The following is a 54876-nucleotide window of genomic DNA, read 5'->3' on the forward strand; positions in this document are numbered from 1 at the left end:
TGCTCGGCCGCGCCGCCGCCGGCTTCAATGTGGCAAAGCTTGTCGAGTACGGGTCAAGCGATCCGCGAATGATCAACCTGCAAGAGATCGGCTTCTCGCGTTCCGTAGCGCTAGAGCTGCTGGCAAAGCATCTGGACCACCTGAGCTTCAACGACGAACACGAGCTCGACGCCGTCGACGTCAGTGCCCTGCTCCGAATACCGCAGCTCGATAATGACGTTCGCGAGGAGGTCGAGAGCATCCTTCGTAAGACTCCAGCGCGAGAGATTACGCTCAACCTCCTCGTCGACTGACGCTCGCGCTACCTCGACTGGGCACAACGCGTCGCGGGTTCAACGCTTCGAGTACATCGGGGCTCCTCTTCGTGTCGGACCATCAGGCACCGAGCAGAGCGAAGACGAGGGGATTTGAACCCGGATCGTCGCGCCTCAGCGGTGGCCGAGGGCCTCGAGAACCCTGATTTCCCGGGCCTCTTCGATCACGTGGAGCACGCTTGATCTCCCTCGGTTGTGGGCACGATGTGGGCACGGCATAGAGCTAGCCCTCCAAACACGTAGGTCTGGACGGCGTGAGGCGCCATCGCTGCCAGATTCAGAGTGTGCTTACCTCAGATCTGACGACGGGGCATTCCGAAGCCCGCAAGACCGGAGCTAGGTCCAAGGGGACTGCTGAAGGTTTCGGTGACTCTTCTTGTTAGGCCGCGGATGCGGCTGGTGTGGTCATGATGGCTTCGTATTCGATCGGGGTCAATCGGCCGAGTGCTCGTTGCCGTCGGCGGCGGTGGTAGACGGCTTCGATCCAGGTCACGATCGCGAGGCGGAGCTCGAGCCGGGTGGTCCAGGTGCGGGTGTTGAGGATGTTCTTCTGCAGCAGGGCGACCACAAGACCTCCTATTCGGCGACGGCCTGACACACGTCAAGCTGCCCCACTCGCAACGCGGATGGTTCGCTTCGGCAGTTCGTCAGTTGCAGATTGAGGACCCGGACTTCCCACGCCTCACGGTGCATGACCTGCGGCACACGGCTGCGAGCCTGGCGGTGTCGAGCGGAGCGAATGTGAAGGCCGTGCAGCGAATGCTGGGGCACGCCTCCGCTGCAATGACCCTCGACGTATACGCCGACCTCTTCGACGACGATTTGGATGCAGTCGGATCGGCGCTGGACGTCGCGCGGAACGTCGCGCGGAACGTCGCGCTGCGCGCCTCCCGCAAACCCGATCTGGATCACTAGGAACCGCTCCGATCACGTCGGACGTTGCCAAGGTGTTGCCGATCGGGCCACAGCACGATGGCGAAAGCCCCGGAATCGCGATGATTCCGGGGCTTCAGCTTGGCGGTACCGGTGGGATTTGAACCCACGGATGGCTTGCACCATCACATGTTTTCGAGACATGCTCCTTCGGCCGCTCGGACACGGTACCGCCGAAGAGTCTAGCCCAGGCCGCGCGGGGGTCCGTCCACCCCGTTCGCGGGCGGGGTCGGGCGGGGTCTCGTGGCTCAGGGTCGGTGAAGCGCGGCTTCGAGACGGCGCTGGCGCGCCTCCTCAGCCATCGGCGTTGTGGCGGGGCTTCGACAGGCTCAGCCATCCGGGTTGGTGCTCAGCCATCCGGGTTGGTGCTCAGCCATCCGAAGCCCGTCCGGTCTTCCCCCCGAACGGGGGCCAGGTTTAGTGTGCACTCGGTAACGATCCCTCGCCGCATCCTTCCCCGAACGAAAGCCGGTCACCCATGCCGTCTCGTCCCGTCAGCCCTGCTCGTGCGACACGGCGGCTCGCCGCCGTCGCCGCCACCACGGCGCTCGTCGCCGGATCCCTTCTGATCGGCGGCGCCGCCTCGGCGCACGGCGGCTGGGGCGGCGGCGGGCATCCCGGATCGCCGGGGCACGGATCCGGCAGCGGCGCCGGCGACGCGCTCCTCACCCCTCGCACGGCCTTCACGATGGCCCCGGACGGATCGAGCGGGTCGACGCAGGGCGGCGAGGGCATCCCGAACATCGACTCCGTGAAGAAGACCATCGCGACCTACTACGGCGACCCGGGCACCGGCATCGCGAACAAGACCACCTCGCCCTACATCACCGAGATGGACGGCATCACCGCCGACCTCACGGCGAAGCTGCCGGCGCTGTACGCCGCCTCGGCCGCGACCGGCAAGACGCCCGCCATCGTCCTCGACACCGACGACACGATGCTCATGACCTACGACCAGGAGGTCGGGGAGATGAAGTTCGTGTTCGACCCGGCCGAGAACAACGCCGACGTGCTGAACGAGGTGTTCCCGGCGACACCCGGGATGGTCGCCTTCGAGCACGCCGCCATCGACGCCGGATTCCAGGTGTTCGGCATCACCGGACGCAGCGACGCCCAGAAGGCGGCCTCGATCGAGAACGTGACGAAGGCCGGCTATGCGGGCTTCACGGCCGAGAACTACTTCACGAAGTGGGCGACGGGCGCGCAGCCGGACTACATCGCCTGCGCCACCGCGAGCTGCACCACGGTCGAGTACAAGGCCCTGACGCGCAAGCACCTCGAGGACACCGGCTACGACATCGCGCTCAACGTCGGCGACCAGTGGAGCGACCTGCAGGGCGGGTTCGCCGACAGCACGCAGAAGCTGCCGAACCCGACCTACTACCTGCCCTCGGCCGACCTCCCCGGCGTCAGCGAGCCGCAGCTCGCGCCGCGCACGCAGTTCACGATGAAGCCGGACGGCACCAGCGGATCCACCCAGGGCGGCGAGGGCATCCCGAACATCGACTCCGTGAAGAAGACCATCGCGACCTACTACGGCGATTCCGGCACCGGCATCGCGAACAAGGTCAGCTCCCCCTACATCAGCGAGATGTCGCGGATCACGCGGTCCGTCATCCCGAAGCTCGCCCTGCAGTGCGCGATCGCGAAGTTCAAGCACCAGAAGCCCGCCATCGTGCTGGATGCGGACGACACCACGCTCTGGACCTACGACATGGAGGTCGCGGACATGCACTTCGTGTTCGACCCGGCGGAGCAGGACGTCTGGGTGCAGGAGCAGCGCTTCCCGGCGACCCCCTCGATGGTGACCACCGCCACGCTGCTGCAGCGGTCCGGATGCACCCTGATCGGGCTGACCGGACGCAACGACGACCAGAAGGCCGCCACCGTCGCCAACCTCCAGAAGGTCGGCTACACCGGCCTCACCGCCGACCACTACTTCACGAAGTGGACCGGCGTCGGCGCCTCGCAGCAGCCGTCGTACATCACCTGCGCGGCCGCGAAGTGCACGACGGTCGAGTACAAGTCGGGCACGCGCGCGTACCTCGAGACGAAGGCCGGCGGGAAGTACTCGATCGTCGGGAATTTCGGCGACCAGTACAGCGACCTGCTCGGCGGCCACGGCGGCACGACGGTGAAGCTGCCCAACCCGACGTACTACCTGCCGTAGGTCCTTCTCCGGATCCCTGAGCCTGTCGGAGGGCGGCTTCGACAGGCTCAGCCATCCGAGGGCCGTTGCCCGAGGAGGCCGCCCGCGGCCGTCTCGACGACTCCTGTCTGCCGGCGTGAGGCTTCGAGACGGCGCTGGCGCGCCTCCTCGGCCATCCGGTGCGCATCCATAGGGAACGCATAGCGCGCTCCGGGCATCCGCCGGGCAGCCCGATGCGTCCGCCATATCCGCCGTCCCTAGCGTGCCCAGCATGCGTGCAAGACGGACCGCCCTCATCAACACGGGCCTCATCGTGGTCATCGCGGCCGCCCTCATCGGGGGCGGCCTCTGGCTGTGGCAGCCATGGCGGACGACGGCCGCGAGCGCCGCCTCGGGAACCCGGCTGACCACCACCGTGAAGCAGGGCGCCGTCTCCTCGACGATCAGCGCGAGCGGCTCGGTCGCGGCCGTGCGGGAGGTCGCGCAGAGCTTCGCGGTGTCCGGCACGCTCGCCTCCGTCGACGTCGCGGTCGGCCAGACCGTCACGGCCGGCCAGCAGCTCGGCACCCTCGACACGACCGACCTCTCCGCGGCCGTCAGCGACGCGAGCACCGCCTACACCCGCGCGAAGCAGAACCTGGCCGCGGCGGAGGCCGAGCCGAACGCGCAGGTCTCCTCCGTGAACAACGCGGAGGACTCGGTGAGCCAGGCCGCCGAGACGCTCGCCTCCGCCCGCGCCGACCTCGCCTCCGCGACCCTGACCTCCTCGATCGCCGGCCTCGTCATCGCCGTCGACGGCGAGGTGGGCGGCAGCACCGGATCCGGCTCGTCGTCGTCCTCGAGCGGATCATCCGCCACCGGATCGACCGGCGGCACCGGCGCGAGCAGCACGACCTCCAGCGCGTCCGGATCGTCGTTCGCCACGATCGCCGACACCTCCTCGTACACGGTGAGCGCGAGCATCGCCGAGGCCGACATCGCGAAGGTCACCGTCGGCCAGGCCGCGACCGTCTCCTTCCCGGCGCTGGGCGACGACGTCACCGCGACCGCGACGGTCAGCGCGATCTCGCCGACCGCGACCTCGTCGAACTCGGTCGTCACCTACGCGACCACGATCACGCTCACCTCGGTGCCGGAGGGGATGCGGCTCGGTCAGACCGCCGACGTCTCCATCACCACCGAGGCGAGCGCGGAGGACGCCCTCTACGTGCCCGCCGCGGCGATCACGACGGCGGACGGCCAGTCCACCGTCACCGTCATCGACACCGCGACCGAGAAGGAGACGGTCACCGACGTGACGACCGGCGTGGTCGGCGACGACGGCACCGAGATCACGAAGGGCCTGAAATCGGGCGAGACGATCCTGCTCGGCATCGCCTCCGCATCGACGTCGACGACGGGCACGACCGGCACCGGGACCACCGGCCGCAACGGCAACGGCACCGGCACCGGCACGGGCGGCTTCGGCGGCACCGGAGGCACGGGCGGCGGCTTCCCGGGCGGCGGCGCACCCGGGGGCAACGGATGACCGCCCCCGTCCTCGAGCTGCGCGCCGTGCACCAGAGCTACGGCGCCGGCGACGCGGTGGTCCACGCGCTCCGCGGCATCGACCTCCGGGTCCACGCGGGCGAGTACCTCGCGATCATGGGACCCTCCGGCTCCGGCAAGTCGACGCTGATGAACCTGCTCGGCTGCCTCGACATCCCGACCAGCGGGCAGTACCTGCTCGACGGCGAGGATGTCGGCGAGCTCGACGAGCGCGCCCTCGCCCGGGTGCGCAACCGGCGGATCGGCTTCGTGTTCCAGTCGTTCAACCTGGTGCCGCGGATGTCGGCGATCGCGAACGTCGAGCTGCCGCTGATCTACGGCCGGGTCGCCCGCGCCGAGCGCCGCCGCCGCGCGACCGAGGCGCTCGACGCCGTCGGACTCTCCGACCGCGCCGACCACCGGCCCCAGCAGCTCTCCGGCGGCCAGCAGCAGCGCGTCGCCGTCGCCCGCGCGCTCGTCACCGACCCGACGATCGTGCTGGCCGACGAGCCCACCGGCAACCTCGACAGCGCCGCGACCGACGACGTGCTCACCCTGTTCGACGGGCTCGCCCACCAGGGCCGCACGATCGTGGTCATCACCCACGAGCAGCCGGTCGGCGACCGGGCCGATCGCGTCGTCACCCTGCGCGACGGCGTCATCACGACCGACACCGGATCCCGCTCGGGCCGGGCGCCGGCCGCGGTGCTCGCGGGCTCCGGCGCGCACGCGGGCCCGGCCGCCGCGCTCCCGACAGGGACCGGCGCATGAGCCCGCTCGAGCTGATCCGCTCGGCCGTGCTCGGCCTGACCGCGAACAAGCTCCGCAGCATCCTGACCATGCTGGGCGTGATGATCGGCGTCGCCGCCGTCATCCTGCTGCTCGCCGTCGGCAACGGGTCGTCGCAGCAGATCCAGAGCGCCATCGCCGACCTCGGCACCAAGACCATCACCGTCCGCGCCTCGGGCGGCGCCGGCTTCGGCGGCTCGACGACGGGGACGAGCTCGCAGAAGCAGCTCACCCTCGCCGTGGCCGACAAGCTCGCCGATGCCGGCCTGGGGCATGTCGCGGAGGTCGTGCCCCAGGTCTCCACCTCGCTCACCGTCTCCACGGCGAGCGCCAGCGAGGACTCCGCCTCGGTGATCGGCACCTCGCCGGGCTACTTCACCGCGACGACCGCCTCCGTCGGATCCGGCTCCGCCTTCACCGCGGACGACGTCGCCGCCGCCGCGAAGGTCGCGGTGATCGGATCGACGCTCGCGAGCGAGCTGTTCCCGACCGGCAGCGCCCTCGGGCAGACGATCGACGTCGACGGCACGCCCTTCACCGTGGTCGGCGTGCTCGCGACCCAGACGTCGACCGGGTTCGACGACCCGAACTCCGTGGTCATCGCCCCGATCAGCCGCGTGCAGCGCAGCTACACCGGCTTCGGCGCGATCAGCACGCTCACGGTCGAGGCCACGAGCTCCGACGACGTGCAGGCCGCGATGGACGAGACGCAGATCATGCTCGACCAGTACCTCGGCGTCGGCGCGGACGACACCGCCCCGTACTCGATCACCGACGCGTCGTCGCTGCTCGCGACCCGGGCCGCCAGCGCGGAGAGCTTCACCGTGCTGCTCGGCGCGGTGGCCGCGATCTCGCTGCTCGTCGGCGGCATCGGCGTCACCAACGTCATGCTCGTGACCGTCACGGAGCGCACCCGCGAGATCGGCATCCGCAAGGCGCTCGGCGCGTCACGTCGTGCGATCCTCGGCCAGTTCCTCGTCGAGGCGGCCGCGCTCACGCTGCTCGGCGGACTGGCGGGCGTCATCGCGGCGCTCATCGGCTCGCGGTTCGAGATCAACGGCACCCAGCCCGTCGTCCTCGACTGGTCCATCCCGCTCGCGCTCGGCGTCTCCGTCGCGATCGGCGTCTTCTTCGGCGTGTACCCGGCCGCCCGCGCGGCCGCGATGCGCCCAATCCAGGCGCTCCGCGCCATCTGACGGAGGCATCCCGCCTCCGCCTTCCACCTCCGCACCCCGAGAAGGACCGCATCATGACCGATACCCCCAGCACCCCGTCCCCGTCCGACGACGAGGCGCACTCCCCACGCACGGCTGAGCCCGCCCCTCGGATGGCTGAGCCCGCACCTCGGATGGCTGAGCCTGTCGAAGCCCCGAAGCCCAGAGCGCGACGCTGGCTCACCCCCGTGCTCGCCCTGGTGGCCGCGCTCGTCGTCGGCGGGATCGCCGGCGTCGTCATCGGGCAGTCGACCGCGTCGTCAGCGCAGACCCGTACCGGATTCGCGCAGGGCCAGGGCGGACCCGGCGGCGAGGGCTTCCCGGGCGGCACCGGCACCGGCACCGGCGGCACCGGCACGGCCGGCGGCGCGGGCGGGTTCACGTCCGGCACCATCACGAAGGTCGACGGCGACACGATCACCATCGAGACGCAGGACGGCTCGACCGTGACCATCACGACCGACGGCGACACCACGGTGACGAAGGCCGAGGAGGGATCCGTCTCCGACCTGGCGAAGGGCGACGAGATCACGGTGCGCGGCTCCGGCAGCGGCGACTCGCTCGACGCCGACTCGATCACCGAGGGCTCGCTCGGCTTCGGCGGTCGCGGCGGCGCCCCGTCCGGCACGGGAGCCGACTCCGGCAGCTGAGCCGGCAACCGGACCGGTGACCGACCGTCTGCGGCGGCGGGCCGGGCGCGGTCGCGCGCTCCGCAGGTCCACCGACCGGTCGACCCACCCGATCCGCCCTCGGCTCCGAACACCTTCTTGAGGAACCATCTGCAGGACCGGGGGATCAGGCGGAGGCGCTCTCTCCGACACGCCGTGTGCGGCGTCCACCGCGCGGAATGTCGGAGAGAGCGCCTCCGCCTGACTGGTCTCCGGGCATCTCCGGGTCGCGCGGCGCAGGTCTGCGGGAGGGGCATCCGACGACGCGCCGCAGCCGGACCGGCGGGACACGGCGTGTCATCCGAGCCCCCTCCCCCAGGCGGCGGCCGGCGCCGGTCATAGCGGACGCAGTGGGATGACCCGGCGTCGTCGCGGCGTCCCGCGAGGTGCCGGCGAGCGCGGCTTCGTAGCGTCGACGCATCTCCTCCGCGAAAGGACCGCAGACATGGACGACCAGACCACGCCCGGCTCGACGCCCCGCGACCCCGACGACCACGGCACCGACGCCGCGGCGACTCCCGACGGCGCGCAGACGACGCCGTACGCCGCGACGCCGCCGGCACCGGATGCCGCAGACCCCGCTCCGGCGGATGCGGCACCGGCGGATCCGACGCCGACCGCCTCCCCGGCGCCGGACGCCCCGTATCCCACCGCCGCGATCCCACCCATGCCGGCTCCCCCGGCGCCCGGCGCCGCGCACCCCGGGCCCGCCGCTCCGATCGCGCCGACCACGCGCACGCTCGGCGAGCGGCTGCGCCCCGCACGCATCCCGGCCATCGCGGCGGCGGTCGCGCTGCTCGTCGGCGGCCTCGGCGGCTATGCGATCGCCGAGGCCCGTTCCCCGCAGCTCGCGTCCAGCGTGCAGCAGGGCACCGGCCAGGGGTTCGGCGGGTACGGATCGACGGGCGGGCAGGGCGGCCCGGGCCAGTCCGACGGCTCGACCGGCGACGGCTCCACCGGCGACGGCTCATCCGGCACGGACGGCTCCACCGGCTCCGGCCCGTCCGGCGGATTCGGCGGCGGGCCCGGCGGCGGCCAGCCCCCGACCGGCACCGCGCCGGACGGCTCGACACCGGGCGGCGGCACCGGCGGGAGCAGCTCGGACGGGCCCGACGGCTCCTCCACCGACGGGTCGTCGTCGGGCTCGTCCAGCGGCACGGACAGCTGACCTCCGCCGTCGGACCCACCGCCTACGCTGACGGGATGGCCCGAGTCACGACCCCCGGATTCACCTGCGCCGAGTGCGGGTGGACCGGTGCGAAGTGGTTCGGTCGCTGCCCCGAGTGCCAGGCGTGGGGATCGATCGTGGAGCGCGGCGCACCCACGACGTCGGTCGCCCCGGCCCGGGTGCCCGACTCGCGCGCCGCCCGCCCGATCACCGAGCTCGGCGCGGGCTCGGTCGAGCGCCGGGCGAGCGGCATCGGCGAGTTCGACCGGGTGCTCGGCGGCGGCATCGTGCCGGGCGCCGCGATCCTGCTCAGCGGCGAGCCCGGCGTCGGCAAGTCGACGCTGCTGCTCGAGGTCGCGCGCCGCGCCGCCGCGTCCGGCACGCGCGTGCTCTACGCGAGCGGCGAGGAGTCCGTCGGCCAGATCCGGATGCGCGCCGAGCGCACCGGCGTGCTGCGGGGCGCGTCCGCCGACGAGCTGTACCTCGCCTCGGAGACCGACCTGGCGACGATCCTCGGACACGTCGACGCCGTGCGCCCGGGCCTGCTCATCGTCGACTCGGTGCAGACGATCGCCTCGGCGCTGACGGATGGCGCCCCCGGCCAGCCGGCGCAGGTGCGCGAGGTCGCCGGCACGCTCATCCGCGTCGCGAAGGAGCGCTCGCTGCCGGTGCTGCTCGTCGGCCACGTCACGAAGGACGGCTCGATCGCCGGTCCGCGGCTGCTCGAGCACCTCGTCGACGTCGTCTGCAGCTTCGAGGGCGACCGGCAGACGGCGCTCCGCTTCATCCGGGCGCTGAAGAACCGCTTCGGCCCGACCGACGAGGTCGGCTGCTTCGAGATGACCGGCGAGGGCATCGCCGAGGTGCCGGACCCGTCCGGCCTCTTCCTCAGCCGCACCGGCGCGCCGGTCAGCGGCACGTGCGTCACGATCGCCGTGGAGGGCAGACGTGCGCTGCCGGTCGAGGTGCAGGCGCTCATCGTGAACACGTCGGCGCCGCAGCCGCGCCGGGTGGTGAACGGCGTGGACGCGTCCCGGGTCGCGATGCTGCTGGCGGTGCTCGAGCGCCGCTGCGGACTCAAGCTCTCGACCTCCGACGTGTACGTGTCGACGGTGGGCGGCATCCGGCTCTCCGAACCGGGCGCCGACCTCGCCATCGCGCTCGCCATCGCCAGCGCGTTCCGCGAGAAGGCCCTGCCGCACACGCTCGCCGCCGTCGGCGAGATCAGCCTCGCCGGCGAGATCCGTCCGGTCACCGCCGCGAAGCAGCGGGCGTCCGAGGGACGACGGCTCGGCTACACGACGATCGTCGACTCGGAGGCGGGACCGCTGCGCGAGGCGCTGCGCCGGGCCTTCGCCGGAGCGCAGGACGAGCCCCGCGACATCCCGGAGTTCTGAACGGCGCCTCCGCTCGCCGCCGCCGTCGGGCTCACGGCCCCGCGACGCTGACCGTCCCGTCGGCCGCGACCGTCACCTCCGCCGTCATCGCGCGCAGCAGGTCGATCCGCTGCCAGCTCGCGCCGCCGTCCGCCGTCAGATCCAGCGGCGCGCCGGACGTCGACGCCGTCTGCTGCAGCACCTGCACCCGCTGGGCGTCCGTCAGCTTCGGGAACGCCGTCGCGAGCAGTGCCGCCGCCTCCGCCGGCACGATCTCCTCCGCGCCGGGCGGTCCGACCTCGGGCAGGCCGTAGTCGAGGCGCTGGGTGTAGAGCGCGGCCGCATGGGCGGTGTCGAGTCCGTCGTACGGCGTGCCCGAGCACGCCGCGAGGTCGTCGCCCGCCTGCCGCTTCACGCAGTCCGCCGCGAGCACCGTGGTCAGCTCGGTGCGCGCCGCGTCGAGCAGGCCGGCGAACTCCGGATCCGCCCAGCGGTGCGCGATCGTCGCCTGTGCCGCCATCCGCCCGCCCATCACGTCGAGCGGGTAGTGGAAGCCGAGCACGATGCGGTTGTCGCCGTACTCCGACGCCCGCGCGAGCAGCTGCGGTGCGAACTCCGGCAGCAGCGTCGCGAGGAGCGTACCGACCAGGTAGCCGCGGTAGGTGTGGCCGCTCGGGTACGACCCGTTCGCGGCCAGGTCGTCGTACGAGCCGTTCGTCGAGCGGTCGATGCGCCCGCCGGAGCCCGCGAATCCGAGCCGCACGTACGGACGCGGGTAGCCGAAGCCCTCCTTCGCCGCGGCCGTCCCGTCGATGCCCTGGGTGACGCGGTCGAGCAGCGCCGCCGTGATCGGCAGGCGCCCCTGGCCGAGCGCGGCGACGTAGAGCGGGCCCAGCCGCGACCCGAGTCCCTCGGCGACGCGCACGGAGGCCGCGGTCACCGCATCCTGCTCCGCTCGCGCGATCTGGTCGGGCGCCGCCTCGGTGTTGATCCGCACGGCGAGCTCGTCGTTCGCCGACGTCAGGGCGTCCGATGCCGGCACCGACGCCGGACTTCCGAGCACCTCCGGCCCGAGGTCGCGGAAGCCGCCGAGGAGGCGGCCGGTGGCGTCCGTGCCTCCGGCCGAGGCCGGCCAGACGTCGGAGTCGTAGTGGCGGGCGAGTGCGGCCCGGAGATCGATCGACGACGAGCTCGGTGCTGGAGCCCCGGCAGGCGAGCAGCCGGTGAGCAGCGCCGCGGCGGCGATCGCGGTCGCGACGACCGCCCCGAGGCTCCGGTGGATGCGGGCTCGACGGACGCGGACCTTCGACAGCGGCACGTCCCCAGCATCCGCCGGGCGGGTGACGCGCCGGTGACGCGCCGGAGAACGCACGGGTCGGGGGGTCGCGGGGCGGCCGCGGTCGTCCACCGCGATCCGCCGGTCTCGAGCTAGGAGGCCCGTGCCGGCCCGAATCGCATGACGGTCTGCGCGATCGTCGTGCCGGTGCCGACCTGCCAGGTGCCGCCGCCCTGCGCCAGCAGCCAGGATCGCGCGGACGTCACCGCATCCGAGTAGCGGGCCGGCTGCGCCACGACGGCGCCGTCGCCGGTCGCGAGCCAGCCGTCGAACACCGACGTCACATGCGCAGTCGCCACGGTGGAGCCTCTCGGGTGAGGGATGGGCGCCGGATGGCGCGTGAACGCGATGCTAAGCCGACCGGGGCGCGGCCGTCTACGCCGGCATGCCCGTCGTCACGAGCAACCGGCTCAGTTGAGGATGAACTGCTTCGAGTCCTTGGCCTTCACGGTGCCGAGCTCCACGGTGAGGTGGTAGCTCGCGCCGCCGGCCACGACCGCGGCCCGCTGGCTGTCGCAGGTGGTGGTCGAGGAGCGGGTGCGGTCCCAGGCGAAGGGCTGGGTCGTCAGGGTCTTGCCGGGCTCGAGCGTCTGCACCGAGCTCGCCGGATCGGTCTGGCAGTCCTTGCTGCTCCAGATCGGATCGGCCCCGCTCGTGATCGTGTAGAGCTGGGCCGCGGTGCCCACATCGAAGGTGCACGCGGTCGATCCGGTGTTCGTGATCGACATGGAGAGCTGGGGCTGCACGCCCGCCGCGTAGCTGCCGGCATCCGTGATCGCGGCGAGGGAGACGGCACTCGCCGCGCAGGCGCCGCCCGACGCGGAGCCGGACGGGCTGCCGCTCGCGTCGCCGGTGGCGGAGGAGCGCCGGTCGTCCTTGCTGCCGGTGTTCTTCGCGTCGTCGCCGGACGCGGCGCCGGGCCGCACCACGATGAGCACGATGACCACCACGACGGCGACCAGCCCGAGCAGCAGCACGAGCCGGCGACGCCAGTACACCGAGGGCGACTGCGGGCCCACCGGGTTCTTGATCGTCGACATGGCCGAATGGTAAGCCCGCGATTCCCGGCATCCCGGCCGCCCGCGCGGCGTGGTGCGGGACGGTGCGGCAGAGATCCAGCCGGCGGTCAGGTGGCCGGCGGCTCGGCTGGGCTGCGGTGGCGGGCCGGGTCGCGCGTGGGGGTGCCCGTCAGGCGGACGGGTGCGGCGACCAGAGCAGCTGCTTCAGCATCCGGGAGTTGCCGAGCGTGTTCGGCTTCACGCGCGCGAGGTCGAGGAACTCGGCGACGCCCTCGTCCTTCGAGCGCACCAGCTCGGCGTAGACCTCGGGCGGCACGACCCCCTCGCCGATCTCCGCGTAGCCGTGCGCCTGGAAGAACGCCGTCTCGAAGGTGAGGCAGAACAGGCGGCTCAGCCCGAGCTCCACGGCATCCGACTCCAGCCGCTCCAGCAGCGCATGACCGACCCGGTGCGAGCGCCAGTCGCGCGCGACCGCGAGCGTGCGCACCTCGCCGAGGTCGTGCCAGAACACGTGCAGCGCGCCGCAGCCGATCACCCGGCCGTCCGTCGTCTCCGCGATGCGGAACTCCTGCGTCGCGGCGTACAGCTCGACGAGCTCCTTGCCGAGCAGGATGCGCTCCTGCACGAGCGGCTCGACCAGCACCTGGATCGCGGGGATGTCGTCCACCCGGGCGCGGCGCACGGTGAACGGGACGGGGTCGGACACGCTCCCACGGTAGCGCGGCGGGCGGTGGGCGAGCAGGCAGCCGACCGGAGGGCATCCGCGAGGGAAGACTGCCCTCGCCGACGCGCGTGGGTCGGCGTCGTGTCCGCTGCGCCCCGGCTAGGCTCGTGCGCCGTGGGCACGCCGGGCGCGGAGGTCGAGGTCGACGCCGCGCTGATCGCGCGGCTCGTCGGCGAGCAGCATCCGGACCTCGTCGGCCCGGTCGAGGTCGTCGCCGAGGGCTGGGACAACGTGGTCGCCCGGCTCGGCTCCGATCACGTGGTGCGGCTGCCGCGACGCGTGATCGCCGCCCCGCTCGTCGAGCACGAGGCGCGCTGGCTGCCGGAGCTCGCACCGCTGCTGCCCGTCGCCGTCCCGGCGCCGATCCGCGTCGGGGGGCCGGCATCCGGCTACCCGTGGATCTGGGTGATCTCCCGCTGGCTGCCGGGCACGCCGGTGTCCCTGCTGCCGGCGGAGCGACGCCGACGGATCGCGGCCGAGCTCGGCGCCGTGCACGCGGCCCTGCACCGGCCGGCCCCCGAGGACGCGCCGATGAATCCGGTGCGCGGGGTCCCGCTCGCGGACCGCGCCGAGGCCATCCGCGCCCGGATGCGCGAGCCGGGACTCCACCGTGCGGCCGAGCTCGCCGCGGTCGCCGAGTCCGCGATCGCCGCGCCCGCCTGGACCGGGCCCGCGCTGTGGCTGCACGGCGATCCGCATCCGGCGAACCTGCTGGCGACCAGGCCGGGTGTCGGCGAGCCGGGTCTGGCGGCCGTCCTCGACTGGGGCGACCTCACCGCCGGCGACCCGGCGACGGATCTCGCGGTCGCGTGGACCGCGTTCGATGCGGAGGGCAGCGCCGCGTACCGGGAGTCGTACGCGGCGGCGGCCGCGCATCCGCTCGACGACGCGACCTGGGTCCGAGCCCGCGGCTGGGCGGCCTCGCTCGCCGCGGTCTTCGCGCTGCACGCCGACGCGCCGCTCATGGCGGGGATCGGCGATGCCGCGATCGAGCAGGTGCTGCAGGGCTGAGCGCCCGGACCCGGGTGGACCGGAGACGGGACCGCGTCCCGACCGGACCACGACCGGGCGACGACCGCCGCGTCGTCTCCGGAGCGCCGCGCGATATCCGGCACGAGTTGCGAGACCGCGCGGCAATCACCCCAGGAGAGCCCGACGCCCCCCGCACGCACGAGCGCCCCGGACCCGTCCGGGTCCGGGGCGCTCGTGCACTCCAGGTGGGCCGAGGCCTAGGCCTCGATCGCTCCGGCCGCGGCCTCGAGCTCGCGACCCGGCTGGCGCCCGGTCTCGAACAGGAAGTCGGTGCCGTCCCAGTCGACCTTCACGTGGTCGCCGGCGACCAGGCGGCCGTGGAGGATCTCCTCCGACAGCCGGTCCTCGACCTCGTGCTGCACCGCGCGGCGCAGCGGTCGGGCGCCGAGGGTCGGCTCCCAGCCGAGCTCGATGAGGCGGATCTGGGCCGCCTCCGAGACCTCGATCGTCATGTCGCGGTCCATCAGGCGGTTCGAGAGCCGCTTGATGAAGAGCTGCACGACCTGCTTGAGCTCCTCCTGCGACAGCTGCGGGAACACGATGGTCTCGTCCACGCGGTTGAGGAACTCCGGCTTGAAGTTCTTCTTCAGCTCCTCGATCACCTTGGCGCGCATGGCGCGGTAGGAGTTCTCGGTGCTGCCCTCGAGGGTGAAGCCGACGGGGCCGCCGGTGATGTCCTTCGTGCCGAGGTTCGTGGTCATGATGATCACGGTGTTCTTGAAGTCGATGACGCGGCCCTGGCCATCCGTCAGACGTCCCTCCTCCAGGATCTGGAGGAGCGAGTTGAAGATGTCCGGGTGCGCCTTCTCGATCTCGTCGAAGAGCACCACACTGAACGGCTTGCGGCGCACCTTCTCGGTGAGCTGGCCACCCTCCTCGAAGCCGACGAACCCGGGAGGGGCTCCGAACAGCCGCGAGACGGTGTGCTTCTCGCCGTACTCCGACATGTCGAGCGAGATCAGCGCGTCCTCGTCGTCGAACAGGAACTCGGCGAGCGCCTTGGCGAGCTCCGTCTTCCCGACGCCGGTGGGGCCGGCGAAGATGAACGAGCCCGACGGGCGCTTCGGGTCCTTGAGCCCGGCGCGGGTGCGGCGGATCGTCTTCGACAGGACGGAGATGGCCTCCTCCTGGCCGATGACGCGCTGGTGCAGCGCCTTCTCCATGAAGATGAGCCGACTCGACTCCTCCTCGGTGAGCTTGAACACCGGGATGCCGGTCGCGTTCGCGAGCACCTCGGCGATCACGCCCTCGTCGACGGTGCCGGAGGCGGCCACGTCACCCGAGCGCCACTGCTTCTCGAGCTTCAGCCGCTCGCCGAGCAGCTTCTTCTCCTCGTCGCGCAGGCTGGCGGCCTTCTCGAAGTCCTGGTCCTCGATCGCGGCCTCCTTGGAGGCGCGGACCCCGGCGATCTTGTCGTCGAACTCGCGCAGCTCCGGCGGCGCCGACAGGATCGACAGGCGCAGGCGGGCGCCGGCCTCGTCGATCAGGTCGATGGCCTTGTCCGGCAGGAAGCGGTCGCTGACGTAGCGGTCGGCGAGGTTCGCGGCGGCGACGATCGCGCCGTCCGTGATCGACACCTTGTGGAACGCCTCGTACTTGTCGCGGAGCCCCTTGAGGATGTTGATCGTGTGCGGCAGCGACGGCTCGTGCACGTGCACCGGCTGGAAGCGGCGCTCGAGCGCGGCGTCCTTCTCGAAGTGCTTGCGGTACTCGTCGAGCGTCGTGGCGCCGATGGTCTGCAGCTCGCCGCGGGCGAGCATCGGCTTGAGGATGCTGGCCGCGTCGATCGCGCCCTCGGCGGCACCCGCGCCGACGAGCGTGTGGATCTCGTCGATGAAGGTGATGATGTCGCCGCGGGTGCGGATCTCCTTGGTGACCTTCTTCAGGCGCTCCTCGAAGTCGCCGCGGTAGCGGGATCCGGCGATGAGCGAGCCGAGGTCGAGCGTGTAGAGCTGCTTGTCCTTCAGCGTCTCGGGCACGTCGCCACGCACGATCGCCTGGGCGAGGCCCTCGACGACGGCGGTCTTGCCGACGCCGGGCTCGCCGATCAGCACGGGGTTGTTCTTGGAGCGGCGGGAGAGGATCTGCATGACCCGCTCCATCTCCTTCTCGCGCCCGATGACCGGGTCGAGCTTGCCCTCGCGCGCGGCCTGCGTGTAGTTGCGGCCGAACTGGTCGAGGATCTGGCTGCCCTTGTCGGCCACCTGCTCGTTGCCGCCGACGGCGACCTGCTCCTTGCCCTGGTAGCCGGAGAGCAGCTGGATGACCTGCTGGCGCACGCGGTTGAGGTCGGCGCCGAGCTTCACCAGCACCTGGGCGGCGACGCCCTCGCCCTCCCGGATGAGGCCGAGCAGGATGTGCTCGGTGCCGATGTAGCTGTGGCCGAGCTGCAGCGCCTCGCGCAGGCTCAGCTCGAGCACCTTCTTGGCGCGCGGCGTGAACGGGATGTGCCCGGTCGGCTGCTGCTGCCCCTGGCCGATGATGTCCTGCACCTGCTCGCGCACGGCGTCGAGCGAGATGCCGAGGGACTCGAGGGCCTTCGCGGCCACACCCTCGCCCTCGTGGATGAGACCGAGGAGGATGTGCTCCGTGCCGATGTAGTTGTGGTTGAGCATCTTCGCCTCTTCCTGGGCGAGGACGACCACCCGGCGGGCTCGGTCGGTGAAACGCTCGAACATGAACTCTCTCCTCCGCCTTGGCGACGGGATGCCGCGGCGATACACCGAGGGTAACCAGCGCCGGCGGCGCGGTCTGCCCGTGTTCGCCGTGGGCGTGAGGGGTGTCCCGCGGGGGTGCGCGCAGCTGCCCGCGCGGCGGCGTCAGACGCGCGGCGGCAGCTCGGTCTTCACGCGCGGCGGCAGTCCGGCCTTGGCGCGCTCCTCGGCCTCGAGCTTCGCGTAGCCCTCGCGCTCGGTGCGGTCGGAGCGGATGATCGACCGCATCACGAACCAGAAGATCAGACCGACGACGATGGTGGGGGTCACCGAGAAGACGATCGGGCCCCAGACATCCATGCGGTCAGGATACGCGGCGCAGCCGGGTGCCGTCTGCGCGATGCGGGGGGACCGCATCCGGCGCGGGGCGGCTAGCGGCCCTGCAGCCACCAGACGACCGCGACGACGACGATCGTGACGACGAGCCCGGCGAGCATGACCAGCCGCGAGGTGCGGCGGTCCATCAGCCGCCCTTCGCGACGATGCCGGAGATCCCGGTGATGATCAGGTAGATCGCGATGCCGCCGACGCCCACCCAGACCGCGATGCGCTGCGGGCTCGGGCCCTTGCGTCCGTCCTGGTCGTCCATCTGCCCAGGGTATCCGGACCGGGCACGTCGTCGGGCCCGGTCCGGGCCCGGTCAGGAGTCCGTGCGGCGGCGGTGCGCGACGAGGCGGGCGATGACCAGCGCGACCATCACGGCGCCGAGCGTGCCGCTGAGGGCGAGCGGGATGGCGGCCGAGTCGTCGAGCACCGAGGTGCGTGCCGAGGCCGGACGGGCTGCGGGCTCCGAGGCGGCGGCCGAGCCGGCGGCGGACTCGGTCGGGGCGGATGACGCCGTCGCCTCCGACGAGGCGGTCGCCGACGGCGAGGGCGCCGCGACCGGCGCCGGGGCGGCCGAGGCGGTGGCCTTCGCCGCGGGAGCGGACGACGCCGGGGCCGCGGGCGCGGCGGGAGCGGGCGTCGCGGTCACCGAGCCGACGCCGGCATCCGGAGCCTGGTTCTGGAAGACGACCTGGCGCGGGGCGGCCCAGGTGACGGTCGCGCCGTCGCTGATGCCGACGTGCCAGTAGCGGGTCTGCTCGACGCCCGTCGCCGGGATCGTCAGCGTCGTGCCGAACAGCACCTGCTGCCCGCCGTCCGCAGCGGCGAAGGAGCCGTCCGCGTTCAGGGCGGCCGTGGAGGCGTCCTCGAAGACGTACTGCGCGCCGTCCGGACCGGTCCAGGTGAAGTCGACGGGGCTGTACGGGGCGACGCTCGCACCGGCGGACGGCGAGACCAGCGCGGGGGCGGTGGTGTCGGCGGCCAGGGCGGGGGCGGCGAGGGCGAGGGAGCCGGCGACGAGCGCCGCGGCGGCGGCGATCATCATCGGCACCCGCCGGGGGAGGGCGGGGAGCACGGGAGTCCTTCGGGTTCGGGGGAAGACGCGCGGGCGACAGCGAGGGGGACGACGCCCGTCGTCTGGTGCCGACGCTATCCGTCTGTCCCCCTAATGGGCGACCCCCCTTTGGGGGGCAGACGTACCCTTCCGCGGGTTCGGCGTGCGACCGCTACTTGACGAGCGGGAAGAGGATCGTCTCGCGGATGCCGAGGCCGGTGAGCGCCATGAGCAGGCGGTCGATGCCCATCCCCATCCCGCCCATCGGCGGCATGCCGTGCTCCATCGCGGTGAGGAAGTCCTCGTCGAGGCGCATCGCCTCGTCGTCGCCGCGCGCGCCCTGGCGCGCCTGCTCGACGAACCGCTCCCGCTGGATGACCGGGTCGACGAGCTCCGAGTAGCCGGTGGCCAGCTCGAAGCCGCGGGTGTAGAGGTCCCACTTCTCGACGACGCCGGGGATCGTGCGGTGCTGGCGCGTGAGCGGCGAGGTGTCGACGGGGAAGTCCATGACGAACGTCGGCTGCTGCAGGTCGTCCTTCGCGAAGTGCTCCCAGAGCTCCTCGACCAGCTTGCCGTGGGTGGGCAGCTTCACCTCGACCCCGAGCCGCTCGGCGAGCGCCGTCAGCTCGGCGACGGAGGTCTCCGGCGTGATCTCGACGCCCGCGTTCTCGCTCAGCGAGTCGTACATCCGGATGCGCCGCCACTCGCCGCCGAGGTCGTACTCGGTGCCGTCGTGCCAGGTCACGGTCGTCGACCCGAACACCGCGACCGCCGCGTTCTGGATGAGCGCCTGCGTGAGCTCGGCGATCGACTCGTAGTCGCCGTACGCCTCGTACGCCTCGAGCATCGCGAACTCGGGGCTGTGCGTGGAGTCGGCGCCCTCGTTGCGGAAGTTGCGGTTGATCTCGAACACCCGGTCGATGCCGCCGACCGCGGCCCGCTTGAGGTAGAGCTCCGGCGCGATGCGGAGGAACAGCTCCGTGTCGAACGCGTTCGAGTGCGTGGAGAACGGCCGCGCGGAGGCCCCGCCGTGCATCACCTGCAGCATCGGCGTCTCGATCTCGAGGAACGCGCGGTCGTCGAAGGTCTTCCGCATGCTCTGCATGACCTTCGCGCGCGTGCGCACGGTATGCCGCGCCGACTCCCGGGCGATGAGGTCGAGGTAGCGCTGGCGCACCCGCGTCTCCTCGCCGAGCTCGGAGTGCAGGTTCGGCAGGGGCAGGATCGCCTTCGACGCGATGCGCCAGCCGTCGGCCATGATGCTGAGCTCGCCGCGCCGGCTGGAGATGACCTCGCCGTGCACGAAGAGGTGGTCGCCGAGGTCGACGAGCTCCTTCCAGCGCTGCAGCGATTCCTCGCCCACCTCGGCCAGCGACACCATGGCCTGGATGCGGCTGCCGTCGCCCGCCTGGAGCGCCGCGAAGCAGAGCTTGCCCGTGTTGCGCAGGTGCACGACGCGGCCGGCGAGGCCGACCCGCTCGCCGGTGGCGGCATCCGGCTCGAGGTCGCCGAACCGGGCGCGCACGTCGGCGATCGTCGCCGTGATGTCGACGGCCACCGGGTACGCCTCGTCGCCGTCGGCGATCAGCCGGGCGCGCTTCTCGAGACGGACCGCCTTCTGCTCGGCGATGTCCTCGACGTCGGTCGCCCCTTCGACAGGCTCAGGGATCCGGGGGGTGTCGCTCATGTCGCCCTGTTCAGGTAGAGAGGTCGGTTGTCGATCAGCCGGGCCGCGCCCACCCGGGCCGCGATCAGCGCGAGCGCGGGACCGCGGAAGTCGTCGGAGACCGGGAGGAACGTGCGCGGATCGACCACCCCAAGGTAGTCGAGCTCCACCGACTGCTCCCCCATGAGCACCGACTGCGCGGCCGCGATCACCGCGTCGATGCCGCGGTCGCCGGCCGACTCCGCGGCGTCGAGCGCGAGCGGCAGGGCGCGGGCGGCGAGGCGGTGCTCGGCGTCGAGGTAGCGGTTGCGGCTCGAGAGCGCGACGCCGTCGTCGGCGCGCACGGTCTCCACGCCCTCGATGCGGGTGTCGATCGCGAGGTCGCGCACCATCCGGCGCACGAGGAACAGCTGCTGCGCGTCCTTCTCCCCGAAGAGCGCGGCCGACGGCCGCGCGATGCCGAGCAGCTTCGCGACGACGGTGAGCATCCCGTCGAAGTGGCCGGGGCGGGAGCGGCCCTCGAAGGCGCGGCCGACGTCCCCGGCCGTGACGAGGGTCTGCTGCGGCGTGCCGTCGGGGTACATCTCCTCGACGGCCGGCGCGAACACGGTGACGCCGTAGGGCTCGAGCAGTGCCAGGTCGCCCTCGAGATCGCGCGGGTAGCGCGCGAGGTCCTCGGCCGGGCCGAACTGCAGCGGGTTCACGAACACGGAGACGAGCACGTCGTCGGAGAGCTCCCGCGCCCGCTCGACGAGCGCGAGGTGGCCCTCGTGGAGCGCCCCCATCGTCGGCACGAGCGCGGCGCGGCCCGGAGCGAACCGCTCCCGGACGCCGGCCACGGTCTCGATCACCGCCGGTCTGGTCACGGGGATCGATCGTATCCACTCCGCCGCCCGGGTCGCCGACGGGCCGGCGCTGTCGGAGCGCTGTGCCAGCATGACCGGGTGACCGACCGCGACGACTGGCGCAGCCGGCTCCAGGGCGCCGAGGCCGCACCGCCCGCGCCGATCGGCTCGGAGGGGCGCCCCGCCGAGCTCGCCCTCCTCGTGCAGCTGCGTGCCCTCGTGCGGCGCGGCGGCACCTGGACGCGCCCCACGGCCGAGCCGGCGAAGCGGCTCGTGCCCGGCGCCGAGCATCGGCTCGCCGTCCGTCCCGCGCGCCGCAGCCCGGCCGGCACCTGGGTCACCGGCGGCATCGGCTGGTCGTCGCTCGGCTTCACGGTCGAGCGGATGCGCCTCGACCGCGACCAGGTGCGCTGGTTCGCGCAGTTCGCGGGCCTCCACCGGGCCGGATCCGACGGCTACCGCGCCCACGAGTCGGACTGGCTCTACCTCGACGAGTTCCGCGGTCCGCTGCTCTGGCCGATGCTGACCGAGGCGGCCGGCCTCGGCATCCGGATGGTCACCGGCCCGCGCGGCGGCGCCGTGACCGTCACCGATCGCGCCGAGGTGCGCGTCGAGGTCTCGCCGGACGGCGAGGGCGGCCTGCGCCTCAGCGCGATCGCCGAGCTCCACGGCGAGCGCGCCGCGGTCGCCGGCGTGCTCGGCGACTCCGGCTTCTACACCTGGAGCCCGGATGGGCCGGACGCCGTACTCACCCCCGTCGAGCCCGGCGAGGCCGCCGCGCTCGCCTGGGGCGTCGGCGCGGAGCCCGGCGGCCCCGGCCTCCACGTGCCGGCCGACGACGTGCCCGAGTTCTGGCGCGGCTTCCATCCCCGGCTCGCGCGGTCCGTGCGGGTCGAGGGCCGCGGCGTCGATCTGCCCGAGCTCGTCGAGGAGCCGGTGCTCGTCGTCGAGTTCGGCGCGCGCGACACGATCACGACCCGGTGGGAGCGCAGCCTCGGCGCGCTGCGCGAGCCGCTCGGGGAGCCGCCGCTCGATGTGCCGGACCGGCTCACCGGCGCGGATGCGGCCGCGTTCGCCGCCGAGGACCTCCCCGCCATCGAGGACCGCGGCATCCGGGTGGAGCGGATCGGCCGCGCGCCCGGCTACCGACCCCGCACGGAGGCGCCGGAGCTGCAGCTCACGGCCGTGCCGAGCGCCGACCACGACTGGCTCGAGCTCGGGTTCGTGGTGACCGTCGGCGACTACCAGGTGCCGCTCGCGAAGCTGTTCGCCGCCCTGAGCCGCGGACGCACGCGGCTGCTGCTCGTCGACAAGACCTACCTCGATCTGCGCAAGCCGGTGTTCGACGCGCTGCGGGAGCTCATCGAGGAGAGCTCCGACCTCGACGAGTGGGAGACGGGGCCCCGCATCCCCCGCACCCGCGCTGCCCTGCTCGAGCCGTTCGAGGACCTCGCCGACCAGCAGCCGGAGGCCGTGGCGTGGCGCGCCGCCGCGGCCGCCCTCCGCGCGGTGCCCGAGGAGCTCGAGCCGCCCGCCGGCCTCTCGGCGGAGCTGCGGCCGTACCAGCTCGACGGGTTCCGCCGGCTGGCGCACCTGCATCGCCACCGCCTCGGCGGGGTGCTCGCCGACGACATGGGGCTCGGCAAGACCGTGCAGACGATCGCACTGCTGGTGCACGCGCGCGAGCGCGAGCCGGAGGCGCCGCCAGCCCTCGTGATCGCGCCGTCGTCGGTGGTCGGCGGCTGGCGCGACGAGCTCGCCCGCTTCGCGCCCGGCCTGCGCGTCGCCGTGCTCGCGACGACCCGCGGCCGGATCCCGGCGGACGTCGACGTGGTCGTCACCTCCGCCGCCGTGCTGCGCCTCGACGAGCTGCGGCTCACACGACGGCGCTGGTCGATCGTCGTACTCGACGAGGCGCAGACCGCGAAGAACCCCGCCTCACGGCTGCACGAGGCCGTCGCCGCGCTCGAGTGCGACGCCGTGTACGCGCTGACCGGCACGCCGCTCGAGAACAGCCTCACCGACCTGTGGGCGATCCTGAAGCTCGCTGCCCCGGGGCTGCTGCCGTCGCGCATCCGCTTCGCCGACCGCTACGTGAAGGTCGCGACGCCCGAGCGGATCGCGGAGCTGCGGCGGCGCATCCGCCCGTTCCTGCTGCGCCGCACGAAGGAGGCCGTGGCCGCCGAGCTGCCGGAGCGGCAGGAGCACGTGCTCGCCGTCGACCTCGAGCCGGAGCACCGCGCGCTCTACGACCGCTACCTGCAGCGCGAGCGGCAGAAGCTGCTCGGGCTCGTCGACGATCTCGACCGGCAGCGGTTCATCGTGTTCCGCTCGCTGACGCTGCTGCGCCTGCTCGCGCTCGACGCCCGCCTGCTCGACGAGGGCTTCGACGACGTGCCGTCCTCGAAGCTCGAGTTGGTGCTCGAGAAGCTGCGCGAGGCCGCCGCCGAGGGGCACCGGGTGCTCGTGTTCAGCCAGTTCACCTCCTACCTCGCGCTCGTGCGCGAGCGGCTCGACGCGGAGGGGGTCGCGAGCGAGTACCTCGACGGCTCGACCGTGCGGCGCGACGAGGTGATCGCGCGGTTCCGCGGCGGATCGGCCCCGGTCTTCCTGCTCAGCCTCAAGGCGGGCGGCGTGGGGCTGAACCTGCCCGAGGCGGACTACGTGGTGCTGCTCGACCCGTGGTGGAACCCGGCCGTCGAGGCGCAGGCCGTCGACCGCGCCCACCGGATCGGGCAGACCCGGCCGGTGATGGTCTACCGGGCGGTCGCCCGCGACACGATCGAGGAGAAGGTGCTCGCGCTCAGCGCCGGCAAGCGGCGACTGTTCGACCAGGTGGTGGACGAGGGCGCGCTGTTCTCGAGCCCGCTGACGGCGGACGACCTGCGCGGCCTGCTCGACTGAGCCCCGGCCGGATATCCGCGCGGGCACCCACACCGGACACGGCGGCGGAGGCTTCGACGAGCTCAGCCGTCCGAGGCGTACCGCGCCGCTACCCGTCGAGGTCGGCGAGCGTCGGACGACCCAGCGCGTCGTCCACCGCGGAGCGCACGAGCGGGGCGAGCAGCGCGCCCGGCTCCTCCACCCCGATGCCGTCGAGCAGCCCGATCGCCTGCTCGACGATCGCGGCCGAGAAGCTCCGGGCCGTCGCGATCGCCTCCGCGTAGGCCGGGCGGTCCGCCTCCGCGACGACGACGGGCTCCGCGCCCATCTCGATCACGAGCGCCTGGGCGATGGGCAGCACGGGCGTGGGAGCGGTCACGGCGCAGCGCGCCCGCCGCAGCCGGGCCAGGTCGAGCGTCGTGCCGGTGAACGCGATCGCCGGATGCACGGCGAGCGGGATGGCCCCGGACGCGAGCGCCGGCCGCAGCACCCCCGTGCCGAGGCCCGCCGCGGTGTGGAGCACGAGCTGGCCGGGCTGCCAGGCGGAGGTCGCGGCGAGCCCGGCGACGAGGTCGGGCAGCTGGTCCTCCGGCACGGCGAGCACGACGAGCTCGGAGCGCTCGATCACGCTCGGCACGTCGAGCACCGGCACGCCCGGCAGCATCGCGCCGGCACGGTCGCGGCTCTGCTGCGACACGGCGCTGATGCCGACGACCGCGTGCCCGGCGCCGCCGAGCGCCGCGCCGATCACGGGTCCGACCCGGCCGGCGCCGATGATGCCGACCCCGAGCCGCCCGTCCCGCCCGCTCACGTCCTGCCCCAGCGGTGCGTGCCGTCGACGGCGGCCGCGGCCACCCCCGCCGCGGAGGCGTCGCGGAGGAAGCGGGTCGCGTCCTCCGCGTCGAGCGCGCCGAGCTGTCCGGAGATCGGCCCCGACACGGTGTGCACCGTGACGGCGGCGAGCCGCAGCGCGCGCAGCAGCGGGCCCTGCTCGAGCGCGACGCTCTGCATCCGCGCGAACGGCACGATCGCGAGCTCCCGCCAGATCGCGCCACGGCGCAGCAGCACCACGCCGTCGAGCATCGCGAACCCGTTGCGCCGCCAGGAGAACCACCGCAGCACGGCGGCGCGCCGCGGCGACACCGTGTAGACGCCGCCGGCGCGGTCGCGCGAGAACCCCGACGCGAGCACCGGCCGCAGCTCGTCGGCGCTGAGCTCGGGCAGCAGCAGGCCGAGCACGCGGAGCGTCTCCTCGGCCGTGCCGACCGGCAGCACGATCGAGTCCTGCTGGTTCTGGTTGTCGTTGCGCGAGCGCACCGCGCGGTTGACCTTGATCGTCCACCAGCCGAACGGCCGCCAGGGCAGCGGCTGACTGACCGAGATGGCGTGGAGGCGTCCGGGCGGCAGCGTCTCGTTGCTCGTCGACAGCAGCCCGTATCCGACGCGGATGCCGTCGGGCGTGGCGGCGATCGAGTAGCGCAGGAACTTCGAGACGCGGCGGATCAGCACGGAGCCGAGGCCGAGGATGCCGGGGATGAACGAGAACAGCGCCCACTCGATGCGGAAGCCGACGCTGAGCACGATGACGACGGCGAGCGCGACGACGAACCAGCCGGTCGTGGGGCTCAGCACGGTCGAGCCGATCAGCCGGCCCGGGTTCATCTTCAGCACCGCCTCGGGCGCGGCGAGCGCGGGGTCGAGCTCCGGCGAGAGGAACTCGTTCATCCGCGACTCGATCATCCGGCTCGCGGCGCTGCGCGGGTCCGCGCCCGCACCGCCGACCGCACCCCCACCGCCGACCGCACCCGGCCCGCCGACCGCACCGGGATCCGCCGGCAGCGCGCCCGCCGCCTCCGCCGCCCGCACGCCGGACGCGAGGCGAAGGATCTCCGCCCGCAGCTCGTCGGCCGCGCTGCTGCCGAGATACTCCAGGCGGACGGTGCCGTCCTGTCCCGCGACCTGCACGTCGAGCCGGGCCGCGCCGAACAGGCGCGCGAACAGCGGCCGGCGGATGTCGATGGACTGGATGCGGTCGAGGCGCGCCTTGCGGTGGGTGCGGAACAGCACGCCGCTGCGCACCTCGACGAGCTCGGGCGTGATGCGGAACGTGTGCATCCGCCACGACACGAAGAACAGCGCAACGACGACCGCGATCACGCCGACCGCGATGAGCAGCGCGAGCGGCAGCCAGCCCTGGTCGATGATCCAGTCGACCGGGTCGCCGCTGTAGCCCGGCGCGTGGATGAAGAAGTCGATGATCCGCTCGCGCAGGTTCGCGATGAGCACGCCGAGCACCGCGACGAGCGCGAAGCCGCCCTTGAGCAGCGGCGTGACCCGGAGGGGCCGGTGCCAGTCGCCATCCGCGAGGTCGGTCACAGCACCCCGCCCGTCACAGCCCGGCCCGGCGGGTCTCGGCGAGGTCGACGAGGTGGTCGCGGAGCGACTCCGCATCGGCCTCGGCCAGGCCCGGGATGGTCACGTTGCTCGCGGCCGCGGCGGTGACGAGCTTGAGCTGCGAGAGCCCGAGCACCCGCTCGAGCGGCCCGCGCGTCACGTCCACGAGCTGCATGCGGCCGTACGGCACGGCGACGAAGCGCTGGAACAGGATGCCGCGCCGCACCACGAGGTCGTCGTCGCGCAGCCGGTAGCCGATCGAGCGCACCCGGCGCGGGGTCAGGATCGCGACGACGAGCCAGACGACCCCGACGACGATCGGCAGGGCGATGAGCCAGCCCAGCCCGGCGCGCGTCCACGGGGCGCCGGCGAAGAACCACGGCAGGCCCGACGCGGCGGTCATGAAGAGTCCGCCGATCACGGTGCCGACGAGGTCGACCCAGACGTAGCGGACGGAGACCCGTCGCCAGGGACCGGACACGGGATCGAGCCCGCCCCGGGGGATTCGAGGGGCGTCGTCGGCGGAGCTCACGGGTCCGATCCTTCCACGGGCCGATCGGGGGGATGCCCCGTTCCGAGCGACCCCGAGGGTCAGGAGGCGACGGCGCCCGGACCGCCGCGGCGGTCGGGGTCGTCCTGGTCCTCCGGCGGCACGGTGCAGAGGTGCTCGGCCACGAGGCCCGCGGCGAGCAGCAGGATCGACGCCACCGTCATCGCGACCGCCATGAGGATCGAGGAGGCCGCGATCGCCGAGGGCAGGAACCACAGGTACGACAGCAGCCCGACGCCGGCGCCGGTGAGCAGCCCGCCCGCGAGCGCGCACGCCTTCGCGAGCAGCACGACCCGGGTCGCGTGGAACGGGTCGATGCGCCGCGGCGAGTGACCGCGGGTGGCGCGCCAGACCGGCACCGCGAGCAGCACGACGATCACCGCGATCGCGACGAGCGCGACCGGCAGCGACAGCTGCGGCTCGTAGCGGGGCATGCCGGCGGCGACCACGGCGGTCTCGAGCAGGAACATGGCGACGGCGCCGATGACGCCGAGCAGCACGAGGCTGAGCGGAGCGGTGCGCTTCACGAGAGGGCCTCCAGCAGGTCGGCGACGCGGCGGCCCTCGAGCTCCGCATCGGGGTCGATGTCGAGCCACGGGCGCAGCACGAAGTCGCGCTCGGCGGCGCGCGGATGCGGCAGCGTGAGCCGCTCCGTGGCCATCCGGACGCCCTCGTACTCGACGATGTCGAGGTCCAGCGTGCGGTCGCCCCAGCGCGGCGCGGAGGCCGAGCGGTCGCGTCCCTGCTCGCGCTCGACGACGCCGAGCGTGTCGAGCAGCTCGACCGGGTCGAGCGCCGTCTCGACGAGCGCGACGCCGTTGAGGTAGGCCGGGCGGCCGGCATCCGGTCCGTCGAGGGTGAGCGCGACGGTCTCGTAGAGCGGCGAGACGGCGAGCACGTCGACGTGCGCGGTCGCCTCGAGCCGCGCGAGCGCGGTGCGGATCGTGGCCTCCCGGTCGCCGAGGTTGGCGCCGAGGGCGATGACGGCGCGGGTCACCCGGCGCTCCGCTCTCGCGTCACGGTGACGCTGACGTCGTCGAACGGCACGGTGATCGGCGCGTGCGGCTTGTGGACGGTGACCTCGACCGAGTCGACGAGCACGTTCGAGAGCACCAGCGCGGCGAGGCGCTCGGCGACGGTCTCGAGCAGGTCCACCGGGTCGCGCTCGACGTCGGCGACCACCGCGGCCGCGAGCTCGCCGTAGTGCACGGTCGACGCGAGGTCGCCGGTGCGGGCGGCCTCCACGAGCGGCAGGCGCAGCTCGAGGTCGACCACGAACACCTGGCCCTGCTCGCGCTCCTCGGGGAAGACGCCGTGGTGCCCGAACGCGCGGAGGCCGGTCAGCCGGATGCGGTCGCCGCTCACGCGCGGCGCCCGCCGTCGCCGGCGCCGACGGTCCCGTCGTCCTGCTCGGCCGGGTCGCCGACGATGCCGTGCTCCCAGGCCGACCAGACGTCCAGGGCGACGCGGGTCGAGGGCACGTCGTGCACGCGCACGGCCCACACCCCGGATCGCGCTGCGAGGGCGCTGATGACGGCCGTCGGCGCGTCGCGGTCGATCACGTTCGCGCCGTCCGGCAGCACGCCGCCGAGGAACCGCTTGCGCGAGGCGCCGATCAGCACGCCGTGGCCGAGCGAGACGAGCTCGGGCAGGCGGCCGAGCAGCTGCCAGTTGTGCTCGGCGGTCTTCGCGAAGCCGAGGCCGGGATCGACGATCAGGTGCTCGGGCGGGATGCCGGCGGCGACGAGCTCGTCGAGGCGGCGGCGCAGCTCGTCGCGCACGTCGAGCACGACGTCGTCGTAGCGGGGCTCGGCATCCGTGCCGCCGCGCCAGTGCTGTACGACGAGGTGCACGCCGGCGTCCGCCACGACCCGGGCCATGCCGGGGTCGGCGAGCCCGCCGGAGATGTCGTTGACGATCGCGGCGCCGGCGCCGATGGCCGCGGCGGCGGTCTCGGCGTTGACGGTGTCGACGCTGACCGGGATGCGGCGCTCGACGAGCGCGGCGATGACCGGGATCACCCGGCGGCGCTCCTCGCCCGGGTCGACCGACGCGGCGCCCGGACGGGTGGACTCGCCGCCGACGTCGACGATGCGCGCGCCCTGCTCGAACAGCAGCGCGCCGTGCTCGACGGCCTGCGAGGCGGTCGAGAACCGGCCGCCGTCGCTGAACGAGTCGGGCGTGACGTTGAGCACGCCCATGATGTGCGGCGTGCTCATGCCCCGCCCTCGGACTCGGGCTGATCGACGCCGCGGGCGATGAGGGCGAGCGTCGAGGCGCGCTGCGCCGGCTCGGCGAGCACGCCGCGGGTCGCGAGCGTGACCGTGGTCGACTCGGCCTGGTGCACGCCGCGGGAGGTGACGCAGCCGTGGCGGGCGTCGAGCACGACGAGCACGCCGAGCGGATCGAGCCCCTCCTGCAGCGCGTCGGCGATCTGCTCCGTGAGCCGCTCCTGCAGCTGCGGCCGCGAGCTCAGCGTCTCGACCACGCGCGGGATGCGGCCCAGTCCGACGATCCGCCGCCGCGGCACGTAGGCCACGTGCGCGACACCGGTGAAGGGCAGCAGGTGGTGCTCGCACATCGACCGGAACCCGATGTCGCGCAGCAGCACGAACTCGCCGAGCTCCCCGGCGCCCGCGTCGATCTCCCCCGCGTCGCGGAGGTGGTCGAGCGGATCCGCGCCGATCCCGGAGAAGTACTCGCCGTACGCCTCCGCGATGCGCCGCGGGGTCGTCTCGAGACCGGCCCGGGCGGGATCCTCCCCGATCGCGAGGAGCATCTCCGTCACGGCCGCCTCGATGCGCCCGGAGTCGATCGTCATCCGATCAGGCGGGAGAGAGGCCGGGGTTGTTCCGCGGGCGCGGCGCGCGCTTCGGCTTGGCCTGGCTGTCGTCCGAGTCGATCCCGCCGTCGGCGGCACCCGGGTCGATCGGCAGCTTCGACGGGATCTCGATCGGCGGCACGTCGCTCAGCGGCCGGTTCGAGCTCGACAGCCACAGCGGACGCTCCGGCAGCTTGCGCACGTCGGTGAAGATCTCCGCCAGCTGGTCGTGGTCGAGCGTCTCCTTCTCGAGCAGCTCGCGCGCCAGCTTGTCGAGGATGTCGCGGTTGTCGTTGAGCACCTTCCAGGCCTCGTCGTGCGCCTGCTCGATGATCTTGCGCACCTCGAGGTCGACCTTCTCGGCGATCTCCTCGGAGTAGTCGCGCTGGTGGCCCATGTCGCGGCCGAGGAAGACCTCGCCCTGGGACTGCCCCAGCTTCACGGCGCCGATGTCTGCGGACATGCCGTACTCGGTCACCATCTTGCGCGCGATGCCGGTGGCCTTCTCGATGTCGTTCGAGGCGCCGGTGGTCGGGTCGTGGAAGACGATCTCCTCCGCGACGCGGCCGCCCATGGCGTAGGCCAGCTGGTCGAGCAGCTCGTTGCGGGTCACCGAGTACTTGTCCTCGAGCGGCAGCACCATCGTGTAGCCGAGGGCGCGGCCGCGCGGCAGGATCGTGACCTTCGTGACCGGGTCGGTGTGGCGCATCGACGCGGCGGCGAGGGCGTGGCCGCCCTCGTGGTACGCGGTGATGAGCTTCTCCTTGTCGTTCATCACGCGGGTACGGCGCTGCGGGCCGGCCATGACGCGGTCCACGGCCTCGTCGAGGGCGCGGTTGTCGATGAGCTGCGCGGAGCTGCGCGCGGTGAGCAGCGCGGCCTCGTTGAGCACGTTCGCGAGGTCGGCGCCGGTGAAGCCCGGCGTCTTCCGCGCGAGCACCTCGAGGTTCACGCCCTTCGCCATCGGCTTGCCCTTGGCGTGGACGGACAGGATCTTCTCGCGGCCCTTGAGGTCCGGGGCGTCGACGCCGATCTGGCGGTCGAAGCGGCCCGGGCGCAGCAGGGCGGGGTCGAGGATGTCCGGGCGGTTCGTCGCGGCGATGAGGATGACGTTCGTCTTCACGTCGAAGCCGTCCATCTCGACGAGCAGCTGGTTCAGCGTCTGCTCGCGCTCGTCGTGCCCGCCGCCGAGGCCCGCGCCGCGGTGGCGGCCGACCGCGTCGATCTCGTCGACGAAGATGATGGCCGGCGAGTTCTGCTTCGCCTGCTCGAAGAGGTCGCGGACGCGGCTCGCGCCGACGCCGACGAACATCTCCACGAAGTCCGATCCGGAGATCGAGTAGAACGGCACGCCCGCCTCGCCGGCGACGGCGCGCGCGAGCAGGGTCTTGCCCGTGCCGGGAGGGCCGTACAGCAGCACGCCCTTCGGGATGCGGGCGCCGACGGCCTGGAACCGGGCCGGGTCCTTGAGGAAGTCCTTGATCTCGTGGAGCTCCTCGACCGCCTCATCCGAACCGGCGACGTCGTCGAAGGTGACCTTCGGGCTCTCCTTGCTCACGAGCTTCGCGCGCGACTTGCCGAACTGCATGACGCGGTTGCCGCCGCCCTGCATCGAGGAGAGCAGGAACCAGAAGATGCCGCCGATCAGGAGGAAGGGGATGAGGATCTGCAGCATGCTGAGGAACCAGTTGGTCTGGGGCACCTCGTCGTTGAAGGTCGCCTTGCTGTCGGAGATCGCGGTGACGACCTCCTCGCCGCGCGGCTGCACGTAGTAGAACTGCACCTGCGTGCCGAAGGTCTTGTAGTCCTTCGAGAGCGTCATGTCGACGCGCTGCTCGCCGTCGGTGACCTTGACCGACTTGACGATGCGGTCGGCCTTGGCGATCGATTCCCCGTCCTTCGTCGCGTTCTGCTGGAGCAGCTGGATGCCGGCCTGGGTGTCGATCTGGCGGTATCCGGAGCTGTTGATGAAGCTGAACGCGATGATGAGGATGAGCACCGCGATCGCGACCCAGATGATCGGGCCGCGGAAGATGCGCTTGAAGTCCATGTCGTGCGGGCCGGGCCCGCTCCCCTTCCCAGAGATGTGGTGTCAGGGTACCCCGGGGGATTCGGGCGCCCCCTGCGTGTTCGCCGGAGGCTGACCGGGTGCCGCCTCGGGCTCCGCTTCGAGCGCGCGGCCCGTGCGGCGCCGCGGTCTCCCTAGGAGTAGACGTGCGGCGCGAGCACCGCGATGTCGCGCAGGTTGCGGTACTTCTCCGCGTAGTCGAGGCCGTAGCCGACGACGAACGCGTTCGGGATCTCGAAGCCGACGTAGCGCACGTCGACCTCGACCCTCGCCGCCTCCGGCTTGCGCAGCAGCGCGCAGATCTCGACGGAGGCCGCGCCGCGGCTCTCGAGGTTGGCGCGGAGCCAGGACAGCGTGAGGCCGGAGTCGATGATGTCCTCGACGATGAGCACGTGCCGGCCGTCGAGGTCGGAGTCGAGGTCCTTGAGGATGCGGACGACGCCGGAGGACTGCGTGCCGGCGCCGTACGACGACACCGCCATCCAGTCCATCTCCACGCGGGGGGTGCGCAGCTCGCGGGCGAGGTCGGCCATCACCATGACCGCGCCGCGCAGCACGCCGACGAGCAGCACGTCGCGGTCGGCGTAGTCCGACTCGATCCGGCGCGCGAGCTCAGCGAGCTTGTCGCGGATCTGCTGCTCCGTGAGGAGGATGCGCTCGAGATCGCCGGCCACGTCGGAGCTGTCCATGGGTCGAGCCTATTCGGATGGCCGAGCCGGTCGAAGCCCCGGCCTCAGTGGTCGTGCGGCGGCTTCTCGCCGGTGAGCTCGCCGGCCTGCGTCGAGATGAGGTGGATGCGGCCGCCGGTGCGCGACGCGCGGAACCCGGGGAGGTCGATCGGCCCCTGCCCGTGCCAGTCGGTGACGAGCCGCGCGAGCTCGAGGGTCTGCGCCCGGCTCAGCGACGTGTGGAACTCGTGCCGCACCGCCGCCCGGATGATGCGCTGCCGCAGCGCCGCCGGGTTGGCGGCGAGGGCGGCGGCGCTGAGCGAGAGCCCGGCCTCCTCGAGCTCGACGAGGTCCTCGAGGTTCTCCTCCGCCATCGCGTCGAGCGCCTCCGCGTCCTCCCGCAGCTGCTCGGCCGTGCGGGCGAGCGCCTCCGCGACGCCCGGTCCGAGCTCCCGCTCGAGCACCGGCAGCACCTCGGTGCGCACCCGGACGCGGGTGAACGCGGGGTCGGCGTTCTGCGGATCCGTCCAGGGCGCGAGCCCGGCATCCGCGCAGGCCGCGACCGTGGTGGCGCGCGGGACGTCGAGCAGCGGCCGCACCCAGAGCCCGGCGCGCCCGGCCATGCCCTGCAGGCTGGCGGCGCCGCTGCCGCGGGCGAGGCCGAGCAGCACGGTCTCCGCCTGGTCGTCGCGGGTGTGGCCGAGCAGCACCGCCGCGGCGCCGGTGTCGACGGCGGCGTCCTGCAGCGCCGCAGAGCGGGCGTCGCGGGCCGCGGCCTCCGGGCCGCCCGCCGTGCCGACGGAGACCCGGCGGAGCAGCACCGGTTGGAGCCCGAGCGCGCGGGCCTGCTCCACCGCGGCGGCGGCCGCCTCGGCCGATCCGGCCTGGAGCCCGTGGTCGATCACGACGGCGCCGGCGTCCACGCCGGCGCGGGGCGCCTCGAACGCGACGGCGGCGGCGAGGGCGAGCGAATCCGGGCCGCCGCTCAGCGCCACGAGCACGAGCCCGCGCTCCGATTCGGCGCCGCCGGGACCGGACAGCGGCTCGAGCACGGCGCGCACCGCACGACGCACGTCGGCGATCGGAGGGGTCAGCCGGGGACGATGGGGCACCGGATAACGTTAGATCAGCATCCGAACCACGCGAGAGAGAGTGCCGCCATGGCCGCATACGACGCCGTCATCGAGATCCCCAAGGGCAGCCGCAACAAGTACGAGGTGGACCACGAGACCGGTCGCGTGTACCTCGACCGCGTGCTGTTCACGGGCTTCGTCTACCCCACCGACTACGGCTTCATCGAGAAGACGCTCGCCGGCGACGGCGACCCGGTCGACGTGCTCGTGCTGCTCGACTACCCGCTGTTCCCCGGCGTCGGCGTGAAGGTGCGCCCCGTCGGCGTCTTCAAGATGAACGACGACGGCGGCCGCGACGAGAAGATCATCGTCGTGCCGGCGAAGGACCCGCGCTGGGCGCACATCCAGGACGTCGACGACATCCCGGAGTTCCAGCGCAAGGAGATCGAGCACTTCTTCGAGCACTACAAGGACCTCGAGCCCGGCAAGTGGGTCAAGACCGAGGGCTGGGGCGACGCGGCGGAGGCCGAGCAGCTCATCCAGGACGGCATGGCCGCCTACCCGGGGCACTGACCCCGCGGGCTTCGGGAGTCCTGCAGCACGGCGGCCGAGGCCCCGTTCTGCAGGACTTCTCCGTTCTGCAGGAGCCGTCGGCCCGGCATCGTGCGAACCGAGGTCGGAAGTCCTGCGGAACGGATGCGGCGCGCCGGGTCAGCCCGTGGGGCGCGCGGCGGAGGGGACCCTGCCCGACGCGTAGACCGAGATGAGCCGCACGGGCACGCCGGCGTACGGCGCCTCGATCATCTTGCCGCCGCCGATGTACAGCGCCACGTGGTCCTTCGACGCGGAGGCCGATCCGGTCGCGTTGTAGAAGATGAGGTCGCCCGCCTGCACCTGGCCGACCGGGACGAGCCTCCCGCGTGCGGCGAGGTAGTTGTACTGGATGCTCGCGCCGTGCCCGCCGAGGTACACCCCGGCCGCGCCGTACGCCTTCATCGTCAGGCCGGAGCAGTCCCAGGCGTCGGGGCCCTCGCCGTTGAACGCGTACGCGTCGCCGAGCTGGGCGCGGGCGAACGCGATCGCCGTCGCGACGGCCGCGGCGTCGGGGGCGTCGACGTCCGAGCCGGATGAACCCGAGCCGGATGAACCCGAGCCCGAGCCCGATGAGCCCGAACCGGATGAACGCGAGCCCGAGCCCGATGAGCCCGAGCCGGATGAGCCCGAACCGGACGACCCGGAACCGCTCCCCGGCTGCGCGGGCGTGCTCGGGTGCGACGGCGTCGAGGGCTGCGACGGCGTCGAGGGCTGCGCGGGAGTGCTCGGCTGGGCCGGCGTCGCCGGGACGGCGGGCGCGGACGGCAGCACCGGGACGCTCGGCGTCGTCGGCGCGGTCGATCCCGACCCCGACCCGGATCCGGCCCCCGACCCCGCCCCGGTCTGCGCCTCCTGCATCGCGAGACCGGCGAGGTCGGCGCGGAGGTCGTCGGCGCTCTGGCCGGTGAGCTGCGCCAGCTGCGCGTACGCGGTCTCCGACCGCTCGCGGGTCGCGTCGGCGTTCGCCTGCGCCGCGCTCGCCGCGGCGGCCGCGGCGTCGTAGGCGGAGGCAGCGGCCGTCGTCCGGCGCTGCAGCTCCGCCGTCGCGGCGGAGGCCTCGGCGGCCAGCGCGGCGGCGGTGCCCCGGTCGTACTGCGCGCGCTCGACGATCTGCCGCGAGGTCTCGGTCAGCCGGCTGGCGATGCCGAGCCGGTACAGCGTCGCGTCCGCGTCGCCGCCGACGAGCAGCGCGACGGTGACGTTGCCGCCGCCGACCCGGCTGAGCTGGGCGACGAGCGCGCCGGCGGTCGCGCCGGAGCGGTCCGCGGCGCCCTGGGCGGCATCCGCCTTCGCGGTGAGGTCGTCGACGCGGGCCGTCTCCTCGTCGAGCGCCGCGGCGGCGGTCTGGTACTGGTCGGCCTTCCGCGAGGCGGTCATGCCGAGGGCGGCCGCGGTAGTCTCGGCCGCGGTGAGCAGCGACGTGAGCCGCTCGGCCTCGGCCTTCGTGGCGGAGGCGCTGGCCATCGCCGCCTGCACCTCGGCCCAGGTCGGGTAGTCGGGTGCCGCGAGCGCGCTCGCCGGCACCACGAGCGACGCGAGCGTCGTCATGGCGATCAGCGCAGCCGCCGCCCCCCAGGGACGTCTGCGTGTCGTCATCAGCGGTGCGGACCGCCCATCTCGGCTCCCCCCAGAACCTTCGCGTGCTTCGAGCGCGCTGCTTAGAGCGGCATGCCCTTGCCGCGCATGAACGGCACCGGATCGGTCAGGCTGCCGTTGATGCGCACCATGTAGTGCAGGTGGCAGCCGGTCGCGCCGCCGGTGGCGCCGACCTTCGCGATCTGGCTGCCGACGGCCACGGCCTGACCCGCGCGGACCAGCAGTCCGCCGTTCATGATGTGGCCATAGCCGGTGACGGTGCCGTCGCCGTTCGCGATCTCGATGAAGTTGCCGAGGTCGCTGTAGACGCCGGAGAAGATCACGGTGCCGTTGTGCGCCGCGTAGATCGGAGCACCGCAGCCGGCGGCGATGTCGGTGCCGGTGTGCAGCTTGTAGACGCCGGAGACCGGGTTGGTGCGCATGCCGAAGCCGGAGGTGATCGGGCCGGATGCCGGGCGTCCCCACCCGGTGTTCGGGTTGACCTCGCCGGCGGCGCCGCCGGATCCGCCCCCGGCTGCCGCCGCTGCGGCGGCAGCGGCACGCGCGGCGGCGACGCCGGCCTCGTAGCCGGCCTGCACGTCGGTGCGCTTCTGCTGGAGGGCGGTGAGCTGGGCCTCGAGCTCGGCCTTGTGCTGAGCCTCGGCGTCGACGGCGGCCTGCGCGGCGGCCGCGGCGGCCTGGGCCTCCTCGAACGCCGTCTGCGCCGCCTGCTGACGGCGGTCGCGCTCCTCCTTGGCCAGCTGGTTCTGGTCGGTGAGCTTCTGGATCGTCTGCTGCTGCTGGATCGCGGTCGAGTAGAGCGACTTCGTCTGCTCCGCGAGCTTCGACGAGGTGCCGAGGCGGTACAGCAGGTCGTCGGCGTCGCCGCCGTGCGTGACGAGCGTGGAGGTCAGGTCGGTGCTGCCGCGCTTGGCGATGTCGGCCAGGAGTCCGTCGACCTGGGCCTTGGCGGCATCCGCCTTGCCCTTCGCGGCGTCGACCTGCCCCTGCAGGTCCTTCACGATCTGGTCCTGCTCGTCGTAGCGGTCCTGGGCGTCGCCGTAGGCGATGCCCTTCTGCTCGGCGTCGGCCTGCGCGGCGGCGGAGGCGGCGGCGAGCGCGTCGATCTGGGCCTGCACCTGCTTCTGCAGGGCGACGTTCGCGTTGACGTTCGCGATGGCGGCCTGCACCTCGGGCCAGGTGGGATACGTCGCGGCGTCCGCGCGATCCGGCTGCCCGGTGAGGCCGACGGCGGGCAGCAGGGAGAGCATGGCGATGGCGGCCGCGATGGCCACGCCGCGTCGGCGCATGCCGACGCGCGCCCCCCGGCCGGTGATCCCCTGCATGTTTCCCCTGGTCGTCGTCAGCGCCCTCTTCGCGCTATTCACATTGACAACATCAACCACACTAATCACACACCTGCGGATTACCTAGCGGGTGTGAACGATCGGGATCGGTCGATGCCGCGGGCCCGAACCCTCGACGTCGGGTTGAACCTAGACCCTCGATGGTAGGCAGGCCGGTTCATCCGCGGCACGCCCCCGAACCCGGGTCACGGCGCCGATTGGCGTTTTGATCGGGCCGCACCTATGCTTGACCCTCGGTTGCTCGTGCTGTGCCCGCTGTGGCGCGGCGCTGCGGCCCCATCGTTTAGTGGCCTAGGACACCGCCCTTTCACGGCGGCAGCACGGGTTCGAATCCCGTTGGGGTCACGATGAGGCCGCGATGGCGAGCGATCCACAATTGAAGATGCAAGGCCCTGTAGCGCAGTTGGTTAGCGTGCCGCCCTGTCACGGCGGAGGTCGCGGGTTCAAGTCCCGTCAGGGTCGCGGATGTCGGCCCCTTTTCTCGGAAAGGGGCCGTTCTCCATCCGGATGCCGCGAGGCGTCCGAGGCTCTGTAGCTCAGTTGGTAGAGCGCACGACTGAAAATCGTGAGGTCACGGGATCGACGCCCGTCGGAGCCACGGTCCGAGCCCCCGCCGCGCGCGGGGGTTCCGCTGTCTCCGGCCTCATGACGCTCCCGGCCTCACGGCCGGTCGTCGATGCCGACCCACTCCGTCGCGCCGTCGACGAAGTGCTGCCGCTTCCAGATCGGCACCTCAGCCTTCACCGCGTCGATGAGCGCCGCGCAGGCGGCGAAGGCCTCCGCCCGATGCGGGGCGGCGACCGCGGCGACGAGCGCCAGGTCGCCCACGATCAGGCTGCCGACGCGGTGGACGACCGCGATGCGGACGCCGGGATGCCGCGCGGCGACGCCCGCGGCGACCGCGAGCAGCGTCGCCGCCGCATCCGGATGCGCCTCGTACTCGAGTGCCGTCACCCGTCGTCCGCCGTCGTGGTCCCGCACGATCCCGCGGAACTCGACGACGGCGCCGTCGGCGTCGCTCCGGACCGCGGTCGCGAGCGCCTCGGGATCGATGGGGTCGTCGACGACCGCCGCGGTCGGCGCCGGCTCCGTGGGCACCGGCTCCGTCGGCGCCGCGTCGGGCACGCTCGCGTGCTCCGCGTCAGCCATGCCCGCCGCCGGCGAGCTGGTCGAGCGCGTGGTCGAGCACGCCCGCGAGCACGTCGAGTCCGTCGCGCACGCCGCCCGGCGAGCCCGGGAGGTTGACCACGAGCGTGCGCCCGGCGATGCCCGCGCGACCGCGGCTCAGCACGGCGGTCGGGGTGGCGGCGACGCCGCGGCGGCGCAGCTCCTCCTCGATGCCGGGGAGGGCGATGTCGAGGAGCGGCGCGGTCTGCTCGGGGGTGGCGTCCGCCGGTCCGATGCCGGTGCCGCCCGTCGTGACGACGAGATCCGGCCGGCCCGCCAGCGCTGTGCGCAGCGCCTCGCCGACCGCCGGGCCGTCGGCGACCACGACCGGAGCCCCGGCCTCCAGCCCGCGCTCCCGCGCCCAGTCGACGATGCGCGGTCCGGTCGTGTCCTCGGCCTCCCCGGCGGCGGCGCGGGTCGACGCGACGATGACGACGGCGCGCCGGGTCACGGGCGCGTCCAGTCGCCGGACCGGCCGCCGGACTTCGCCAGCACCTGCACATCGGTGACGCGGGCCTCCCGGTCGACGGCCTTGATCATGTCGTAGACGGTGAGCGCCGCGACGGCGACGGCGGTCAGCGCCTCCATCTCGACGCCGGTGCTCGCCGTCGTGGCGACCGTCCCGGTCACGACGAGCTCGGCGCCGCGGGGCGCGACGTCGATCTCCACCGACGAGAGCGGCAGCGGATGGCAGAGCGGGATGAGGTCGGCCGTGCGCTTCGCGGCCATGATCCCGGCGATCCGCGCGGTGCCGACCGTCTCGCCCTTCGGCACGCTCCCCTCCATCACGGCGGCGACGACGTCGGGCCGGGTCACGACCACTGCCTGCGCGGTGGCGCGGCGGTCCGTGCTCGGCTTCGCGCCGACGTCGACCATGCGGGCGCTCCCGTCGTCGCGCAGGTGGCTGAACTCAGACATCGATCCTCCAGGTCTCGAGCTCCGCGCCCGCGGGCAGCTCGGCGACGCCGAGCGGCACGAACACGAGATGGGTCGACAGCGCGTAGCTGTGCAGCAGGTGCGAGCTCGGCCCGCCGACGAGCACGATCCGCCCGTCCGCGTCGAGCCGGCCGCGGCGCACCTGCGTCTTGTCGGGCGGCGAGACGAGCGGCGCCGCGAGCCGGGCGGTCGCGCGCGGGCGTTCGGCGGGCAGGCCGAGCAGCCGCCGGATCACCGGCCGGAGGAAGAGCTCGAACGAGACGAGGGCGCTGACCGGGTTGCCGGGGAAGGCCACGACCGGCAGCCGCCGGCCGTCGAGCTCGAGCAGCCCGGCGCCCTGCGGCCCGCCGGGCTGCATCGCGATCGAGACGAACTCGACGCCGCGGGGCTCGAGCACGTCGCGCACGACCTCGCGCACGCCCTTGCTCACGCCGCCGGTGCTCACCACGACATCCGTCGAGGGTCCGAACCGCTCCAGCACGTCGAGCAGCGCGGCGGGGTCGTCGGCGACCGCGACCGACGCGGCGACCTCGCCGCCGGCCTCCCGCACCGCCGCCGCCAGGCTCACGGAGTTGGCGTCGTGCACGGCGCCGGGACGCAGGTCGGACCCGGTCGGGGCGAGCTCGTCGCCCGTCGACAGCACGAGCACGCGGATGCGCGGCCGCACGTCGACGCCGGTCACCCCGGCCGCGGCGAGCGCACCGAGCTGCGCTGCGCGCAGCACCGTCCCGGCGGGGAGGAGGAGGTCGCCGGCCGCGATGTCGGAGCCCCGCGCCCGCACGTACTCGCCGACGGGCGCCGAGGCCGGCAGCCGCACGGAGGCCGCGGCGCCCTCGGCGGGGAAGCGGTCGGGCACGGCCCGCTCGATCGGGACGACGGCGTCGGCGCCCCTCGGCACCGGCGCGCCCGTCATGATCGGCGAAGCCGTCCCCCGGCGGTGGTCGCCGGGCGCCGAGCCCGCCGTGATCCGCGGGGCGACCACGAGGTCCGCGTCCGCCGCGAGGTCGCGCGTGTCGACGGCGTAGCCGTCCATCTGCGAGTTGGCGAACGGGGGCAGGTCGATCGGCGACGCGACGTCCGCGGCGAGCACGCGCGCGGCGCCGCCGTCGGCGTCCGGCACGGCGAGCCGCTCGGGGCGGCGGTCGGCGAGGGGAGCCAGCAGCGCCTCCACGAGGGCGGCGTGCTGCTCGGCGGTGCGCATCCCCCCATCATGCCGCCCGTCCGGCGGAGGCCCGTCTGACAGAATCGGCCCATGGCTCCAGATCCGATCCGAGTCGGCGTGATCGGAGGATCGGGTCTGTACCGCCTGTTCCCCGAGCGGGACTCCGAGCAGCTCGACGTCGCGACCCCCTACGGGCGGGTGGCGGTGACCGTCGGCTCGCTGAGCGGCCGCCGGGTCGCCTTCATCACGCGGCACGGCGCCGAGCACTCCGTGCCGCCGCACCTCATCGGCTACCGGGCGAACATCTGGGCGCTCGCCAGCCTCGGGGTCCGCGTCATCCTGTCGAGCTCCGCGGTGGGCGGCATCTCGCCGGACTACCCGCCGGGCACCCTGCTGCTCACCGACCAGTTCATCGACCGGACCACCGGGCGGGCCGACACCTTCTTCGATCAGGGCTCGGTGCAGCACCTCACGGCGGCGGATCCGTTCGACCCCGCGACGCGCGCGATCGCCGTCGCCGCGCTCGAGGCGGCCGGCGAGACGGTGGCGCCGCACGGCACCGTCGTCGTCATCCAGGGCCCGCGGTTCTCGACGCGGGCCGAGTCGCGGTGGTTCGCGTCGATGGGCGCCGACACCGTGAACATGACCATGTACCCCGAGGTGCCGCTCGCCGGCGAGCTCGGCATCGCGACCGTCAACCTCTCGTTCGTGACCGACACCGACGCGGGCGCGGCCGACGCGGTCTCCGGCGACGAGGTGAGCCACGAGCTCGTGCTGGCCCGTCTCCGCGACGCGCAGCCCCGCATCGTCGCGGCGATCGCCGCCATCGTCGCGGCGCTGCCCGACGAGCCCGAGCCGCTGCCGACGATCCCCGCCGAGGCGGTCGCCGAGGTGCTCGCGCGTCCGGTGCTCGCGTGAGGCTGCTCGTCACCGGCGGGCTCGGCTTCATCGGGTCCGCCATCACCTCGGCCGCGATCGCGCGCGGCGACGAGGTCGTGGTGCTCGACTCGGTGCGCGACGACGTCCACGGCGACGCGCCCGCGGTGCCGGCCGGCGTCGAGCTCGTCGAGGCGGACGTGCGCGACCGGGATGCCGTGCTCGGCGCGCTCGCCGGCGTCGACGGCGTGCTGCACCAGGCCGCCAAGGTCGGCCTCGGCGTCGACATGACGGATGCGCCCGACTACGTCTCGAGCAACGACCTCGGCACCGCCGTGGTGCTCGACGCGATGGCGGCGACCGGGGTGCGGCGGCTCGTGCTCGCCAGCTCGATGGTCGTCTACGGCGAGGGCGCGTACATCGGCCCGTCGGGCCCCGCCCGACCCGAGCCGCGGACGGTCGCCGATCTCGACGCGGGACGGTTCGACCCCCTCGACGCGGAGGGCCGCACGCTCGAGCCCGGCCTGATCGACGAGGACGCGCGGCTCGACCCGCGCAACGTCTACGCCGCCACGAAGCTCGCGCAGGAGCACCTCGCCGCGGCCTGGGCGCTCAGCGCCGGGGGCGTCGTCGCCCAGCTGCGGTACCACAACGTCTACGGGCCCGGCATGCCGCAGAACACCCCGTACGCCGGCGTCGCGTCGCTCTTCCGGTCGGCGGTGGCGCGCGGCGAGGCGCCGGAGGTCTTCGAGGACGGCCGGCAGCGACGCGACTTCGTCAACGTCGCCGACGTGGCCGGCGCCAACCTCGCGGCGCTGGACTGGACCGCGGAGCAGCCCGAGCGCCGCGTCCGCGCCTTCAATGTCGGCAGCGGCATCGTCCACACGATCGGCGAGGTCGCCGCGGTGCTCGCCCGGGTGGGCGGCGTCGGCGAGCCGGTCGTGAGCGGGCGCTACCGGCTCGGCGACGTGCGCCACATCACCGCATCGTCGGAGCGCGCCCGCCACGAGCTGGGCTGGTCGGCGGCGGTCGGATTCGAGGATGGGATGCGCGAGTTCGCCGCCGCCCCCTTGAGGTCGCCCGTGAGCCCGGAGGGCGGATCGCGGCGGATGCGATCCTGACCCGATCGGGACCCGCCGCACCGGCGTCGTGCTCCGAATGACCTTCATCAGGGGTAAGGAGGTGGTGGCCGTGCGAGTCGATGTGGTGATCCCGTGTCTGAACGAGGCCGCGGCCCTGCCGTGGATCCTCTCCCGCATGCCGGAGGGCTACCGCGCGATCGTGGTCGACAACGGCTCCACCGACGGCAGCGCCGAGGTGGCGGCCGCCCACGGCGCCCTCGTCGTGACGGAGCACCGCCGCGGCTTCGGCGCCGCCGCGCACGCCGGTCTGCTCGCCGCCGGGGCACCGATCGTGGCGTTCTGCGACGGCGACGCGTCGATGGATCCCCGCGACCTGCCCGCCATCGTCGCCCCGGTCGAGGCCGGCGACACGGACCTCGTGCTCGGGCGCCGGCGTCCGACCTCCCGCGGTGCCTGGCCGTTCCACGCGCGCGTGGCCAACCTCGTGCTCGCGATCCTGATGCGGCGCGCCACCGGCTACCGGGTGCACGACCTCGGGCCGATGCGGGCCGCGCGGCGCGAGGGGCTGCTCGCGCTCGACCTGCAGGACCGCCGGAGCGGCTACCCGCTCGAGATGGTGCTCCGCGCATCCGCGGCCGGCTGGCGCCTGACCGAGCTCGACGCCCCGTACTCGCCGCGGATCGGCCGGTCGAAGGTCACCGGCACCGTCCGCGGCACCGTGACCGCCGTGCGCGACATGTCCGCCCTCCTCGCGGCCGTGCGGAGCGACGCCCGACGGCTCGACCTCGAGCCGGCCGTCGGCGGTGAGACCGCATGACCACGCTCATCCTGCTCGCGAAGCAGCCGCTCCCCGGCCGCGCCAAGACCCGGCTGCACCCGCCGCTGAGCCTCGAGCAGGCCGCCGATCTCGCGGCCGCCTGCATCGCGGACACGCTGACGGCGCTCGAGGAGGTGCCCGCGACGCGGCGCATCCTCGCGTGGGAGGGCACCGACGCCCCGGCGCGGGCGCGCGACTACGAGGTCATCGCCCAGGCCGACGGCGGCCTCGACGAGCGGATCGCCGCCGTCTTCGACGCGTGCGACGGACCGGCGGTGCTCGTCGGCATGGACACCCCGCAGCTGCGGGCCCACGACCTCGCACCGGTGTTCCGCGACTGGCCCGACGGCGTCGACGCCTGGATCGGCCTCGCCTCGGACGGCGGATGGTGGACGCTCGCGCTGCGCGAGCCGGACGGCGACGTCGTGCGCGGCGTGCCCATGTCGCAGTCGGACACCGGCCTGCGCCAGCTGGAGCGGCTCCGCGGCTTCGGCCTCGGCGTCGGCACCCTGGGCACGCTCACCGACATCGACACGATCGACGACGCGCTCGAGGTCGCCGCCATCGCCCCGAACGGCGTGCTGGCCGCGGCCATGCGCGGCATGGGACTGCTCGAGAGGCGGACGGCGTGACGATCGCAGGCGGCCTGGTGCCGTGGCCCGCGGACTTCGGCGCGGGCGGCGGCGAGCCGTACGCCCGCGCCCTCCGCTCGACCCGACGACCGCGGCTGTTCCTCCACGAGGTGCTCGGCGGGGGGCGCGCCGACTCCCGCGAGCTGGACCTCCAGCGCTGGAGCGCCGCCGCCGACGACATCGACCTCGCGCTGCTGGCGGAGGCGTCGGGCCCGGTGCTCGACGTCGGCTGCGGGCCGGGCCGGATGGTGCGCGCCGCCCTCGATCTCGGCCTGCAGGCCTGGGGCATCGACGTGTCCGCCGCGGCCGTGGAGGGCGCCCGGAATCTCGGGCTGCCGGTGCTGCGCCGCTCGGTCTTCGATCCGCTGCCCTCCGAGGGCGCCTGGCGCACCGTGCTGCTCGTCGACGGCAACATCGGCATCGGCGGCGACGTGCGCGGGCTGCTGCGCCGCTGCGCCGAGCTCATCGACCCGGCCGGCGAGATCGTGGTCGAGGCGCATGCCGACGACGACATGGACCGGCACTACACCGGCTGCCTCACCGACCGCGAGGGCCGGCGCAGCGCCGAGTTCCCGTGGGCGGACGCGGGCACGGCGACGATCTCCCGCTACGCCGCCGACAGCGGCCTCGAGACCGCTCAGGCCTGGTCGGCCGGCGGCAGGGCGTTCTGCCGCCTCGTGAGCAGCACCCGGTAGAACCCGGCCGCGAGCGCCGTGAGCACGGCGATGACGACGAGGAACACGATCAGGTGCAGGCGGTAGTCCTGCGGCAGGATCGACGAGCTCAGCGTGCCGATGCGCTGCTTGAGGACCTCCGGCACGACGAGCAGCACCACGATGCCCGCGACGACGAGCGCGCCCTGCACGAGCGCGAGGACGACCGCCGGCACTCGGGTGCTCAGCCGCCGGCTCAGCACCGTCACGCCGAACGCGACCGGCGCGATGATGCCGTCGTGGATGACGAGGGCGCCGACGAACCAGGTGAGGATGCCGACGTAGCGGCGCGGATTGACCTCCTGCAGCAGCACGACGCCGCCGAGGACGAGGAGCCCGAGCCCTAGGACGAGCAGCGCGATGCGCCAGCGCCGGACAGCCATCAGACGGCCTCGATCCTGCTGAGCCACTTGGTCTGGAGCACGCCGGGTCGCGCGGGCGCGATCAGCCGGGCCGGGTAGCCGTGGTCGATGTCGAGCACGGCGCCGTCGAGCTCGAGCGCGACGAGGGTGAGGTCGTCGCGCACGAACTCCGGCTCCATCTCGGAGCGGGCGTAGGTGCTGCCCTCCTCCAGGCTGATGGCCCGCGCGATCGCGCCGGCATCCGCCCCGACCGAGTCCATGAGGTCCTTGAGGCGCGGCCCCTTCCAGTGCGCCGTCTGGCTCCAGCCCTCCACGCACGCGATGGGCAGGTCGACCTCGTACTGCGGCAGCGCCTCCAGCTCGGCGCGGGTGAACGAGCGGACGAGGCTCGGCGAGCTGACGGTGAGCTTCCAGTCCGCCGCCATGGCCTTCTCGATCACCTTCGCCGCATGGGCGGTGCGGTTCACCGGCAGCGCGTTCGGGCCGATGCCCGCCTTGCGGGGCGCGAAGACGTTGAGCGCGTCGAGCGGCCGGAACGACTGCCCGACGTTGAGCCCGACCACGGCGACGGCAGCAGCCCCGATCGCCGTGAAGAAGCCGCGCCGGCTGACGCGGCGGTCCGGCGGCGGCGCGGCGTCGATCCACGCGAGCACGCGTCCGGTGAGCCCGCGGATCGGGGTCTCGAGCGGCGTCGGGTCGTGCTCGTCGTCCTCGAGCGGACGCGGCTCGCCATCCGGCAGGTAGGCGTCGCGACGGCGCCAGTAGCGCGTGATGATCGGCAGCTTGACGGCGATGTGGATCGCGAGCGACCCGACCACGACGAAGGCGAGCGCGAAGTGGGTCTGCCGGAACGGGAACGGGAAGAGCGCGTACCACTGGTACGTGTTGAGCTGGCCGATCGTGATCTCGACGAGCGCCGACGCGACGAACAGCGCGATCGAGGCCCGCTCGAGCAGGTGCAGCACGCCGCGCACCGGCGGGGTCTGGAACAGCAGCGGGTAGACGCTGTAGAGCTTCGCGAAGATGAGCGGGAAGCAGGCGATGCCCGCCGTGATGTGGATGCCCTGGGTCAGCTGGTAGAGCCACGTCGGCCGGACGAGGAAGCGCATCCCCGGGATCGGATCCTGGATGAAGTGGCTGTACAGGCCCGTCGCGAAGCAGAGCACGAAGGCCGCGCCGAGGAGGCGCCCGATCACGACGGCGGTCCGCGGATTGCGCGACGGCGAGATCAGCGTCGTGCGCAGTGCGTGCAGAAGCCGCTGCATGGGACTCGTTTCGATCTCGCGGTCGGTTCCGAACTCCTGTCGAGTATGGACCCCGCACAGGAGTTCGGAGCCGGACTGCCGAACGGGCGGGTCGGAGAGGATGAGCGCATGCGCACGACACTGACGGCCGCCCTGGTGGTCGCGATCGCCCTCGTCACGGGGACGGCCGTCGTCGCGCTGCCGTACTACGAGGCCTCCGCCCATCGGCCCGAGCTGCCGCTGCTCGTCGCCCTCGCCTGGGTGCTGTTCGCGGCCGCGTTCCTGGCGCTCCGGCGCGTGCCGACCCGTGCCGCGATCGCGCTCGTCATCGGCGGATCGGTGCTCATCGGGGGCGCGGCGATGGCCGGTCCGCCGAATACGAGCACCGACTCGGCGCGCTATGCCTGGGACGGCATCGTGCAGAACGCGGGCATCTCGCCGTACCGCGACGTGCCGACCTCGCCGGCGCTCGAATCGCTGCGGCCGGACTGGCTGTTCCCGGCGCCGGTGACGAGCGCCGACGGCACCGTGAGCTGCCCCGGCGAGCGGATCCAGCGCTCGCACGAGCCCGGTGACGGGGGCGCCGTCGTCTGCACCGCCCTGAACCGTGGCACCGTGCACACCATCTACCCCCCGGCGGCCGAGCTGGTCTTCGCCGCCGTCCGCTTCGTCGTCGGACCGGAAGCGGAGTACTGGCCGCTGCAGCTGCTCGGGCTCCTCGTGGTCGTGGGCACGACCGTCGCCCTCGTGCGCGCGCTGACCCGGCGCGGGCGCGACCCCCGGTGGGCGGCCCTCTGGGCCTGGTGCCCGCTCGTCGCGAGCGAGGCGATCACCAACTCGCACGTCGACGCGATCGGCGCCGCGGCTCTCCTCGGCGCGACGCTGCTCGCGGCCTCCGGGCGGGCGGGCCGCGGCGGCGCGCTGCTCGGCCTGGCGATGTCGGCCAAGCTCATCCCGGTCATCGGCGCGCCCGCGCTGCTCGCCCGGCGGCCGGTGCGCACGGTGCTCGTCGCGGTCGGCGTGTTCCTGCTGCTCTACGTGCCGTACGTGCTGGCCAGCGGGATCGGCGTGCTCGGCTACCTCCCCGGCTACCTCACCGAGGAGGGCTACGACGACGGCTCGAGGTTCGCCCTCATCAGCCCGCTCGCCCCCGGACGCGCCGCCTTCGTCGTCGCGGCGGTGCTGCTCGCGATCTGCGCGGTCCTGGTCTGGCGCAAGGTCGATCCCGACGATCCGTGGGTCGCGCAGACCGTCATGATCGGCGCGACGCTGCTCATCGTCTCGCCGCGCTACCCCTGGTACGCCCTGCTGCTCGTGCCGATGATCGCGATGTCCGGCCGCTGGGAGTGGCTCGCGGTCGGCCTCGCGCTGAGCGCGCGGCAGCTCGTGCCGCGGCCCGGCGTGCTGCTCGTGGCCGAGCTGCTGGCGATCCTGCTCATCGTCGTCGTGTCCCTCCGCCGCTCCGGTCCGGGGGCGGCCGGACGGGCCGCGGCGGAGCTCCGGCGCCCCTGGCGGCGCCCCAGCGCCGTCCGGGAGACGTCGCCTACCCTCGGATCATGAGCGCGGCACTCCTCGACGCGCACGGGCGCGTCGCCGACGACCTCCGGGTCTCGCTCACCGACCGCTGCAACCTGCGCTGCCGCTACTGCATGCCGGCGGAGGGCCTCGACGTGCTCCCGCGCGACGAGGTGCTCGACGCGGACGAGGTCGCGCGGCTCGTCGGGATCGCGGTGCGCGAGCTCGGCGTCCGCTCGGTGCGGTTCACCGGCGGCGAGCCGCTGCTCCGGTCCGACCTGGTCGACATCGTCGCGCGCTGCGCCGCACTGGAGCCCCGACCCGAGCTCGCGCTGACCACGAACGCGATCGGCCTCGCGTCGCGGGCGGAGGCGCTCCGCCGGGCCGGACTCGACCGCGTCAACGTCTCGCTGGACTCGCTCCACGCGGCCACCTTCCTCGAGGTCACCCGCCGCCCCTTCCTGCAGCGCGCGCTCGACGGGATCGACGCCGCGGCGCGCGCCGGCCTCGGACCGGTCAAGATCAACGCCGTGCTCCTCCGCGGGGTCAACGACGACGAGGCCGCCGATCTGCTCCGCTGGGCGCTCGCGGGCGGGCACCGGCTCCGCTTCATCGAGCAGATGCCGCTCGACCCGGATCACGCCTGGGATCGCGACGAGATGGTGACGGCCGCGGAGATCCGCGCGTCGCTCGACGAGGAGTTCGAGCTGACGCCCGACGACGAGCCGCGGGCCGGCGCGCCCGCCCAGCTGTTCCGGGTGCGGTCCCGCCGCGACGGCGCCGAGGGCACGGTCGGCGTCATCGCCTCGATCACCGAGCCGTTCTGCGCCGACTGCCGCCGCACCCGGGTCACCGCCGACGGCGCCGTGCGCAGCTGCCTCTTCTCGACGACCGAGACCGACCTGCGCGCGGCGCTCCGCGGCGGCGCGGACGACGCGGAGATCGCCCGGCTCTGGCGCGGCGCGATGTGGGCCAAGCCGGCCGGCCACGGGCTCGACGGCGACGGGATCGCGCTCGCATCCCGTCCCATGAGCGCGATCGGCGGCTGAGGTGCCCACTGTCGAGGTCCGGCTGTTCGCGGCCGCCCGTGAGGCCGTCGGCGCGCGCGCGACGACGGTCGAGCTCGGTGGGGGGTCGACGCTCGCCGACCTCCTCGATCGCCTCGCCCCGGATGCCGCGGGCCGCCGGGTGCTCGGCGCCTGCACGTTCCTCGTCGACGGGGTCGCCGTCGCCGATGCCGCGACGTCAGTTCCGGACGGCGCCGTGCGCGTCGACGTCCTGCCGCCGTTCGCCGGCGGCTGACGCGCCCCAGCCGCCGCGCAGCGACACCGCGTCGATCCCCGCGTCGCGCAGCGCCGCGGCGGCCCGCGCCGACCGGACCCCGGACGCGCAGTAGACGAGCAGCGGGCCCTTGCCGGCGGCGGCCGGGTCGGCGAGCAGCTCCTCGAGCGGGACCCAGCGGTCGTCCGGCAGGTGTCCGGCGTCGCGCTCGGCGCGGGTCCGCACGTCGACCGGCGTGCGGCCGCGCGCCTCGGCGAGGGAGGCCGCCTCGTCGGGCGCCGCGTCGGACGGCACCGCGTCGGACGGCACCGCGTCGGACGGCACCGGGATGCCGCAGAACGCGGCGTAGTCGGCGAGCGCGGTCACCGGCCGGCGCGACGGCGCGCGCCGGATCGGGATCTCCTCCCAGGTGCCGGCGAGCGCGTCATGGTGCAGCACCCGCCCGAGCAGGGGTGCGCCGACGCCGGTCAGCAGCTTGACGACCTCCGTGGCCATCGCCGCGCCGATCGTGCCGCACAGCGGCCCCAGCACGCCGGCCTCGCTGCAGTCGAGCACCTCGCGCGGGTCCGGCGCCGCGGGGTGGAGGTCGCGGTAGTCGATGCCGCCGCCGGGCGCCGCGCTCCAGAAGACGCTGACCTGCCCCTCGTATCGCAGCACCGATCCCCAGACGACCGGCAGCCCGAGCAGCGCGGCCGCGTCGCTGACGAGGTAGCGGGTGGGGAGGTTGTCGCTCGCGTCGACGACGACGTCCCAGCCGGCGAGGGTCTCGAGCGCGTCCGCCGGCTCCAGGCGCCGGGCGAGCGCCTCGATGGCGACGTCCGGGTCCAGCCGGCGGATGGCGCGGGCCGCGCTCTCGACCTTCGGCTCCCCGATCTCCGCGACGCCGTGGATGACCTGCCGCTGGAGGTTGGAGGCGTCGACCACGTCGTCGTCGACGATGCCGATGGCGCCGATCCCGGTGGCCGCGAGGTACTGGAGCACGGGCGAGCCGAGCCCGCCGGCGCCGACCACGAGCACCCGTGCTCGACGGAGCCCCGCGAGCGCCGGCTCCGTCATCCCGGGCAGCGCCGCGGTGCGGGCGGATCGCGCGCGGCGTGCGGCCTCGGCGTCCATCGCGCTCCTCTCGCATCCCTCGACCGGAATGTCACGGAATGATCACGGCCCCGTCGACAGCGGAGACGGGTGCGAACTCCCTGATGTCACCTCGCGAGCGACCGATCGTGTTGCTCTCGAAAGCCAATGGAACCATGAAGACGATCGCGGGGTCGCTGACGGGACGCCGGGAATCGGACCCCGTGCGCGCACCGGGGCGGGCCCGGCCTCGCACGTGAGCGAGACTGAGGACGACAGGGAGTGATCGAGATCAGCACCACAGCCGTCGACTCCGCCTCCGCCGCAGCCGCCGCCGACTCCATGCCCGTCATCGAGCGACCTGCCGCCGAGCGCCGCCCGATCGAGCGACCGCGCTCCGCCCGGCCGCCGCGCGCGCCGTTCCGTCTCGGCACCCGCGGCGCCGCCACGGCGACCGGGGTCGCCGCGTTCCTGCTCGTCGTCGGCGGCAGCTGGATCCCGTCCGTCTGGTTCGACGAGGCGGCGACGATCGTCTCCGCTCGCCGATCCGTGGCGGCGCTCGCCGCCGAGGTGCAGCACATCGACGCGGTGCACGCGCTCTACTACCTCGCCATGCACGGCTGGTTCTCGGTCGTCGGCTATTCCCCCTTCGCGCTCCGGTTCCCGAGCGCGGTCGCGGTCGGCGTCACGGCGGCGCTGCTGGTCCGCCTGGTGGCCCGCGTCCGCGGTCTCCCGACCGGGGTCGTCGCGGGCGTCGTCTTCGCGCTCCTGCCCCGCGTGCAGTGGATGGGCGGCGAGGGCCGGTCGTTCGCGATCTCTGCGCTGCTCGCCGTCGTGCTGACCATGGTGCTGCTGCGGGCCGTCGCGGATCCGGGGCGTCGCTGGTGGATCGTCCATTCGGCCGTCGTGCTCCTCGCCGCGCTGGTCTTCGCGTACCTGCTGCTCGTGGTGGCGGCGCAGCTGCTCGGGCTGCTCATCGGCGTCGCGCGCGGCACGGTGCGCCGACGCGTGCTGCTGCGGTGGTCGATCGCGACCGGCGCGGCGGGTGCGGCGATCCTCCCGTTCTTCCTCGAGGTCGTCAGCCAGAGCGGCCAGGTCAGCTGGATCCACGAGCTCGGCAGCGGCACGGTCAAGGGGGTCCTGTCGACGCAGTGGTTCGGCGGCTCCGCGCCGTTCGCGGTCGTCGCCTGGATCCTCATCGCGGTCGGCGTCGTCCGGCTGCTCGTCCGCCGCGACGTCGCCGGCCCGCTCGTCGTGAGCACCGTGGTGGTGCCGACCGCGGCGCTGCTGCTCGCGACCGCCGTGTACCTGCCGCTCTACTCGCCGCGGTACCTGGCGATGTGCACGCCGTTCGCCGCCGCGGCCATCGCGGTGGCCCTGAGCGGGCGCATCACCCGCCCGATCCGCATCGTCGCGCTCGCGGCGCTCGTCGCGCTGAGCGCCCCGCAGCTGCTGGAGGAGCGCCGGCCCGCCGCGAAGCAGGGCTCCACATGGTCGACCGTGGCCGACGTCGTCGCCGACGAGGTCGCGGAGCACCCGGAGGGCGTCGCCGTCATCTACGGCCCGCTCCGCTACCACCGGGTCGCCACCACGCGGACCATCGCCTACGCGTACCCGGAGGCGTTCGCGGGCACGCTCGACGTCACCCTGCTGAAGCCCCCCGCCGAGACCGACGGGCTCTGGGAGACGCACGCCCCGCTCGCCGACAGCCTGCCCCGGATCATCGACGACCGCCCCGGCACCGTGCTCCTCATCACGAGCATCAAGCGCGACCGCACCGGCTCGACGGCCCGGTCGATGGCCTCGATCGGCTGGGTCGCCGGCCCCACGCGCCAGTACGGCGACGTCAACGTCGTGGAGTACTCGCGCGGCCCGAACGCGCTCGGCTGACCCGGCCGCTCCCAGCCGACCCGTCCGCGCGCTGACCTCGCCGCTAGCGGCGCCCGAGCCGCACCGACGACGCCGCCACCCGGAGCCGCACGGGCGCGCCCGGCCGGAGGCCGGTGTCCGCGGCGCGATCGAGCGGCACGTCCGCCGACAGCACGGTCGTGCGCACGCGCAGCATCGACCCGCGCGACTCGAGCTCGGTGACGACCGCGGGCAGGTCGCCCGGCTCGCCGGCGCCGACGACCTCGACGAGTCCGGGCGCCACGGTCGCGGTGGCCGGCTCGCCGGGGCGCGGCGCATCCGCCGGACGATCGACCGGCAGCAGTCCTCCGCCGGGCAGTCGGAGCCCGCCCGACTCGAGGACCCCCTCGACCCGGTTCAGGTCCATGAGCTCGGCCCCGAAGCGGCTCCGGGGCCGCCCGAGCACCTCGCGGGTCGGCCCCTCCTCGGCCACGCGGCCGCCCTCGAGCACGACCACCCGATCCGCCAGCGCGGCGACGTCGACGGGGTCGTGCGACACGAGGAGCGCGGTGCGCCCGTCGAGCACCCGGCGCAGCATCGACCGGATCTCGGACGCCGCGCGCGCGTCGAGCGCCGCAAGCGGCTCGTCGAGCAGCAGCAGCCGCGGATCCGCCGCGAGGGAGCGCGCCAGGGCGACCCGCTGCGCCTGCCCGCCCGACAGCGCGGTCGCCGGTCGAAGCGCGAGGTCCGCGGCGTCGACCTCGGCCAGCCAGTGCCGGGCGATCTCGGCCGCCTCGGCCCGGCGCACCCCGCGGCTCCGCGGCGCGAAGGCGACGTTGTCGATCACCCGCAGATGCGGGAACAGCCCGGGACGCTGCGTCAGCATCGCGACGCCGCGCCGGTGCGCCGGCACCCAGACCCCGTCGCCGAACACGGCGCGGCCGTCGACGCTCGCCCGCCCGGAGTCGGCGCGGAGCAGCCCCGCGATGAGGGCCAGCACGCTCGACTTGCCGGCGCCGTTCGCGCCGACCACCGCGGTCGTCGACGCGTCGGCGGCCTCGATGACGACGTCGAGGTGCCGATCGGCGAGCCGTGCGTCGAGCCGCAGCATCAGCCGCCTCCGGGATCCGCGGCGGAGCGGCGGTACGCGACCGCCACGATGACGAGCGACACGGCGACGAGCAGCAGCGACAGCGACACGGCCGCGGCCGGCGAGGTCGTGAGCTGGAAGTACAGCTCGAGCGGGAGCGTCTGGGTCGTGCCCGGGAGGCTGCCGGCGAACGTGATCGTCGCGCCGAACTCGCCGAGCGCGCGGGCGAACGCGAGGATCGCGCCCGAGATCACCGCCGGCCGCAGCGTCGGCAGGGTCACTCGCAGCAGCACCCGGGTCGGCGAGGCGCCGAGCGTCGCCGCGATCGCCTCGTAGCCCGTGCCGGCCGTGCGCGCGGCGCCCTCGACGCTGAGCACGAGGAAGGGCAGCGCCACGAAGGTCTGCGCGAGCACGACGGCGGCCGTCGAGAACCCCACCTGGATGCCGGCGGCCTCGAGCGCCGGCCCGAGCAGCCCGCGCCGTCCGTAGGTGTACAGCAGTGCGATGCCGCCGACGACCGGGGGCAGTACGAGCGGCAGCAGCACCAGCGCCCGCACGACGGAGCGGCCGCGGAACCGCGTCCGCGCGAGCGTGAGTGCGAGCGGGATGCCGAGCACCAGGCACGCCGCGGTCGCGGTCGCGGAGGTGACGAGGCTGAGCCGCAGCGCCTGGATCGACCCGGGCGCCGTCACCAGCCCGAGGAAGCCGCTCCAGTCGACGTGCGTGAGCAGACCCGCGAGCGGGAGCACGACGGTGAGCGCGCCGACCGCGGCGACGGCGATCGCCCAGGCGGGCAGCGCCCCTCGGGCATCCCCGCCGCTCATCCGATCACGGGGAGCCGAAGCCGGCGTCCGTGAGGATCGCGCGGCCGGCCTTCGCCGTGACGAACGCCACGAAGGCACGGGCGGCATCCGCGTTGCCGGAGTCGGCGAGCGCACCGATCGGGTAGGTGTTCACGACCTGGTCGGACTCGTCGAACTCGATGCCCTTCACGGTCGCGCCGGCGCCCTTCACGTCCGTGCGGTACACCAGGCCGGCATCCGCCTGCCCGGTCGTGACCTGGGTGAGCACGGCCGACACCGACGGCTGCTCGGAGACCGGTGCGAGCGTCACCTTCGTGGCCTTCGCCATCGCCGCGGTCGCCGCACCGCAGGGCTGGGCCACCTGGCAGATCACGAGCCGGACGCCCGGCTTCGCCAGGTCGGCGAAGTCGCGGATGCCGGCCGGGTTGTCCGGCGGCACGGCGATCTCCAGCGTGTTCGACGCGAAGTCGACCGGCGTGCCGCTCACCAGCCCGGCGTCGACGGCCTTCGTCATCGTCGCCTGGTCCGCGGTGGCCAGGACGTCGGCCGGGGCCCCCTGCTCGAGCTGCGTCTCGAGGATGGCCGACCCGCCGAAGGAGGTCTGCACGGTCACGCCGGGATTCGCCCTCTCGAACTCGGCGGCGATCTCGGTGAACGTCGCGGTCAGCGAGGCCGCGGCGAAGACCGTCACCGTGCCGGTCAGCGGTGCCGCCGACGACGGCGGGGGCGACGTGGTCGGCGCGGCATCTGGCGCGGAGCATCCGGCGAGCAGGGTCGTGGTCGCGACGACGGCGGCGAGCGCCGCCGCCCGGATCGTGCGGGTGGCGGTCACGTGGCGCTCCGGATCTGCGGGGTCTCGACGATGACCATGGTGGCCTTCACGACGGCGACGGCGACGGCGCCGACCTCGAGTCCGAGCTCGCGCACCGCCTCCGAGCTCATGAGCGACACGACGCGGAAGGGCCCGCACTGCATCTCGACCTGGGCCATGACGGTGTCGGCCGTGACGGCGGTCACGATCCCGACGAAGCGGTTGCGGGCGGAGCGCGCGACGGAGGACGGATCGTCCGGCGGGTTCGCCGTGGACCGGGCCAGCTCCGCCAGCTCGATGGTGTCGACGACGATGCGGCCGGCGGCGTCCTTCTGGCCGGTCAGCGACCCCGACTCCACCCAGCGGCGGATCGTGTCGTCGCTCACGCCGAGCAGTCCTGCCGCGTCCCGAACCCGCACCTGCGTCACAGTAGCCACTCTACGCACGCAGATGCGGCGATAGCCGCGATCATCAGGCGGTGCGGATCTCCACGATCGGCACCGTCGTGGGCGCCGGGGATCCGCCGGCCGGCTCGACGCTCATGGCGATCGTGTCCCCGGCGCGGTAGCGGCCGGTGAGGAGCGCAGCCGGTGACGACGAGGCGGGATCCATCGTGCCCGC

At 73.6% G+C, this 54876-nt stretch carries 55 protein-coding genes, 4 tRNA genes and 2 pseudogenes (2 of these 61 only partly in view); 24 read left to right on the forward strand and 37 right to left on the reverse strand.

The genetic code is table 11. The features are described from left to right. A protein-coding gene (locus AC1RSJ_RS05910) for a DEAD/DEAH box helicase (protein WP_493117415.1) crosses the window boundary here: on the forward strand, window positions 1–293 show its final stretch. The gene continues 2383 nt to the left of window position 1, outside the view; the window shows 293 of its 2676 coding nt (coding positions 2384–2676); its start codon lies off the left edge, out of view; its stop codon occupies window positions 291–293. Window positions 294–693: 400 nt separating this feature from the next. Here AC1RSJ_RS05910 and AC1RSJ_RS05915 read toward each other — a convergent pair. Beyond that, window positions 694–876 (reverse strand): annotated as a pseudogene (locus AC1RSJ_RS05915) (IS3 family transposase); the annotation flags it as partial. Here AC1RSJ_RS05915 and AC1RSJ_RS05920 point away from each other — a divergent pair. Next, a pseudogene (locus AC1RSJ_RS05920) lies at window positions 867–1229 on the forward strand (tyrosine-type recombinase/integrase); the annotation flags it as partial. The pseudogenes AC1RSJ_RS05915 and AC1RSJ_RS05920 overlap by 10 nt on opposite strands. A 100-nt stretch (window positions 1230–1329) precedes the next feature. On the opposite strand, the gene AC1RSJ_RS05925 reads toward AC1RSJ_RS05920, so the two are convergent. Further along, a tRNA-Ser gene (locus AC1RSJ_RS05925) sits at window positions 1330–1419 on the reverse strand. Between the two features lie 306 nt (window positions 1420–1725). Here AC1RSJ_RS05925 and AC1RSJ_RS05930 point away from each other — a divergent pair. The 7 genes from AC1RSJ_RS05930 (at window position 1726) to radA (ending at window position 10159) form a co-directional block, all read left to right on the forward strand. Continuing rightward, complete coding sequence (locus AC1RSJ_RS05930) at window positions 1726–3417, forward strand: HAD family acid phosphatase (RefSeq protein ID WP_493117416.1); 1692 nt, start codon at window positions 1726–1728, stop codon at window positions 3415–3417. A gap of 250 nt (window positions 3418–3667) precedes the next feature. Then, entirely contained in the window at window positions 3668–4924 is a 1257-nt protein-coding gene (locus AC1RSJ_RS05935) for an efflux RND transporter periplasmic adaptor subunit (RefSeq protein ID WP_493117417.1), read from the forward strand. Then, complete coding sequence (locus tag AC1RSJ_RS05940; RefSeq protein ID WP_493117418.1) at window positions 4921–5694, forward strand: ABC transporter ATP-binding protein; 774 nt, start codon at window positions 4921–4923, stop codon at window positions 5692–5694. Before AC1RSJ_RS05935 ends, AC1RSJ_RS05940 begins: the two co-directional genes overlap by 4 nt. Further along, window positions 5691–6908, forward strand: a complete 1218-nt coding sequence (locus AC1RSJ_RS05945; protein ID WP_493117419.1) for an ABC transporter permease — start codon at window positions 5691–5693, stop codon at window positions 6906–6908. Before AC1RSJ_RS05940 ends, AC1RSJ_RS05945 begins: the two co-directional genes overlap by 4 nt. A gap of 206 nt (window positions 6909–7114) precedes the next feature. After that, window positions 7115–7576, forward strand: coding sequence for a hypothetical protein (locus AC1RSJ_RS05950; protein ID WP_493117420.1), 462 nt, complete (start codon window positions 7115–7117; stop codon window positions 7574–7576). 463 nt (window positions 7577–8039) lie between these two features. Then, window positions 8040–8762, forward strand: coding sequence for a hypothetical protein (locus AC1RSJ_RS05955; RefSeq protein WP_493117421.1), 723 nt, complete (start codon window positions 8040–8042; stop codon window positions 8760–8762). 35 nt (window positions 8763–8797) lie between these two features. Further along, the gene (gene radA / locus AC1RSJ_RS05960; RefSeq protein ID WP_493117422.1) at window positions 8798–10159 is read left to right on the forward strand and encodes a DNA repair protein RadA; all 1362 of its coding nucleotides are present in this window, start codon (window positions 8798–8800) and stop codon (window positions 10157–10159) included. 31 nt (window positions 10160–10190) lie between these two features. Here radA and AC1RSJ_RS05965 read toward each other — a convergent pair whose 3' ends face one another. The 4 genes from AC1RSJ_RS05965 to AC1RSJ_RS05980 form a co-directional block, all read right to left on the reverse strand. Continuing rightward, on the reverse strand, window positions 10191–11456 hold the full coding sequence (locus tag AC1RSJ_RS05965) for an acid phosphatase (RefSeq protein ID WP_493117423.1): 1266 nt from the start codon (window positions 11454–11456) through the stop codon (window positions 10191–10193). 110 nt (window positions 11457–11566) lie between these two features. Then, on the reverse strand, window positions 11567–11773 hold the full coding sequence (locus tag AC1RSJ_RS05970; protein WP_493117424.1) for a hypothetical protein: 207 nt from the start codon (window positions 11771–11773) through the stop codon (window positions 11567–11569). Between the two features lie 111 nt (window positions 11774–11884). Beyond that, the gene (locus tag AC1RSJ_RS05975; protein WP_493117425.1) at window positions 11885–12514 is read right to left on the reverse strand and encodes a hypothetical protein; all 630 of its coding nucleotides are present in this window, start codon (window positions 12512–12514) and stop codon (window positions 11885–11887) included. Window positions 12515–12662: 148 nt separating this feature from the next. Next, window positions 12663–13199, reverse strand: a complete 537-nt coding sequence (locus tag AC1RSJ_RS05980) for an amino-acid N-acetyltransferase (protein ID WP_493117426.1) — start codon at window positions 13197–13199, stop codon at window positions 12663–12665. Window positions 13200–13331: 132 nt separating this feature from the next. Between AC1RSJ_RS05980 and AC1RSJ_RS05985 the strand changes: the two genes are divergently transcribed. Then, window positions 13332–14228, forward strand: coding sequence for an aminoglycoside phosphotransferase family protein (locus AC1RSJ_RS05985; RefSeq protein ID WP_493117427.1), 897 nt, complete (start codon window positions 13332–13334; stop codon window positions 14226–14228). Between the two features lie 218 nt (window positions 14229–14446). Here AC1RSJ_RS05985 and AC1RSJ_RS05990 read toward each other — a convergent pair whose 3' ends face one another. From AC1RSJ_RS05990 to panC, 6 genes are all read right to left on the reverse strand, one after another. After that, complete coding sequence (locus AC1RSJ_RS05990; protein WP_493117428.1) at window positions 14447–16927, reverse strand: ATP-dependent Clp protease ATP-binding subunit; 2481 nt, start codon at window positions 16925–16927, stop codon at window positions 14447–14449. 141 nt (window positions 16928–17068) lie between these two features. Next, the gene (locus tag AC1RSJ_RS05995; protein ID WP_493117429.1) at window positions 17069–17263 is read right to left on the reverse strand and encodes a hypothetical protein; all 195 of its coding nucleotides are present in this window, start codon (window positions 17261–17263) and stop codon (window positions 17069–17071) included. Window positions 17264–17426: 163 nt separating this feature from the next. After that, on the reverse strand, window positions 17427–17552 hold the full coding sequence (locus AC1RSJ_RS06000) for a hypothetical protein (protein WP_493117430.1): 126 nt from the start codon (window positions 17550–17552) through the stop codon (window positions 17427–17429). A gap of 51 nt (window positions 17553–17603) precedes the next feature. Beyond that, window positions 17604–18362 (reverse strand): hypothetical protein, encoded by a 759-nt coding sequence (locus AC1RSJ_RS06005; RefSeq protein WP_493117431.1) that lies wholly within the window; start codon window positions 18360–18362, stop codon window positions 17604–17606. 151 nt (window positions 18363–18513) lie between these two features. Further along, window positions 18514–20028: a lysine--tRNA ligase gene (gene lysS, locus AC1RSJ_RS06010; RefSeq protein WP_493117432.1), complete on the reverse strand. Its 1515-nt coding sequence runs from the start codon at window positions 20026–20028 to the stop codon at window positions 18514–18516. Beyond that, window positions 20025–20879 (reverse strand): pantoate--beta-alanine ligase, encoded by an 855-nt coding sequence (gene panC, locus AC1RSJ_RS06015; RefSeq protein WP_493117489.1) that lies wholly within the window; start codon window positions 20877–20879, stop codon window positions 20025–20027. Before panC ends, lysS begins: the two co-directional genes overlap by 4 nt. Window positions 20880–20951: 72 nt before the next feature. Between panC and AC1RSJ_RS06020 the strand changes: the two genes are divergently transcribed. Continuing rightward, complete coding sequence (locus tag AC1RSJ_RS06020) at window positions 20952–23756, forward strand: DEAD/DEAH box helicase (RefSeq protein ID WP_493117433.1); 2805 nt, start codon at window positions 20952–20954, stop codon at window positions 23754–23756. Window positions 23757–23844: 88 nt separating this feature from the next. On the opposite strand, the gene AC1RSJ_RS06025 is transcribed toward AC1RSJ_RS06020, so the two are convergent. The 11 genes from AC1RSJ_RS06025 to tilS all read right to left on the reverse strand — a co-directional run bounded on the left by AC1RSJ_RS06025 (window position 23845) and on the right by tilS (window position 33348). Next, the gene (locus AC1RSJ_RS06025; RefSeq protein WP_493117434.1) at window positions 23845–24546 is read right to left on the reverse strand and encodes a Rossmann-like and DUF2520 domain-containing protein; all 702 of its coding nucleotides are present in this window, start codon (window positions 24544–24546) and stop codon (window positions 23845–23847) included. Then, on the reverse strand, window positions 24543–26111 hold the full coding sequence (locus tag AC1RSJ_RS06030) for a PH domain-containing protein (RefSeq protein WP_493117435.1): 1569 nt from the start codon (window positions 26109–26111) through the stop codon (window positions 24543–24545). The genes AC1RSJ_RS06025 and AC1RSJ_RS06030 overlap by 4 nt, the downstream gene beginning before the upstream one ends. A gap of 13 nt (window positions 26112–26124) precedes the next feature. Next, on the reverse strand, window positions 26125–26661 hold the full coding sequence (locus tag AC1RSJ_RS06035; protein ID WP_493117436.1) for a PH domain-containing protein: 537 nt from the start codon (window positions 26659–26661) through the stop codon (window positions 26125–26127). Between the two features lie 59 nt (window positions 26662–26720). Continuing rightward, window positions 26721–27206: a DUF3180 domain-containing protein gene (locus AC1RSJ_RS06040; RefSeq protein WP_493117437.1), complete on the reverse strand. Its 486-nt coding sequence runs from the start codon at window positions 27204–27206 to the stop codon at window positions 26721–26723. Further along, window positions 27203–27676 (reverse strand): 2-amino-4-hydroxy-6-hydroxymethyldihydropteridine diphosphokinase, encoded by a 474-nt coding sequence (gene folK / locus AC1RSJ_RS06045; RefSeq protein ID WP_493117438.1) that lies wholly within the window; start codon window positions 27674–27676, stop codon window positions 27203–27205. The genes AC1RSJ_RS06040 and folK overlap by 4 nt, the downstream gene beginning before the upstream one ends. Further along, a complete protein-coding gene (folB, locus tag AC1RSJ_RS06050; RefSeq protein ID WP_493117439.1) occupies window positions 27673–28044 on the reverse strand; it encodes a dihydroneopterin aldolase in 372 nt (123 codons plus the stop codon). The genes folK and folB overlap by 4 nt, the downstream gene beginning before the upstream one ends. After that, the gene (gene folP, locus AC1RSJ_RS06055; protein WP_493117440.1) at window positions 28041–28898 is read right to left on the reverse strand and encodes a dihydropteroate synthase; all 858 of its coding nucleotides are present in this window, start codon (window positions 28896–28898) and stop codon (window positions 28041–28043) included. Before folP ends, folB begins: the two co-directional genes overlap by 4 nt. Next, window positions 28895–29500: a GTP cyclohydrolase I FolE gene (gene folE, locus AC1RSJ_RS06060; protein WP_493117441.1), complete on the reverse strand. Its 606-nt coding sequence runs from the start codon at window positions 29498–29500 to the stop codon at window positions 28895–28897. Before folE ends, folP begins: the two co-directional genes overlap by 4 nt. A 4-nt stretch (window positions 29501–29504) precedes the next feature. Further along, a complete protein-coding gene (gene ftsH, locus AC1RSJ_RS06065) occupies window positions 29505–31550 on the reverse strand; it encodes an ATP-dependent zinc metalloprotease FtsH (protein ID WP_493117442.1) in 2046 nt (681 codons plus the stop codon). 152 nt (window positions 31551–31702) lie between these two features. Then, window positions 31703–32257 carry a hypoxanthine phosphoribosyltransferase gene (gene hpt / locus AC1RSJ_RS06070; RefSeq protein ID WP_493117443.1) on the reverse strand — a complete coding sequence of 185 codons (555 nt, stop codon included), beginning with the start codon at window positions 32255–32257 and terminating at the stop codon, window positions 31703–31705. A 44-nt stretch (window positions 32258–32301) separates the two neighbouring features. Beyond that, window positions 32302–33348, reverse strand: a complete 1047-nt coding sequence (tilS, locus tag AC1RSJ_RS06075) for a tRNA lysidine(34) synthetase TilS (protein WP_493117444.1) — start codon at window positions 33346–33348, stop codon at window positions 32302–32304. 48 nt (window positions 33349–33396) lie between these two features. On the opposite strand from tilS, the gene ppa reads away from it, so the two are divergent. Then, complete coding sequence (gene ppa / locus AC1RSJ_RS06080; protein WP_493117445.1) at window positions 33397–33882, forward strand: inorganic diphosphatase; 486 nt, start codon at window positions 33397–33399, stop codon at window positions 33880–33882. A 138-nt stretch (window positions 33883–34020) separates the two neighbouring features. Here the strand turns inward: ppa and AC1RSJ_RS06085 are convergent, their stop codons facing one another. Together AC1RSJ_RS06085 and AC1RSJ_RS06090 are read right to left on the reverse strand one after the other, a co-directional pair. Continuing rightward, the gene (locus AC1RSJ_RS06085; protein ID WP_493117446.1) at window positions 34021–35451 is read right to left on the reverse strand and encodes a C40 family peptidase; all 1431 of its coding nucleotides are present in this window, start codon (window positions 35449–35451) and stop codon (window positions 34021–34023) included. Window positions 35452–35561: 110 nt separating this feature from the next. Continuing rightward, complete coding sequence (locus AC1RSJ_RS06090; RefSeq protein WP_493117447.1) at window positions 35562–36824, reverse strand: peptidoglycan DD-metalloendopeptidase family protein; 1263 nt, start codon at window positions 36822–36824, stop codon at window positions 35562–35564. Between the two features lie 293 nt (window positions 36825–37117). On the opposite strand from AC1RSJ_RS06090, the gene AC1RSJ_RS06095 reads away from it, so the two are divergent. The 3 genes from AC1RSJ_RS06095 (at window position 37118) to AC1RSJ_RS06105 (ending at window position 37443) form a co-directional block, all read left to right on the forward strand. Continuing rightward, window positions 37118–37190, forward strand: a tRNA-Glu gene (locus tag AC1RSJ_RS06095). 43 nt (window positions 37191–37233) lie between these two features. After that, window positions 37234–37307: transfer RNA gene (locus tag AC1RSJ_RS06100), tRNA-Asp, on the forward strand. A 63-nt stretch (window positions 37308–37370) separates the two neighbouring features. Next, window positions 37371–37443 (forward strand) — tRNA-Phe (locus tag AC1RSJ_RS06105). Window positions 37444–37505: 62 nt separating this feature from the next. Here the strand turns inward: AC1RSJ_RS06105 and AC1RSJ_RS06110 are convergent. The 4 genes from AC1RSJ_RS06110 to AC1RSJ_RS06125 are packed head-to-tail and all read right to left on the reverse strand — an operon-like array spanning window position 37506 to window position 40149. After that, window positions 37506–37994: a molybdenum cofactor biosynthesis protein MoaE gene (locus AC1RSJ_RS06110; protein ID WP_493117448.1), complete on the reverse strand. Its 489-nt coding sequence runs from the start codon at window positions 37992–37994 to the stop codon at window positions 37506–37508. Beyond that, on the reverse strand, window positions 37987–38463 hold the full coding sequence (locus AC1RSJ_RS06115) for a MogA/MoaB family molybdenum cofactor biosynthesis protein (protein ID WP_493117449.1): 477 nt from the start codon (window positions 38461–38463) through the stop codon (window positions 37987–37989). The genes AC1RSJ_RS06110 and AC1RSJ_RS06115 overlap by 8 nt, the downstream gene beginning before the upstream one ends. Next, window positions 38460–38930, reverse strand: coding sequence for a cyclic pyranopterin monophosphate synthase MoaC (gene moaC / locus AC1RSJ_RS06120; RefSeq protein WP_493117450.1), 471 nt, complete (start codon window positions 38928–38930; stop codon window positions 38460–38462). The genes AC1RSJ_RS06115 and moaC overlap by 4 nt, the downstream gene beginning before the upstream one ends. Further along, entirely contained in the window at window positions 38923–40149 is a 1227-nt protein-coding gene (locus tag AC1RSJ_RS06125) for a molybdopterin molybdotransferase MoeA (RefSeq protein ID WP_493117451.1), read from the reverse strand. Before AC1RSJ_RS06125 ends, moaC begins: the two co-directional genes overlap by 8 nt. 51 nt (window positions 40150–40200) lie before the next feature. On the opposite strand from AC1RSJ_RS06125, the gene AC1RSJ_RS06130 reads away from it, so the two are divergent. Genes AC1RSJ_RS06130 through AC1RSJ_RS06150 form a run of 5 tightly spaced genes read left to right on the forward strand, consistent with a single transcriptional unit; the run spans window position 40201 to window position 44212 of the window. After that, window positions 40201–41028 (forward strand): MTAP family purine nucleoside phosphorylase, encoded by an 828-nt coding sequence (locus tag AC1RSJ_RS06130; RefSeq protein WP_493117452.1) that lies wholly within the window; start codon window positions 40201–40203, stop codon window positions 41026–41028. Then, window positions 41025–42107, forward strand: a complete 1083-nt coding sequence (locus tag AC1RSJ_RS06135; RefSeq protein WP_493117453.1) for an NAD-dependent epimerase/dehydratase family protein — start codon at window positions 41025–41027, stop codon at window positions 42105–42107. The genes AC1RSJ_RS06130 and AC1RSJ_RS06135 overlap by 4 nt, the downstream gene beginning before the upstream one ends. Before the next feature lie 37 nt (window positions 42108–42144). Continuing rightward, window positions 42145–42885 carry a glycosyltransferase family 2 protein gene (locus tag AC1RSJ_RS06140; protein ID WP_493117454.1) on the forward strand — a complete coding sequence of 247 codons (741 nt, stop codon included), beginning with the start codon at window positions 42145–42147 and terminating at the stop codon, window positions 42883–42885. Further along, entirely contained in the window at window positions 42882–43517 is a 636-nt protein-coding gene (locus AC1RSJ_RS06145; protein WP_493117455.1) for a TIGR04282 family arsenosugar biosynthesis glycosyltransferase, read from the forward strand. Before AC1RSJ_RS06140 ends, AC1RSJ_RS06145 begins: the two co-directional genes overlap by 4 nt. Next, entirely contained in the window at window positions 43514–44212 is a 699-nt protein-coding gene (locus AC1RSJ_RS06150; RefSeq protein ID WP_493117456.1) for a class I SAM-dependent methyltransferase, read from the forward strand. The genes AC1RSJ_RS06145 and AC1RSJ_RS06150 overlap by 4 nt, the downstream gene beginning before the upstream one ends. Here the strand turns inward: AC1RSJ_RS06150 and AC1RSJ_RS06155 are convergent. Both AC1RSJ_RS06155 and AC1RSJ_RS06160 read right to left on the reverse strand, forming a co-directional pair. Continuing rightward, window positions 44155–44613 (reverse strand): hypothetical protein, encoded by a 459-nt coding sequence (locus AC1RSJ_RS06155; RefSeq protein WP_493117457.1) that lies wholly within the window; start codon window positions 44611–44613, stop codon window positions 44155–44157. The genes AC1RSJ_RS06150 and AC1RSJ_RS06155 overlap by 58 nt on opposite strands. Further along, window positions 44613–45857: a molybdopterin-dependent oxidoreductase gene (locus tag AC1RSJ_RS06160; protein WP_493117458.1), complete on the reverse strand. Its 1245-nt coding sequence runs from the start codon at window positions 45855–45857 to the stop codon at window positions 44613–44615. Before AC1RSJ_RS06160 ends, AC1RSJ_RS06155 begins: the two co-directional genes overlap by 1 nt. Before the next feature lie 108 nt (window positions 45858–45965). On the opposite strand from AC1RSJ_RS06160, the gene AC1RSJ_RS06165 reads away from it, so the two are divergent. The 3 genes from AC1RSJ_RS06165 to AC1RSJ_RS06175 are packed head-to-tail and all read left to right on the forward strand — an operon-like array spanning window position 45966 to window position 48653. Continuing rightward, a complete protein-coding gene (locus tag AC1RSJ_RS06165; protein ID WP_493117459.1) occupies window positions 45966–47396 on the forward strand; it encodes a glycosyltransferase 87 family protein in 1431 nt (476 codons plus the stop codon). Continuing rightward, entirely contained in the window at window positions 47393–48400 is a 1008-nt protein-coding gene (gene moaA / locus AC1RSJ_RS06170) for a GTP 3',8-cyclase MoaA (protein ID WP_493117460.1), read from the forward strand. The genes AC1RSJ_RS06165 and moaA overlap by 4 nt, the downstream gene beginning before the upstream one ends. A 1-nt stretch (window position 48401) precedes the next feature. Then, on the forward strand, window positions 48402–48653 hold the full coding sequence (locus AC1RSJ_RS06175) for a MoaD/ThiS family protein (protein WP_493117461.1): 252 nt from the start codon (window positions 48402–48404) through the stop codon (window positions 48651–48653). Here AC1RSJ_RS06175 and AC1RSJ_RS06180 read toward each other — a convergent pair. Next, on the reverse strand, window positions 48597–49745 hold the full coding sequence (locus AC1RSJ_RS06180) for a ThiF family adenylyltransferase (protein WP_493117462.1): 1149 nt from the start codon (window positions 49743–49745) through the stop codon (window positions 48597–48599). The two genes, AC1RSJ_RS06175 and AC1RSJ_RS06180, sit on opposite strands and share 57 nt — an antisense overlap. A gap of 240 nt (window positions 49746–49985) precedes the next feature. On the opposite strand from AC1RSJ_RS06180, the gene AC1RSJ_RS06185 reads away from it, so the two are divergent. Beyond that, window positions 49986–51593 (forward strand): glycosyltransferase family 39 protein, encoded by a 1608-nt coding sequence (locus AC1RSJ_RS06185; RefSeq protein ID WP_493117463.1) that lies wholly within the window; start codon window positions 49986–49988, stop codon window positions 51591–51593. Window positions 51594–51636: 43 nt separating this feature from the next. On the opposite strand, the gene AC1RSJ_RS06190 is transcribed toward AC1RSJ_RS06185, so the two are convergent. The 5 genes in view from AC1RSJ_RS06190 to AC1RSJ_RS06210 are tightly spaced (at most 43 nt apart) and all read right to left on the reverse strand, a layout consistent with a single transcriptional unit that may run on beyond the window. Next, a complete protein-coding gene (locus tag AC1RSJ_RS06190) occupies window positions 51637–52662 on the reverse strand; it encodes a sulfate/molybdate ABC transporter ATP-binding protein (protein ID WP_493117464.1) in 1026 nt (341 codons plus the stop codon). Then, window positions 52662–53465, reverse strand: a complete 804-nt coding sequence (locus tag AC1RSJ_RS06195) for an ABC transporter permease (RefSeq protein WP_493117465.1) — start codon at window positions 53463–53465, stop codon at window positions 52662–52664. Before AC1RSJ_RS06195 ends, AC1RSJ_RS06190 begins: the two co-directional genes overlap by 1 nt. 4 nt (window positions 53466–53469) lie before the next feature. Beyond that, a complete protein-coding gene (gene modA / locus AC1RSJ_RS06200) occupies window positions 53470–54276 on the reverse strand; it encodes a molybdate ABC transporter substrate-binding protein (RefSeq protein ID WP_493117466.1) in 807 nt (268 codons plus the stop codon). Next, window positions 54273–54683: a TOBE domain-containing protein gene (locus AC1RSJ_RS06205; protein WP_493117467.1), complete on the reverse strand. Its 411-nt coding sequence runs from the start codon at window positions 54681–54683 to the stop codon at window positions 54273–54275. The genes modA and AC1RSJ_RS06205 overlap by 4 nt, the downstream gene beginning before the upstream one ends. A 43-nt stretch (window positions 54684–54726) precedes the next feature. Continuing rightward, window positions 54727–54876, reverse strand: the 3' end of a protein-coding gene (locus tag AC1RSJ_RS06210; protein ID WP_493117468.1) for an anti-sigma factor. 645 nt of this gene lie beyond the right edge of the window; 150 of the gene's 795 nt are visible here — the last part of the coding sequence; the start codon falls outside the window, past its right edge; the stop codon is at window positions 54727–54729.

The organism is Schumannella sp. GW821-FHT10F01 (genome assembly GCF_058809295.1).

What these genes read in the sequence shown, in the direction of transcription:
- AC1RSJ_RS05930 (WP_493117416.1), top strand. Translation starts at nt 1,726, where the DNA reads ATGCCGTCTCGTCCCGTCAGCCCTGCTCGTGCGACACGGCGGCTCGCC.
- AC1RSJ_RS05935 (WP_493117417.1), top strand. Translation starts at nt 3,668, where the DNA reads ATGCGTGCAAGACGGACCGCCCTCATCAACACGGGCCTCATCGTGGTC.
- AC1RSJ_RS05940 (WP_493117418.1), top strand. Translation starts at nt 4,921, where the DNA reads ATGACCGCCCCCGTCCTCGAGCTGCGCGCCGTGCACCAGAGCTACGGC.
- AC1RSJ_RS05945 (WP_493117419.1), top strand. Translation starts at nt 5,691, where the DNA reads ATGAGCCCGCTCGAGCTGATCCGCTCGGCCGTGCTCGGCCTGACCGCG.
- AC1RSJ_RS05955 (WP_493117421.1), top strand. Translation starts at nt 8,040, where the DNA reads ATGGACGACCAGACCACGCCCGGCTCGACGCCCCGCGACCCCGACGAC.
- radA (WP_493117422.1), top strand. Translation starts at nt 8,798, where the DNA reads ATGGCCCGAGTCACGACCCCCGGATTCACCTGCGCCGAGTGCGGGTGG.
- AC1RSJ_RS05975 (WP_493117425.1), bottom strand. Translation starts at nt 12,514, where the DNA reads ATGTCGACGATCAAGAACCCGGTGGGCCCGCAGTCGCCCTCGGTGTAC.
- AC1RSJ_RS05990 (WP_493117428.1), bottom strand. Translation starts at nt 16,927, where the DNA reads ATGTTCGAGCGTTTCACCGACCGAGCCCGCCGGGTGGTCGTCCTCGCC.
- AC1RSJ_RS05995 (WP_493117429.1), bottom strand. Translation starts at nt 17,263, where the DNA reads ATGGATGTCTGGGGCCCGATCGTCTTCTCGGTGACCCCCACCATCGTC.
- AC1RSJ_RS06000 (WP_493117430.1), bottom strand. Translation starts at nt 17,552, where the DNA reads ATGGACGACCAGGACGGACGCAAGGGCCCGAGCCCGCAGCGCATCGCG.
- lysS (WP_493117432.1), bottom strand. Translation starts at nt 20,028, where the DNA reads ATGAGCGACACCCCCCGGATCCCTGAGCCTGTCGAAGGGGCGACCGAC.
- folP (WP_493117440.1), bottom strand. Translation starts at nt 28,898, where the DNA reads ATGAGCACGCCGCACATCATGGGCGTGCTCAACGTCACGCCCGACTCG.
- folE (WP_493117441.1), bottom strand. Translation starts at nt 29,500, where the DNA reads ATGACGATCGACTCCGGGCGCATCGAGGCGGCCGTGACGGAGATGCTC.
- ftsH (WP_493117442.1), bottom strand. Translation starts at nt 31,550, where the DNA reads ATGGACTTCAAGCGCATCTTCCGCGGCCCGATCATCTGGGTCGCGATC.
- hpt (WP_493117443.1), bottom strand. Translation starts at nt 32,257, where the DNA reads ATGGACAGCTCCGACGTGGCCGGCGATCTCGAGCGCATCCTCCTCACG.
- ppa (WP_493117445.1), top strand. Translation starts at nt 33,397, where the DNA reads ATGGCCGCATACGACGCCGTCATCGAGATCCCCAAGGGCAGCCGCAAC.
- AC1RSJ_RS06085 (WP_493117446.1), bottom strand. Translation starts at nt 35,451, where the DNA reads ATGACGACGCTCGCGTCGCTCGTGGTGCCGGCGAGCGCGCTCGCGGCA.
- AC1RSJ_RS06090 (WP_493117447.1), bottom strand. Translation starts at nt 36,824, where the DNA reads ATGCAGGGGATCACCGGCCGGGGGGCGCGCGTCGGCATGCGCCGACGC.
- AC1RSJ_RS06110 (WP_493117448.1), bottom strand. Translation starts at nt 37,994, where the DNA reads ATGGCTGACGCGGAGCACGCGAGCGTGCCCGACGCGGCGCCGACGGAG.
- moaC (WP_493117450.1), bottom strand. Translation starts at nt 38,930, where the DNA reads ATGTCTGAGTTCAGCCACCTGCGCGACGACGGGAGCGCCCGCATGGTC.
- AC1RSJ_RS06125 (WP_493117451.1), bottom strand. Translation starts at nt 40,149, where the DNA reads ATGCGCACCGCCGAGCAGCACGCCGCCCTCGTGGAGGCGCTGCTGGCT.
- AC1RSJ_RS06130 (WP_493117452.1), top strand. Translation starts at nt 40,201, where the DNA reads ATGGCTCCAGATCCGATCCGAGTCGGCGTGATCGGAGGATCGGGTCTG.
- AC1RSJ_RS06140 (WP_493117454.1), top strand. Translation starts at nt 42,145, where the DNA reads ATGACCTTCATCAGGGGTAAGGAGGTGGTGGCCGTGCGAGTCGATGTG.
- AC1RSJ_RS06145 (WP_493117455.1), top strand. Translation starts at nt 42,882, where the DNA reads ATGACCACGCTCATCCTGCTCGCGAAGCAGCCGCTCCCCGGCCGCGCC.
- AC1RSJ_RS06155 (WP_493117457.1), bottom strand. Translation starts at nt 44,613, where the DNA reads ATGGCTGTCCGGCGCTGGCGCATCGCGCTGCTCGTCCTAGGGCTCGGG.
- AC1RSJ_RS06160 (WP_493117458.1), bottom strand. Translation starts at nt 45,857, where the DNA reads ATGCAGCGGCTTCTGCACGCACTGCGCACGACGCTGATCTCGCCGTCG.
- AC1RSJ_RS06165 (WP_493117459.1), top strand. Translation starts at nt 45,966, where the DNA reads ATGCGCACGACACTGACGGCCGCCCTGGTGGTCGCGATCGCCCTCGTC.
- moaA (WP_493117460.1), top strand. Translation starts at nt 47,393, where the DNA reads ATGAGCGCGGCACTCCTCGACGCGCACGGGCGCGTCGCCGACGACCTC.
- AC1RSJ_RS06180 (WP_493117462.1), bottom strand. Translation starts at nt 49,745, where the DNA reads ATGGACGCCGAGGCCGCACGCCGCGCGCGATCCGCCCGCACCGCGGCG.
- AC1RSJ_RS06190 (WP_493117464.1), bottom strand. Translation starts at nt 52,662, where the DNA reads ATGCTGCGGCTCGACGCACGGCTCGCCGATCGGCACCTCGACGTCGTC.
- AC1RSJ_RS06195 (WP_493117465.1), bottom strand. Translation starts at nt 53,465, where the DNA reads ATGAGCGGCGGGGATGCCCGAGGGGCGCTGCCCGCCTGGGCGATCGCC.